The organism is Methylobacterium sp. Gmos1, assembly GCF_053764715.1.
The window spans coordinates 1-52,928 of record NZ_JBSNCC010000029.1; the positions used below are offsets into that span (position 1 = coordinate 1).

Consider the following 52,928-nt stretch of genomic DNA (forward strand, 5'->3'; position numbering starts at 1 on the left):
CAGAGCGGGGTGTCTCAAACCCGATCCCATCTCGAACTCGGCCGTTAACCGCCCCAGCGCCTATGGTACTGTGTCTCAAGACACGGGAGAGTCGGTCACCGCCAGACCTGCCAAGCACGTCACGTTCCCTCATCGCGACAACACCCTGGCGCGGGGTGGAGCAGCCCGGTAGCTCGTCAGGCTCATAACCTGAAGGTCACAGGTTCAAATCCTGTCCCCGCAACCAACCATCAAAAACCCCGCGAGGCTCACGCCTCACGGGGTTTTTGCCGTCCTGATGCTCGTGCCGGTCAGTAGTTGCGGCGCGTCACCACCCAGATGGCGTGGATCAGGCCAGGGATGTAGCCGAACAGCGTCAGCACCACGTTCAGGATGAACTGCAGGCCGAACCCGGCGGTGAACAGCACGCCGAGCGGCGGGATCACGACGAGCAGGATGATGCGGATGATGTCGCCCACGGTGTCTCCGTCCTGACGCTTGGGAATCGAAAGCTGTGCTGTGAACGGCGTGGCCCGCGAACTGTTCCCGCCCGGACGGCGAAACCCCTCCCGCACCGCGTGCGGGAGGGGAGGGGATCAGGGCCGCAGCAGCACCTTCCCCATCGCCTCGCGGCGCGCCAGGATGCCGAGGGCGGACGCTGCCTCTTCCAGCGGGTAGACGCCGTGCACCTTCGCGGAGAGCCGCCCCTCGCTCACCAGCGCCAGCAGGCGGGCCTGGTTGGCGGCGTGGCCCGCGGGCTCGCGCTTGAGGAAGGCGCCCCAGAATACGCCCTGGATGTCGATGCCCTTCAGGAGCGCCAGGTTCAGCGGGATCTTCGGGATCTCGCCGGCCGCGAAGCCGACGACCAGGAAGCGGCCCTTCCAGTTGAGCGAGCGGAGCGCCGGCTCGGAATAGGCGCCGCCGACCGGATCGTAGACGACGTCGATCCCCGCGTCCCCGCCAAGCCGCTTGAGCCCATCGCGAAGCGGTTCCTGGCTGTAGTCGAGGGTGAGGTCGGCGCCGTGCGCCTTGGCGAGGTCGAGTTTTTCCGCCGAGGAGGCGCAGGCGATCACCCGAGCGCCCATCGCGTGGCCGAGCTCCACTGCCGCGAGCCCGACGCCGCCGGTCGCGCCGAGCACCGCCAGGGTCTCGCCGGCTTTCAGCCCGGCCCGGTCCTGGAGGGCGTGCAGCGAGGTGCCGTAGGTGACCGAGAGACCCGCCGCCTGCTCGTCGCTGACGCCCGCCGGGACCCGGGTCAGGCCGGAGACCGGGGCGACGACCCGCTCGCGGCAGGCGCCGTAGCCGAGATGCACGATGACGCGCTCGCCGACCCGGAACGCCTCGGCGCCGGGCCCCAGCGCCTCGATCACCCCGCAGGCCTCGGCGCCGGGCGAGAATGGCAGCTCCGGCTTCACCTGGTAGCGGCCGGCGATGATCAGCGTGTCGAAGAAGTTGAGCGCCGCGACCGTCACCCGTACCAGGGCCTCGCCCGGGCCGGGCACCGGATCCGGCACCTCCTCGATCACCAGGTCCTCCGGGCCGCCGAGCGCCTTGCACAGGAGCGCCTTCATGCCATCGATCCTCCCCGCCGCACGCCGGCGGCCTGGCAGCGAGTGGTGAGCCAGGCCGGGGCCGCTGGCAAGCCGGGACCTTCGCGAGACCCGGCCGTCAGCGCCGCTCGTAGGTGCCGACGAGCAAGCCCTTGGCCAGGACGTGGCCGTGCATGGCCTCCAGCAGGGCGCCGCGGCCGGGAACGCCGTCGAGCCCGAGATGCCGGTTGAGGGCGTAGACCTGGAACAGGTAGCGGTGCGGGCCGTGGCCGGTCGGTGGATCGGGCGGCAGGTAGCCGGCCTTGAGGAAGGTGTTCTTGCCGACCTCCCCGACCGTGCCGTCGGAGCCGGGGCTCGCCAGCGCGCCCTCGGGCAGGCCGCCGCTCGCCGGGTCGAGGTCCCAGGCGATGGCGTGGACGATCGGCCTCGGCGTCGGGCTGTCGGCGTCCTCCACCAGGAGCACCAGGGCGGCCGTGCCGGCGGGAAACCCGCTCCAGGCGAGCGGCGGCGAGAGCTTTTCCCCGTCTTGCGTGAAGCGGGCCGGCATCGGGGCGCCGTCGGCAAAGGCCGGGCTCGTCACCCGGAGGGCGGCGGGCGCGGTCTCAAACTCGGCGTGGTACGCGGTTTTGTCAGGGCCGGCCCGCAGGCCCGACATCGCCTCGCCGACCGCGTGGGGAATCTTTTCCAGCATGGACCCGTCTCCTCGTCTCGTCTCGCGGACAAACCGGGGAGGCGGGTCGGGGTTGCTTCGTCAGGGCCGCGGTTTCTCGGCCGCGATCATGTAGTTCACCGCCGTGTCGCGGGCGGTGCCCCAGCGGTTGGTGAGCGGGTTGAAGACGACGCCCGTCGTGTCGGTGAGCACCAGGCCGCCGGCCTCGACGGCGTCGCGCAGCTCGTCCGGGGTGACGAACTTGTCCCAGTCGTGGGTCCCCTTCGGCAGCCAGTTCAGGACGTATTCCGCCCCCACGATGGCCAGAGCGAAGGAGCGCATCGTCCGGTTGATCGTCGCGGCGAAGAACAGGCCGCCGGGCTTCACAGCATGGCAGGCGGTGCGCACGAAGGCCGGCATGTCGGTGACGTGCTCGACCACCTCCATCGCGCAGACCACGTCGAAGCGCTCGCCCGCCGCCACCACGTCCTCGATCGTCTCGGCCCGGTAGCGCACCGGCACGCCGGCCTCGTCGGCATGGGCTTGGGCGATCTTCACGTTCGTCACCGCCGGGTCGAGGCCGGTGACCTCGGCGCCGAGGCGCGCCAGGGGCTCCGACAGGACGCCGCCGCCGCAGCCGACATCGACGAGGCTCAAGGACGACAGCGGGGACGGCGCCCGTGGGTCACGGCCGAAATGCCGGCAGACCGTGTCGCGGATGTAGGTCAGGCGCACCGGGTTGAAGCGGTGCAGCACCCGCATCGGCCCGGCCTCGTCCCACCAGGTCGCGGCCAGGCGATCGAAGCGGGCGACCTCGTCGCGGTCGATCGAGGGTGCGGTTGGGTCGCTCATGCGCGGGAGGCTCCAGGCTGTCGACCGACGCAGGTAGCGCATCGGGCGGCCGGCACCAACCGAGCGGGCGCTCACTTCGCCGCCGCACCCCGCAGGAAGTCGGCCCGCGCCGCAGCCGCGGTGTGGGCGAAGTCGCTGAACACGCCGTCGACCCCGAGCCGGAAGAACGCGAGATACTCCGCCACCGGGTCGCCGTCGTAATCCGCCGCCAGGTAGCGCGGCTCGTTGCGGAAGGTGTAGACGTGGACGAACAATCCCGCCCGGTGCGCGTCGGCGACGAGGCGGGTCGCCGGCCCGGTCCGCGCCTTCGCGGTCGTCCCCTTGAACGGCGTGCCGTCGGGGTTGCGCCCGGGCCACGGATCGGTGCGCAGCGGCAGGACCTGGGGCTTCCAGGGACCGATCCCGTCGGCGTAGGTCCTGATCTCGGCCAGCCCCTCCGGCGTCAGCATGGCGTCGAACCGGCGCGGGTCGCCGGCCAGGACCCAGTCGAACGGGCGGCCCTCGGTGACGCCCTCGTACAGCATCGCGCCGGTGCGATAGTCGATGCCCGAGGCGCCGACGAGCTGCACCCGCCGCGTCTTCAGCCCGTGCGCCGCGAGGTAGCGCAAGCTGCCTGGCTCGAAGCTCTGGACGAGGATCGGCGCGTCGGCGGCGTTGAGGCCGTTGGCCTCGATCACCCGCAGCACGGCGTCCTCGAACGGGCGCTCGCCCGGGCAGCCGTTGGCCCGCGCCTGCGCGTTGTTCCAGGTCGGGTTCTTCGTCTCCGGATAGACGGCGATCGGCCGGCCGGCACGGGCGCCCTTGCGCCTGGCGAGGTCGACGATCTCCTGGAAGCTCAGGATCGCGAACTTGCCGTTGAGGAGCCTCGGGCGCTCGTCCGCGGCGTCGTAGGTCGTGCCCGCGAGCCAGTCCTTCAGCTCCGCCAGGGTAAAGTCGCTGATCGCCCAGTCGCCGGTGTGGTCCTCGCCGTCGACCACCAGGGAGCGCAAGACCGAGGACGGGTCGGCGGGATCGGTGAGGTCGGTCAGGTAGGACGGCCCCGGGCCCGCGACCACGCGGCCCGGTACCGTGCGGCGGCGGCGCGCCACCTCGGGATTCGTCCGTGCGACCTGCGCGACAGTGGTGTTGTCGCTGAGCCAGGGATTGTGTCGGGCGACCGGCACGCAATCCTTCGTCAGGTGCAGGTCCATCTCCAGCATGTCAGCGCCGAGATCGGCGGCGAGTTCGTAGGCCGGCTCGGTCTCCTCCGGGGCGAGGCCGGAGAGACCGCGATGGGCGATCACCGCCGGCGGCTTGCCGTCGAGGGTCGGGAGGTCCGCCGCCAGTGACGGGGCGACCGGCGGGAGGGCGGCGAGAAGCAGGGCGACACCGGAGAGCCGGAGCGCCCGGGGGATGAAACGAACTGTCATGGCGTCTCCCATGGTGGCTCCGGCCGCGGCGCGGCCAGCATGCGGACGCGAGATGACGGAGCCGTGACCGGCACCCGGCGCGCCGCTCGCAATTGACACCGCCCCGGCCCGCTTGTACCCGCCGGACGCCCGCGGCATTGCGCTGCGGCACAAGACAGGTTTGTTCGATCGGATCCCCATGCCCCGCCTGGTGATGAAATTCGGCGGCACCTCCGTCGCCACGGTCGACCGCATCCGCAACGTCGCCCGCCACGTCGCCCGCGAGGTGCGGGCCGGCTACGAGGTCGCGGTCGTCGTCTCGGCGATGTCCGGCAAGACCAACGAGCTGGTGGCCTGGTGCAAGGACGCCTCGGCCCTCTACGCCCAGTCCGAGTACGACGCGGTCGTCGCCTCGGGTGAGCAGGTCACGTCGGGGCTGCTCGCCATCGTGCTCAACGAGATGGGCCTCAAGGCCCGCTCGTGGCAGGGCTGGCAGATCCCGATCGAGACCTCCGACCAGCACGGCTCGGCCCGCATCCAGAACATCGACGGCGCCCGCCTCGATGCCGCCTTCCGGCGCGGCGAGGTCGCGGTGATCGCCGGCTTCCAGGGCATCCACGCCGAGACCGGTCGCCTGACCACCCTCGGGCGCGGCGGCTCGGATACCAGCGCGGTCGCGGTCGCGGCGGCGATCGGCGCCGAGCGCTGCGACATCTACACCGACGTCGACGGCGTCTACACCACCGACCCGCGGGTGGTGCCGAAGGCCCAGCGCCTCGAGAAGGTGGCCTTCGAGGAGATGCTCGAGATGGCCTCCCTCGGGGCCAAGGTGCTCCAGGTGCGCTCGGTCGAGCTCGCCATGGTGCACCGGGTGCCGACCACCGTGCGCTCCTCCTTCGACGACCCCGACGACGCCCGCCCCGGCACCCTCATCTGCGACGAGGACGATATCGTGGAACAGCAGATCATCACGGGCATCGCCTTCTCCAAGGACGAGGCCCAGATCACGCTTCGCCGGGTGAAGGACAAGCCCGGCATCGCCGCCGCCATCTTCGGCCCGCTGGCCGACGCCAACATCAACGTCGACATGATCATCCAGGTCGTGTCGGGCGATGGCGCGGCCACCGACATGACCTTCACGGTGCCGGCGGCAGATTACGAGCGCGCCCGCACGATCCTCGACGCGCAGCGCCACGCGGTCGAGTTCGAGCGCATCGAGGGCGCCACCGACGTGGTCAAGGTCTCGGCGATCGGCGTCGGGATGCGCAGCCATGCCGGCGTCGCCGCCAAGGCGTTCCGGGCGCTGGCCGAGAAGGGCATCAACATCCGGGCGATCACCACCTCGGAGATCAAGTTCTCGGTGCTGATCGACGCCGCCTATACCGAGCTGGCGGTGCGCACGCTCCACTCGCTCTACGGCCTCGACAAGGCCTGACCTTCGGCCCGGCGCCCTTCGCGCCGGAACGGCCCGGCCGAGAGACACCCCGCCCGCGACGCTCCGCGGGCGGGGTTTTCCTTTGCGGAGGGTCACGTTGGCGCCGCTTCCCCGGAAAGGTCGCTTGCCCGCCGGGCGCCGGACTCGCTATACGGCGATGACGGGGCCGATGCGTCAGGCCCGCGCGGTCGGGCCCGAGGGTTGCATCGCGTCGGGTCCGGCTCGCTAGAGGGTGGAACACGAGACGATGCCCGCAGCGCCTGGAGGCCCGCGCCTGCTACTGCGCCGCCTTCGCGAGGCCATGGCGGAGCCCGTCGGCCCGCAGGCGCGCCTCGACCGCATCGTCGTGCTGATCGCGTCCAACATGGTCGCGGAGGTCTGCTCGGTCTACGTCCTGCGCGACGACGGCAACCTCGAGCTCTTCGCCACCGAAGGCCTCAACCGCGAGGCGGTGCACCTCACCACGATGCGGGCGGACGAGGGCCTGGTCGGCCTGATCGCCGCCACCGCCGAGCCGCTGTCGCTCTCCGACGCCCAGTCGCACCCGGCCTTCTCGTACCGGCCGGAGACCGGCGAGGAGGTCTACCACGCCTTCCTCGGCGTGCCGCTCCTGCGCGCCGGCAACACGCTCGGCGTCCTGGTGGTGCAGAACCGCACCTACCGGGTCTATTCCGAGGAGGAGATCGAGGCGCTCCAGACCACCGCCATGGTGCTCGCCGAGATGATCGCCTCGGGCGAGCTCCAGGCGCTGTCGCCCGGCACCGTCAGCGCCTCGCGCCGGGCGCTGAGCCAGTGCGGCGTGGCGCTCGCCGACGGCGTGGGCCTCGGCCACGTCGTGCTGCACGAGCCGCGCATCGTGGTGCGCAACCTGATCGCCGAGAACGTCGAGCGCGAGGCCACGCGCCTCGACACCGCCATCGCCGAGGTGCGCGCGGCCATCGACGACCTCGTCGAGCGCGGCGACGTCGCGGGCGCCGGCGAGCACCGCGAGGTGCTCGAGACGGTGCGGATGTTCGCCCACGACCAGGGCTGGCTCCGGCGGATGCGCGAGGCGGTGCTGTCGGGCCTCACCGCGGAGGCCGCGGTGGAGCGGGTGCAGTCGGACAACCGCGCCCGGATGCTGCGCCAGAGCGACCCCTACCTGCGCGAGCGCCTGCACGACCTCGACGACCTCGCCAACCGGCTCCTGCGCCAGCTCGTCGGCCACCCGATGGTCGGCCAGGACGCGATGCCGGAGAACGCCATCCTGGTGGCCCGCTCGATGGGCCCGGCGGCGCTCCTCGACTACGACCGCGCCCGCCTGCGCGGCGTGGTGCTGGAGGAGGGCGGGCCGACGAGCCACATCGCCATCGTGGCTCGCGCCCTGGGCATTCCCGCGGTGGGCGAGGTGGCAAACGCCACGGCTTTGGTCGAGACCGGCGACGCCATCATCGTCGACGGCGGCACCGGCGAGATCCAGATCCGGCCCGGGCCCGAGATCGAGGCGGCCTATGCCGAGAAGGCGCGCCTGCGCGCCCGACGCCAGGAGCAGTACCGCTCCCTGCGCGACGTGCCGGCGGTCACCCGCGACGGCGTCGCGGTCGGGCTCCAGCTCAATGCGGGTCTCATCGTCGACCTGTCGCACCTGCACGAGACCGGCGCGGAGGGTGTCGGGCTGTTTCGCACCGAGTTGCAGTTCATGGTCGCCGAGCGGATGCCGACGGCGGCCGAGCAGCAGGTTCTCTACGAGGCGGTGTTCGACGCCGTCGGCGATTTGCCGGTGACGATCCGCACCCTCGATATCGGCGGCGACAAGGTGCTGCCCTACATGAAGGCGCTGGAGGAGGAGAACCCGGCCCTGGGCTGGCGGGCGATCCGCATCGGCCTCGATCGGCCCGGCCTCCTGCGGATGCAGCTGCGCGCGCTCCTCAAGGCCGCCCGCGGGCGACCGCTCAAGATCATGTTCCCGATGGTCGCCACCGTCGACGAGTTCGTCCAGGCGCGTGCCATCGTCGAGCGCGAGAAGGCGCATCTGACCCGCCACGGCCACCCGCTGCCGGCCGATTGCCGCCTCGGCGTGATGGTCGAGGTGCCCTCGCTGCTGTTCCAGATGGACGAGATCGCGGCGGAAGCCGACTTCCTCTCCGTCGGCTCGAACGACCTGATGCAGTTCCTGTTCGCGGTCGACCGCGAGAACCGCCAGGTCGCCAACCGCTTCGATCCCTTGAGCGCCGCGGCGCTCCGCGCCTTCCGGCTGATCGCCGAGCGCGCCAACGCCGCCGGCACCCCGGCGACGGTCTGCGGCGAGATCGGCGGGCGGCCGCTCGAGGCGATGGCGCTGATCGGGCTGGGTTTCCGCGCCCTCTCGATGTCCCCGGCCTCGATCGGGCCGGTCAAGGCGATGGTGCTAGGGATCGAGGCCGGGGCCGTCGCGGCCTTCCTGGAGCAGGAGCTGGCGCGGACCAAGGACGGGGCGTCTTTGCGCCCGGCGCTGGCGGCCTTCGCGGAAGAGCACGGCGTGCCGATCTGACGGGCACGCCCCGATCTCCGGGGATTTGCGGAAATCGGTAACCGCGCCGTGCGATCACCATGACGTTGGGAAAGACCCTCTCCGGTTGCGAAGGCCCTGTGGCATGCGGGGCTTGCGGCGGAGTCCGCCGGCCGCCGCCTTTCGAGCTGGCGCAAGACCGGAGAGGGGGTGAGAGATGTGAACGGCTGGCCGTTCGTGACGATCACCGTCATGAAGCGCCCGACCGGATGGGTATTCACCATCACGATCGGGCTTGTGTAATGACTTCCACCTGACAAGAGGGGTCGCGGGCTGCCACCCGCGGCTCCTCACCTTGGAAGATAAGACGGGCGACCCGATCCGCAAAGGGCCTCGCGCGTCCGCGAGCCTGCCATCGGGCCCTTGTCCACGCCTGCGCCGACTCCCCAACCACCACAGACCTGCTATACGCGACCCCATCTCCGGCACCGGGCGCGGGCCGCCCCGGATGGACCGGCTCGTCGTCAATGGCCATATCCCGTTCATGATCGCGATCCCGTCCGACCGTCTCGACGCCATCCTGGCCCGCCACGACATCGTCACCGCCACCCTCAGCGCCGGCGAGAACGACGCGGAGAGCTTCGTGCAGCTCTCGCGAGAGCTCTCCGACCTCGACTCCGTGGTCGAGGCGATCCACGCCTTCCGGGCCGCCGAGACGGCGCTCCGCGGCGTCGAGGAGATGATTGAGGAGGGCGACCCCGAGATGCGGGCGCTCGCGGCGGAAGAGAAGCCGGAGGCCGAGGCCGCCCGCGACGCCGCGGCGCGCGCGCTCCAGCTCCTGCTCCTGCCCAAGGACGCCGCCGACGAGAAGAGCGCGATCCTCGAGGTGCGCGCCGGCACCGGCGGTGACGAGGCGGCGCTCTTCGCCGGCGACCTCTTCCGGATGTACTCGCGCTACGCCGACCTGAAGGGCTGGCGGGTCGAGGTCATCTCCGAGAGCCCCGGGACGATGGGCGGCTATCGCGAGGTCGTGGCCGAGGTGAAGGGGCGGGGCGTCTTCGCCCGACTGAAGTTCGAGAGCGGCGCCCACCGGGTGCAGCGCGTGCCCGACACCGAGACGCAGGGGCGCATCCACACCTCCGCCGCCACCGTGGCGGTGCTGCCGGAGGCCGAGGAGGTCGACATCCAGGTCAACGAATCCGACCTGAAGATCGATACGATGCGGGCGCAGGGAGCGGGCGGCCAGCACGTCAACAAGACCGAATCGGCGATCCGCATCACCCACGTGCCGAGCGGCATCGTGATCTTCGTCCAGGAAGAGCGCTCGCAGCACAAGAACCGGGCCCGCGCGATGGCGCTCCTTCGCGCCAAGCTCTACGACCAGGAGCGCAGCCAGAAGGACGCCGCCCGCGCCGCCGACCGCAAGTCGCAGGTCGGCAGCGGCGACCGCTCGGAGCGGATCCGCACCTACAACTTCCCGCAAGGCCGGGTGACCGACCACCGCATCAACCTGACCCTCTACAAGCTGGAGGAGGTGATCGCCGGCACCGCCCTCGACGAGGTGGTGGACGCGCTGATCACCGAGCACCAGGCGGCCCTGCTCGCCGCCGAGGGGATGGCGTGACCGGGATCACCCCGGAGACGACCCGGATCGCCGCCCGGGCCCGGGCCGCGGACGCGCTTGCCGCCCGCGGGATCGAGACTGCCGCCCTCGATTCCCGCATCCTGGTCGAGGAGGCGTTGGGCGTCACCGCAACCGACCTCGCCCTGCGCGGCGACGTGCCTGTGGGGGAGGAGGGCGCCGGACGCCTCGACGCCTTTCTCGCCCGCCGCGCGGCCGGCGAGCCGGTGGCGCGGATCATCGGCGCCTGGGAGTTCTGGGGATTACCGTTCGGGCTCTCGCCCGAGACCCTGGTGCCGCGCCCCGACACCGAGACCCTGGTCGAGGCGGCGCTTGCTCTGAAGCCCGAGGGCCCGCACCGCATCGCCGATCTCGGCACCGGCTCGGGCTGCATCCTGGTCGCCCTGCTCACCGAGTGGCCGCGCGCCTTCGGCCTCGGCCTCGACCGGTCGACCGGGGCGCTGCGCACCGCCCGGGCCAACGCCGCCCGCAACGGCGTGGCGGAGCGTGCCGCCTTCGCGGCCGGGGACTGGGCCGCCCCGCTCGCCGGCCCGTTCGACCTCGTGGTGGCGAACCCGCCCTACATCGCGAGCGCGGTCATCGCCGGCTTGTCGGGCGAGGTGCGCGACCACGATCCCCGCCTCGCCCTCGACGGCGGCCCCGACGGGCTCGATGCCTACCGCGCCATCCTCGCAGAGGTACCGCGGATCCTCGCGCCTGGCGGGCATCTCCTGGTCGAGATCGGCTACGACCAGGAGGAGAGCCTGCGCCGCCTCGCCGCCGCCCACGACCTCGCCGCAGAGGTGCGGCGCGACCTCGCCGGGCACCCGCGGGTGGTCGCCATGACGGCGGCCACCGGGTCCTGACGGGGATTCGCGAGGGTGATTCTTGAGGTTCCTGTGGCCTTTGTGCAGAAAATCGGCGCGAGGTGACTTGGCGCCGCCGGTCGAACCCGCTAACGTCGCGGGGCAGATCGTGAACGGTCCGGACACCACAGCCAGGCTCAGTTCTCAGGCGCGACATCGAGCGCGGACCTTTGGACGATCTTCCACCACCGGGCAGACCAATGAGCGCGTAGGCGGTCCGGTGCCCCGCATCTGTGGATCGACGGTGGCCGGACCGTGAGACGGACCGCGGTCGCACAGGGCAAGGCGGACATCGCTGGGGAGACGGAACGCGGCCCGGCAGAGGCCGCCCGGCTCCGCGGACGACGACCCGCCGCGCGCGAAAGTCCCGCCCTTCAAGTCGTCGAAGAGGGTCAGTCGAGGCCGATGAGACCGAACCAGAACAGGCGTATGCGTGGCCGCAACCGCAGCAACAACAAGGGGCCGAACCCGCTGACCCGGGCCTACGAGTCGAACGGCCCCGACGTGAAGATCCGCGGCACCGCCCAGCACATCGCCGAGAAGTACGCCCAGCTCGCCCGCGACGCCCAGGCGAGCGGCGATCCCGTGATGGCCGAGAACTACTTCCAGCACGGCGAGCACTATTTCCGCATCATCGCCGCCGCGAACGAGCAGTACCGCCAGCAATACGGCGGCACCTACGGCCGCCAGGGCTACGACGACGAGGATGACGGCGACGACGAGGGCGCGCCGACCAACGGCTACCAGGGCCAGGACCGCGGCCACAACGAGCGCGGCGCCAACGGCTACGCCCAGTCCGGCTACGGCGCCGCCGACGATTACGGCGATCCCGGCCAGCAGCCGCAGCCCTACGACAATCGCGGCGACGATCGCCCGTCCCGCTTCGACCGGCAGGATCACCAGCGTCAGGATCAGCCGCGCCAGGATCAGCAGCGGCAGGACCGGCCCGACCGGCAGGAGCGCCGCGAGCGCTTCCAGAACCGCCAGGAGCGCCAGCAGCGCGAGCGCCAGGAACGCACCGAGCAGCGTACCGAGCAGCGCGCCGAGCGCCAGGATCGTCCCGAGCGGCAGGATCCCTCCCGAGCCGAGCAGCCGCGTCAAGAGGCGCGCCAGGAGCCGGTTCGTCAGGAGCCTGTGCGCCAGGACGGCTACCGCGAGGGCGGCCGCTCGGAGTTCCGCCGCGAGCGCCGCCGCGAGGAGCCCCGCTCCGAGCCGGTCCTCGCCGCCGACGAGCCGACCGGCCTGCCGGCCTTCTTGACCACCCCGGTGCGTCCCGTGGCCTCGACGCCGGCCCCGGTCGAGGAGGCGCCCCCGGCGCCCCCCGCCACGCCGGTCGAGGCGGAGGGCGATGCCCCGGCGCCGCGTCCGCGCCGCCGCCGCCGCACCCGGTTCGAGGGGACCGAGGGCGGGGGCGAGCCCTCCGGCGAGCTTTTCCCGAAGCCTGCCGACTCGTCGGGCGAGTAAGCCTCCCGAGCGACACTTCGCCCGGCCTCCGCTCGCCGGAGGCCGGGCGTGACCGTCCGGCGTCATGGCCGTCATGCCATCGGACCATGCCGTCGAACGATTTTTGCGCCGCCGCACGTGGCGTTTCCCGCGCGGCCACCTACCTGCCGCCCTGACACGAATTTCTCGTCAGGCGGAGCGCACCATGACCCACCACCCCGCACTCGCGAAGGGCCGCGTCGCCGTCGTCACCGGCGCGGCGAGCGGCATCGGCCTCGCGGCGGCCACCGCCTTCGCCCGGGCGGGGATGCGAGTGGTGCTGGCCGACCTTCCCGGCGAGGCTCTCGAGCAGGCAGGTCGCACCGTGGCGGCTGCCGCGCCGGGGGGCGCCGGGGATGTCCGCGCGGTGCCGACCGACGTGACGAAGCCGGAGGCGCTGGACGCCTTGCGCCGCGAGGCCGAAGCCCTCGGCCCGGTCGCGCTGCTGATGGCGAATGCCGGCATCGAGGCCGGCGGGCGCTTCTCCTCCGACGCCGCGACCTGGCACCGCATCATCGACACCAACCTCTGGGGCGTCATCAACGCGCTCCAGGCCTTCGTGCCGGGGATGATCGAGGCCGGGGCGCCCGCGGCGGTGATCGTCACCGGCTCGAAGCAGGGCATCACCACGCCGCCCGGCAACACGCCCTACAACGTCAGCAAGGCGGGCGTGAAGGTGACGACCGAGGCCCTGAGCCACGAGCTGCGCGAGACGGGATCGCCCGTCACCGCCCACCTGCTGATCCCGGGCTTCGTCTATACCGGCCTCACCCGCGCCCGCGGCGCGACCGAGAAGCCGCCCGGCGCCTGGACGCCGGAACAGACCGTGGACCTGATGCTGGAGCGGATGGCGGCGGGCGACTTCTACATCCTGTGCCCGGACAACGAGACCACCCGGGAGATGGACGAGAAGCGGATGCGGTGGGCCGCCGACGACGTGATCCGCAACCGCCCGGCCCTGTCGCGCTGGCACCCCGACCACAAGGCGGCCTTCGCGGCGCATATGGAGGCGCCGCTCGCCGGGGGCAGCACCGGAGCCGACGAGGGCGTGAAGGAAGCCGCGGCGACGCCGGCTTCGTTCTGAATTCCGCGCTTTGGCTCGGCCGATCACGGCCCGGCCGATGTGATACGCTTCCGATCGGTCCGGGGCCGCATGTCGGCCCCGGGGGATAGCGAGGATGGGAGGACCGCCCGCGAGAGGCGCGCGCTCCGCGCGATCGACGCGAGACCAGGCCGGGCGCACGCCACGTCCGCCAGACACAGCGGCCGGCCTCAAGCCCTCGCGAGACTCCCCTCGCGGGCCTCGGCCGGCACCAGCGGGAGACCCGTCACCCGATGCACAAGATCATCCCCGTCGCCCCCTTCGATGCCGTCGTGTTCGGCGCCACCGGCGACCTGACGATGCGCAAGCTGCTGCCGGCGCTGTACTATCGCTTCCGCGACCGGCAGATCCCGGAGCAGAGCCGCATCATCGCGGCGGCACGCAGCCGCCTCGGAACCGCCGAGTACCGCGACATCGCCGCCGCGGCGCTGGAGCGCCATGTGCCGGCGGCCGACCGCGACGCCGATACGGTGACCCGCTTCCTCGACCACCTGGCTTACGTAGCCGTGGACGGGGCCGGGGAGGCCGGCTGGGAGGACCTGGCGAACCTGCTCGCCGAGCATCCGGACCACGTGCGGCCCTACTACCTCGCCACCTCGCCGAGCCTGTACGGCGCGATCTGCCGCAACCTCAGCGCCCACGGTCTGATCGGCGAGCGCTCCCGCGTCGTGCTGGAGAAGCCGATCGGCCACGATCTCGCCTCGGCCCGCGCCATCAATGACCAGGTCGGCAAGGTCTTCCCCGAGAGCCAGATCTTCCGAATCGACCACTATCTCGGCAAGGAGACGGTGCAGAACCTGCTGGCGCTCCGCTTCGCCAACACGATCTTCGAGCGGCTGTGGAACGCCGACGTGATCGACCACGTGCAGATCACCGTGGCGGAGACGGTCGGGGTCGAGGGCCGCGGCGGCTACTACGACACGTCGGGCGCGCTGCGCGACATGCTCCAGAACCACATGCTCCAGCTTCTCTGCCTCCTCGGCATGGAGAGCCCGCTCTCGCTGGACGCCGACGCGGTGCGTGACGAGAAGCTGAAGGTGCTGCGGGCGTTGAAGCCGATTCCCGCCCACGAGGTGCCGCTGCGCACGGTGCGCGGCCAGTACGTCGCCGGCGCGGTCAACGGCCAGCCGGTGCCGGGCTACGCCTCCGATCTCGCCGAGGACCGCCAGAGCCTGACCGAGACCTTCGTGGCCCTGAAGCTGGAGCTGATGACGCCACGCTGGGCCGGGGTGCCGTTCTACCTGCGCACCGGCAAGCGGCTGCCCCAGAAGGTCTCCGAGATCGTGGTGCAGTTCCGTTCCTCGCCGTTCAGCATCTTCTCGGACGAGTTCGCCCGCGAGCCGAACCGCCTGGTGATCCGGCTCCAGCCGCAGGAGGGCATCAAGCTCGAGGTGATGACGAAGGAGCCGGGGCCTGGGGGCATGCGCCTGCGGGCGACGGGCCTCGACATCTCGTTCGAGGAGACCTTCAACCAGCGCTACCCGGACGCCTACGAGCGCCTGGTGATGGACGTGGTGCGCGGCAACGCGACCCTGTTCATGCGCCGCGACGAGGTCGAGGCGGCCTGGGCCTGGGCCGACACCCTGCTCAACGCCTGGGCCGACCGCCCGGAGCCGCCGCGCCCCTATCCGGCCGGCACCTGGGGCCCCACCGCGGCGATCGCCTTGATCGAGCGCGACGGCCGCACGTGGCACGAAGACATCGGCTGACGCCGATCCGGCACGAAGGCATCGGCTGACGCCGATCTGGCACGAAGATGTCGGCTGACATCGATGTCGCACGAGGATATCGGCCGCCGCCACGGCGGCCGATTGGAATAAATCCAATATATCTCAAGAGGATGACGGGAGCTTTGCGTCCGCAGCCGCTTTCCTTCCGGCGCTCCTGGCTCTAGAGGAGCCGCGAGACAAGAGCCTGCTTCGCGCCTCGAGGCGCGGACGGGCACCGAGGAATTGTGTCATGTCGTCCTGCCGTCCCGCCCTCGCCAGCCTGCTGGTTCTCAGCCTGTGCCTCGCCGGGCCTGTCCTCGCCCAGGAGGAGCCGGCGGGCGAGGCCCCCGCGGCCGAGGCCCCGGCCCACAAGCCCGCGCCGAAGCCGGCGCCCCGCCGTACCCCGCCGAAGCCCGCGCCGAAGGCCGAGGCGGCCCCCGCGCCGGCGGCAGCCCCGACGGGGGCCTGGCCCAACGGCGCGAGCGCGGTGAGCGAGGTCTATGGCGACTGGACCGTCAGCTGCACCCGCGAGAACGAGAAGCGCCAGTGCCAGCTCTCGCAGGCGCAAGGGGTGGCCCAGACCGGGCAGCGCCGCTTCAGCATCGAGCTCAACGCGCCCCAGGACGGGCGCAGCAACGGCCTCATGCTGATGCCGCTCGGCCTGTCGATCGATCCCGGCGTGACCTTCAAGCTCGACGATGCCACCCTCGGCAAGGGCGCGCCCTACACGTCCTGCGTCCAGGCCGGCTGCATCGTGCCGATCAGCTTCCCGACGATCGCCACCGACGCGATGAAGACCGCCGTGAACCTGCGCGTCACCGGCACCAAGCCCAACGGCGAGGCCGAGACCATCACGGTGCCGCTCGCCGGCTTCGCCGCGGCGCTCGCCCGGATGTCGCAGCTTTTGACCTGAGATCTTCACCGCCTGATGAGGGATCGGGCGCAAGCTTGCCGCATGAGCCTCGACACCGCCTCCCTCTCCGCCGGCGCCCTCACCCAGCAGGGCGCCGCCTTCGCCCAGCAGGTCGCGACCCTCGCGATGCGCCGCCAGATCGACGCCGAGCGCTCCGTCGCCGGCCTCGTGGCCGAGACGGCGAACACCGTCGCCAGCGTCCCCGCCCCTCCGGGGCAGGGGCAGGTGCTCGATGTGACGGTATGATACGAGGCCCGATCGATCGCTGCCGGGCCTCGGGTCGCACGCCCGCGCGGTGAAGCGCACCATTTCGCACGCCCGAGCCGGATCGATTCTCGCACCGCGACAGGGATCCCGCGGGAATTGCCGCGACCGAGCGGCGTGCCGGCTGCCGCACACGTCCGACACGAGAAGGCCCGGCAGGGGCGCCGCGGATGCCGCACCCCTCCCGGGCCTCATGTCATCTCGATGGTCCCGAGGAACCTACTCGGCCGCCTCGATCCGCGGGTGCTCGTGCTGCCGGCGCTCGCGCTTGACGAGATCGGCGGTCAGGAACGCCACCTCGAGCGCCTGCTCGGCGTTGAGGCGCGGGTCGCAATAGGTGTGATAGCGGTCGCGCAGGTCTTCCGCCGTCAGCGCCCGGGCGCCGCCGGTGCACTCGGTGACGTTCTTGCCCGTCATCTCGAGGTGGATGCCGCCGGCATGCGTCCCTTCGGCCTGGTGGATGTCGAAGAAGCCCTGGATCTCCTTCATCACCCGCTCGAACGGCCGGGTCTTGTAGCCGCTCGCCGTCACGGTGTTGCCGTGCATCGGGTCGCAGGACCACACCACCGTGCGGCCCTCGCGCTCCACCGCCCGGATCAGGCCCGGGAGGTGGTCGCCGACCTTGTCGGCGCCGAAGCGGCAGATCAGGGTCAGGCGGCCGGCCTCGTTGGTCGGGTTGAGCAGGTCGACGAGCCGGATCAGGTCGTCGGCCTTCAAGGACGGACCGCATTTGAGCCCGATCGGGTTCCTGATGCCGCGGGCGAACTCGATATGGGCGTGGTCGGCTTGGCGGGTGCGGTCGCCGATCCACAGCATGTGGCCGGACGTGGCGTACCAGTCGCCACTGGTCGAATCGACGCGGGTCAGGGCCTGCTCGTAGCCGAGCAGCAGGGCCTCGTGGCTGGTGTAGAAGTCGGTCTGGCGCACCTCCTGGTGCGTCTCCGGGTTGATGCCGATCGCCCGCATGAAGTCGAGGGTCTCGGTCATGCGCTGCGCCAGGTCGGCATAGGCCGAGGACTGGGGCGAGTCCTTGACGAAGCCGAGCATCCAGCGATGCGCGTTCTCGAGGTTGGCGTAGCCGCCGGTGGCGAAGGCGCGCAGCAGGTTAAGCGTCGCGGCCGACTGGCGGTAGGCCTCGGTCTGGCGATTCGGGTTCGGGACCCGCTCGGCCTCCGAGAAGCCGATGCCGTTGACGATGTCGCCGCGGTAGCTCGGCAGCGAGACGCCGTCGACGGTCTCGACCGGCGAGGAGCGGGGCTTGGCGAACTGCCCGGCGATGCGCCCGACCTTCACCACCGGCGAGCCGCCGGCGAAGGTGAGCACCAGCGCCATCTGGAGGAAGACGCGGAAGAAGTCGCGGATGTTGTCGGCGGAATGCTCGTCGAAGCTCTCGGCGCAGTCGCCGCCCTGGAGCAGGAAGGCCTCGCCCGCCGCGACCTTGGCCAGCCCCTGCTTCAGCTTGCGCGCCTCGCCGGCAAACACCAGCGGAGGAAAGCTCGCGAGCTGCCGCTCCACCGCCTCGAGGGAAGCGGAATCCGGATAATCCGGAACCTGCTGAATCGGCAGCCGCCGCCAGCTCGTGGGGGTCCAACGCTCGCTCATCGTCCTCTCCTCGCGCACCTCTTCGATAACCGGTCGGGTCGGTCGCGGAAGCCGGGCTTATAGGGGGATTTGGTCCGCGGCGCGAGGGTCTTGGCGCGTGTATCGTCGTCGCCCTCGGCCGGGTGCGACCTCGCGGTGCCGCATCGTCACCGCCCCCGGCGCACCGCCTCGCAGCCGCAACCGGCACAGGCAATCGGCACTGGACCTCACTATCAGTGCATGACAGTATTCGTGCCGGATCGGTGCTGCCATGATTGATATTCGTCAAAGCAGAGGCTCCGCCGCATTGGTGCGGATTGTTCGCACTTCGATCGTGCGGGGCGCGCCGCCATGAGGCGGAGCACGCGACCGGCCGAGCCGGTGGACGCCCCGCCCCCTCCCGTATTCCGGGATCGGGATGCCCTGACGCAAGACGTCCCGACGATCGAGCGCCACCTCGCGGCGATCCTGGTCGCCGACGTGGTCGGCTACACCCGGCTCAGCGAGATGGCCGAGGAGGCGACCCACCGCCGCCTGAAGGCCCTGCGCGCTGGGATCATCGACCCGCTGATCGCCGCAGGCGGCGGCCGGATCGTCAAGAACACCGGAGACGGCTTCATCGCGGTCTTCCCGGAGGCGGGCCCGGCCGCGGATTGCGCGCTTTGCCTTCAGCGCCGCATCGCGCAGGCGACGGAGGACGACCCCGCCGACGCGCGCCTGACCTTCCGGATGGGCGTCAACCTGGCGGAGATCATCGTCGAGGACGGCGACGTGTTCGGCGACGGCGTCAACGTCGCGGCCCGGCTTCAGGCCTATGCCGAGGCCGGCGACGTGATCGTCTCGGAGGCGGTGTTCGCCCGGGCGAGCGCGGCGGCGCGCGCGCTCGCGACCGATCTCGGGCCGCTGCCCTTGCGCAACCACGCCCGGCCGGTCCGGGTCTACGCCCTGCGCTCCGGGGCGGGCTCAGGCGCGCGCGCCGGCGAGTGCGCGCCGGGCGCCGAGGCGCGTGCCTCGATCGCGGTGCTGCCGTTCCGGGCCTGCGCGACCGACCGCCTGACGCTGGCCGACGGCTTCACCGACTGGATCGTGCGGGCGCTGTCGTCCCTGCGCGACCTGTTCGTGATCTCCCGCGGCTCGACCCTGGCCTATCGCCGCGGGCGCCCCGACCCGGCGGCGTTCGGCCGCCGCCTCGGCGTGCGCTACGTCATGGACGGGACGATCCAGCACCACGGCGACACCCTGCGGGTCTGCACCGCACTGATCGAGTGCGGCACCGGGGCGGTGGTCAGCGCCGACCATTACGAAGGCCTCGTCGGTCAGGTCTTCGCCCTCCAGGACGCCATCGCCCTCAAGCTGGTTCGGACCATCGCGCCGCACGTGCGCGAGCGCGAGTTGCAGCGCGCCCTGCGCAAGCACCCCGCGAGCCTGACGAGCTACGACCTGCTGCTCCAGGCGCTGGACCTGCTGCACCGGATGGATGCCGAGAGCTTCGCCCGGGCCGGCGGCCTCCTGCAGCAGGCGATCGCCCTCGACCCGTCCTACGCGCCGCCCTTCGCCTACGCGGCCTGGTGGCACGTCTTCCGGGTCGGCGAGATGGGCTCGCCCGATCCCGACGGCGACGGGCGGGCGGCGGCGGACCGGGCCCGCGCGGCGATCGAGCGGGACGGCAACGACCCCCTGGCGCTCGCGATCCACGGCCACGTCCAGGCCTATCTCCTGCGCGACGCGCGCACGGCGCGGCTCTTCCTCGACCGGGCGATCGAGGCGGGCCCGAGCCTCGCCATCGCCTGGACGATGAGCAGCGCCGCCCACGGCTTTGCCGGCGACGGCAGGCGGGCGGTCGCGCACGGCGAGACCGGCCAGCGCCTCGCGCCGAGCGACCCCTACACCTTCTGGCACGAGGGCCTGCTCGCCCAGGCCCATTACGTGGCTGGCGACTACGACGCCGCGGTCGCCTGGAGCCTGAGCGCGGTGGCGCGCAACCGTGCCATCCGCTTCACCCTGCGCACCCTGGCGGCGAGCCTGGCGGCGGCCGGCCGCCTCACCGAGGCGGCGGAGGCGGCCGGGGAGCTGATGCGCCTCCAGCCGGGCTTCCGGCTCGGGTCCTACGCGCCGCGCTGCCCCTTCGCCGACCCGGTCCGGGGGCGCTGGATCGGCCATCTGCACGCGGCGGGGCTGCCGGAGTGACGGGAGCGGCGCGTCCTCGCGGCGCCGGCCCGCGCCGGGAAGAACACGCACCGGGATGAAACGGGGGATGCGGATCGGGGAGGGGAGCGATGACCGGCAACACGGGCAACACGGGCAATACCGGGAACACCGGCAATACGGGTAACACCGGCAATGCCGGCATCAGCGGCGATGCCGGCGGCTGGTTCGTGCCGGACCGGCCGGACTTCCCGTTCTCCCTCGAGGTGACGCGGGAGGGGGCCGAGATCGGGACCTTCCGCCGCCCGGTCTTCATCCGCGACGAGACGCCGGCCGGCGCCTCGCGCCGGCGGATCGCCTTCCGCAGCCTGGACGACCCGGCAGGCCGCTCGCTCGCCTTCGAGGACCGCGCCTGGACCGGGCGCTGGTACGCCTACCGGGTGCTGCGGGACTTCGCCGCGACGGCGTGGGACACCGACGCCCTCCACGAGGCGATGGCGCAGATCCTCCTCGATCTGCGCGACGCTGAGAACGGCCAGGGTATCGAGATCGACACGCTGCTCGTGCTGGCGCGCGACGAGCGCTCCTCGGCGCTCGCCGAGATCCTGGCCCAGGACGTCGAGTTCATCACCGCTTTCATGGAGGCCCTGTCGATCACGCCGGCCTCGCATCCGCACACCTACCGGGTGCTGCACATCGCGAGCCTCGTCGGCTCCTTCGCGGCCCTGCGCTTCAAGGAGGAGTTCGCGCGGCCGCGCCCCTCCTTCCTCTGCCCGGCCCTGCTGCCGCCGGTGCCGGTGCCGGGGCACTCGTCCTTCCCGAGCGGCCACGCCACCCAGGCGCGCCTGATGGCGGCTTGCGTCGCCGGGACCCTGCGCCTCGCCGGCCTGCCTCACGCCGAGCGCCGCCCGGTCGACGAGACCCTGAAGGCCCTCGCCCGGCGCGTCGCCCGCAACCGCGAGATCGCCGGACTGCACTATCCGAGCGATTCGACCGCCGGTCGCCGCCTCGCCGACGCGGTCTTCGCGGTTCTGTCGGCCCATGACGGCGACGGCCTCAGCCGCGGGGAATACGCCCTGCCGCGCTTCGGGGAGGCGGTGATCGCCGCCGCCCGGGAACTCAACCCGGATCTCGTCCTGCCCTCGATCGGGCGCTGAGCGGAGGGCGGCGAGCGATGCCCCAGGATTCCGGCGACCGTGCAGGCGACCTGATTTCGTCCCTCGCCCTCCGGCCGCTCCCCCTGCCGCTCCCCCTGCCGCCGGCCGATCTCGACCTGGCCGAGGCCGGCCCGGATCTCCTCGATCTCCACGGCCTGCCGGCCCCGCGGCCCGAGGACGGCCCGGTGGCGCACGCCTTCCGCCGCGCCTTCCTGACATCGCCGCCGGGCCGGCGCCTGCGCTTCGTGGAGGCGCCGCGGCCGGCCGCGGCCCCGCGCGCCGCGGCGCCGGAATTCCTGATCGCGCGCAGCCACGCTTCCGTGCCGGCGCGCCGCAGCGTGAACTGGTCGGGGGCCTCGCTCACCGCGCTCCACGGGCGCAGCCTCGTCGGCGTGATGGCGCGCTGGCGGGTGCCGTCAGTGACCGGGGAGCCGGGCCGCCCGGCCCGCGCCTCGGCGTGGATCGGCCTCGACGGGCAGGGCGCCTACCGCAACGCCAGCCTGCCGCAGGTCGGCACGTTGCAGGCCTGGGACGGGGCCGACGCCCGTTACGAGACCTGGGTGCAATGGTGGGCGAAGGCCGAGGACAACGCGCCCCAACCGCTCGGGCTCGCGGTGGAGCCGGGCGACGTGGTGAGCGCGATCCTGACGGTCCGCGATCCCGCGACGGTGCGCGTCAACCTGAAGAACGAGAGCGCCGGCACGATGCTCCAGGCCTTCGACCTCGCGGCGCCGGGCGGGCGGCACGTCTCCGGCGCCAGCGCCGCGTGGATCCTGGAGCGGCCGAGCCCGCTCGGCTCGGACGGCTGGCACCCGTACCCCCTCGCCGCCTGCGGGTCACTCTCCTTCACGGACGGCCTGGCGCAGTCCCTAGGGCCGGGCGAGACGATGCTCGCCGAGCACGACCTCGCCCGCGCGAGCCTGATCCGCATGATCGCCCTCGACCGCGTCCCGGGTCATGCCCGCACGATCTCCTACCCGGTGCGGGTGCCGGGGGATCCGCGGGCGCTGACGGTGAGGGACGGGACGCCGTTCTGATGGGCGGACTCACCCCACCGCCACCGGCTGCTTGACCACCGAGGGCGTGCGCATCGTTACCAGCTCCTCGCCGGCGGTGGGGTGGACCGCGATGGTGCGGTCGAAATCGGCCTTCTTCGCCCCCATCGTCACCGCGATGCCGACCGCCTGGATGATCTCGCCGGCGTCGTGCCCGAGCACGTGGACGCCGACCACCCGGTCGCTTTCCCGCTCGACGATGATCTTCATCAGGATCCGCTCGTCGCGGCCCGACAGCGTCGCCTTCATCGGCCGGAAGCGGGCCTCGTAGACGTCGATCTCGCCGCACAGGCGACGGGCCACCTCCTCGCCGTGGCCGACGACGCCGATCTCCGGCGTCGAGAACACCGCGGTCGGGATCAGGTCGTGGTCGACCGCCCAGGGCTTGGTGCCGAACACCGTGTCGGCGAACGCGTGGCCCTCGCGGATCGCGATCGGGGTCAGCGCCGCGCGGTTGGTGACGTCGCCGACGGCGTAGATCGAGGGCGCGACGGTCTGCGAGAAGCGGTCGACGGGAATCGCGCCGGCCGCGTCGAGGGTGATGCCGGCCTTCTCCAGCCCGAGGCCGGCGACGTTCGGGCGCCGGCCGGTCGCGACCAGCACCTGATCGACCAGGAGTTCGCTGCCGTCGCTCAAGGTGGCGCAGATCGCGCCGTCGCGTCGGTCGAGGCGGTGGACGGTGGTGTTCAGGCGCAGGTCCATCCGCTTGGCGTAGGCCTCCCCGAGCGCCTGGCGGATCTCGCCGTCGAAGCCGCGCAGCAGCCGGTCGCCGCGGTGGAGCAGGGTGGTGCGGGTGCCGAGGGACGCGAACACCCCCGCGAACTCGACGGCGATGTAGCCGCCGCCGACCACCAGGATGCGCTCCGGCTGCGTCTCCAGCTCGAACACCTCGTTCGACGTGATCGCGAGTTCGGCGCCGGGGATCAGCGGCTCCTTGACCGGGTGGGCGCCGACCGCGACCAGGATGTGGCGGGCGCGCACCAGGGTGCCGGCCCGCACGAGGCGCACCGTGTGCGGGTCCTCGATCACCGCCCGGTCGGCCACCACCTCGACGCCGGCCCGCATCAGGTTGGTGGCGTAGATACCCTCGAGCCGCGTCACCTCGGCGTCGCGCCGTGCCTTCAGGGCCGCCCAGTCGAAGCGTGGGGTGCCGACCTCCCAGCCGAAGCCGGCGGCATCCTCGAACTCGTCGGCGAAGCGCCCGGCATAGACCATCAGCTTCTTCGGCACGCAGCCGCGGATCACGCAGGTGCCGCCGACCCGGTACTCCTCGGCGAGCTGCACCCTGGCGCCGTAGCCGGCGGCGATGCGCGCCGCCCGCACCCCGCCGGAGCCGCCGCCGATCACGAACAGGTCGACGTCGAAAGCCTGGTCTCGGGTCTCGGTCATGGCGGTCACCGCTCGGTTGTTCGATCTTGCATGGCATAGGGCAGGGCGCGCAGCCAGGCGATGGCCGCGCCGACGCCGGCGGCCCACCAGGCCTGCCAGGCGCCGTGCTCGACGAAGGCGACGATGCCGGCCGAAGCCAGCAGCGCCAGCGCGGTGCCGCGGGCGAGGCCCGTCCATGCCGACAAAGCCCGCAGGGTGAGGAGAAGCACGAGGCCGGCCAGCGTCGCACCGACGATCCCGAGCTCGGCCCAGACCTGGAGGAAGCTGTTGTGGGGGTGCCCGACCGCCAGCATGAAGCGCATTTCGGGCTCGATCCGCTCGGCCACCGGCGCGTCCTGGAAGCGCCCGGAGATGCCGTAGCCGGCCCCGCGCCACGGATCGGCGGCGACCGCCGCGCCGAAGCTGCGGGCGATGGCGACCCGGGCCCGGGTGCTGCTGCCGGCAAGGCGCTGGTGCAGGGCGTCGGGCATGGTGCGGGCGAGGAGATCGCCCTCGACCGGCGCGAGGACCAGCGCCCCGAGGAGGGCGGCGCCGGTGAGGCCGATCCCGGCCCGGGCCGGCAGCCAGCGCAGGGCGCAGAAGGTGACGGCGCCGGCGGCGAGCCCCAGGACCGTCGCGCCGCTGACCGAGCGCCAGGCCGCCAGCGCGAAGACCGCGACCGTGAGCGCCGCCAGCCCACGCCGGCCGCGCGCCGCGAGGAATGCGGCGAGGGGGAAGACCAGCAGCATCCCGGTGAGGAGCGGGCGGTTGAACGCGAAGGCGGCGACGCGCTGCCCCAGCGCCTCGCGGATCACCAGGCCGGAGGCGAGGTCCGCCATCACGTAGAGGCATGTCGCGATCAGGATCCAGGCCGCCGGCCCGGCGACGGAGGCGAGGTGCGGCGGCGCGAGGCGTGCCACCAGGTAGGCGCCGAGGAGCGCCGGTAGGAACTCCGACAGGGTGCGCAGCGACAGGCCCGGCAGCGGGCTCCAGGCGAGGCTCAGGCCGCACCAGGCCAGGAAGGCGAGGGCGGCGACGCCGAGAGGCGTCGCCAGCGGCGCGAGCAGGAGCGGCCGCAGCGGGCGCCCGCCCGCCAGGCTGCCGGCGAGCAGCAGCAGCCCGGCGAGGCCGACCACCACCGGGCTCGAGCGGTTCGCCACGGCCATGCAGGCCGGCAGGGCGGCGACGACGATCGCGCCGAGACGATCGAGCGCGGCTGCCCGCTCTCCGGCCGTGCGGGCGGTCACTGAAGCTGGTGGCCGCGCTTGCCCATCTCGGCCCGCACCCGGACCATCATGTATTCCGAGACTTCCTGGGTCCAGGTCTGCATCGCCTGGACCATGTCGTCGAGCACCTGGGGCTGGGTCTCGACGTAGCGCTTGCCCGACGGCGAGCGGAAGAAGGTGGCGATGTCGCGAAGTTCCGACTCGGTGAGCTTGCTGGCGTAGATGCGCGAGGCGGTGTCGATGATCCGCTGCTTCTGCAGCTCAAGCTCGGGCTGCATCTTCTCGATGACCTCGGCGAGGTCCTTGGTCAGCTCGGGCCGGGTGACCGCCGCCTGCTTGATCTGCTCGCCGAAGGCCGGGAGGATCGAATCGAAGGAGCGGGCGATGCCGGAGGAGAGCATCACCTCCTTGGCGAGCGCGAGGTGGCTCGGGGTGATGGCGGCCGCCTGCGGCGCGGCGGGCGCCGCGGGCTTCGTCTGGGCGAGGGCGGGGCCGGCGAGGATCGGGCCGGAGAGGGTCGCGGCGAGGAGGCCCGCCAGGAGGAATCGGGAACGGCGCGGGGACATCGGTTTGCTCCGGCAAGTCGGCGCCCGTGCGGGGCGGCCGTGACTGAGGATGTGAGGCGGGCGGCGCGTCAGGCCGTCCCGAGGGTGACGATGCGGGGCTCGTCCTCGGCCGCCTCCGCGACGATCGCGCCGGTGGCGAGCCCGATGAACAGGCCGTGCTCGACGACGCCCGGCACCGCCACCAGGGCACGGGCCAGCGCCTCCGGGTCGGGGATGCGGGCAAGACCCGCATCGAGGATCAGGTGGCCGCCATCGGTGAGGAAGGGGGTCCCGTCGGCGCCCTTGCGGACGGCGAGGGGGCCGTCGCAGCCCGTCGCACGGATCGCCGCCGCGACCGCTCGCGTCGTGGCGCCGAGGCCGAAGGGCACCACCTCGATCGGCAGGGGGAAGCGGCCGAGCGTCGCGACGCGCTTGGCGCCGTCGACGATCACCACCATGCGCCGGCTCGCCGCCGCCACGATCTTCTCGCGAAGCAGCGCGCCGCCGCCGCCCTTGATGAGGCGCAACTGCGGGTCGATCTCGTCGGCGCCGTCGATCGTGAGGTCGAGCTCGGGCGTCTCGTCGAGGGTGGTGAGCGGGATGCCGGCGGCCTCGGCCGCCGCGCGGGTCGCCTCGGAGGTCGGCACGCCGACGACCGAGAGCCCGGCCCGCACCCGCTCGCCGAGCAGCTCCACGAACACGGCCGCCGTCGAGCCGGTGCCGAGGCCGAGGCGCATGCCGTCCTCGACCAGCGCGGCCGCCCGGGCGGCGGCGGCACGCTTGAGCTCGGCGGGGCTCAACCCCGGCCTCCGCGGGCTGGACGGATCTGGGACATCGGCATGGCGTCTCGGCTCGTCTCTCTCGTCCGCCGTGCCATCACCGTTGCGGCGACAGCAAGGCGGGCGGGGCGTCCTGACGGCCGGCCCCGCTGATCGAGAGGCCCCCTAGCATGCGGCCGGGAGAGGCGGAAGCGGCCATCCGGCCTCGCCCGGGCGGCGCCGCACCTCGGTCCCGTCGAGCCGGAAGCCTGCGACGTCGCTGGCGACTGGTCTCAGGGCTTGCCCGCAGCGGTCGGCGCCGCGCTGCCGGCATTGCCCTGCGGCGTGCAGACCACGGCGTCGTCGAGGACGTAGCAGATGCTCATCGCGCCGGTGCGCTGGTTGACCCGGAAGACGCCGGCCTCGCGCAGGTGGCGCGAGGCGACCAGGCTGTACTCGGACGGGGCCTGCGGGCCGGCGCCCTCGCCGGGGCCGAAGCACAGGGTGGTGCCGATGGTGTTCTCCTGGAGGCCGTACTGGCAGGAGATGACCTCGCCGGTCGCCTTGTCGACCCGGTAGACCCGGTTGAGGTCGGCCTGGGGTGCGGGCACGAACTCGTAGGACGCGGCCTGCGCCGCGCCAGAAGCCAAGAGCCCCGCGGCCAAGAACCCCGCGGCCAGCCCCGCGACCCCGATCGGATAACCCGCTCTCCCGCGCATGGCGCGCCGCTCCTCGAACCCGTTGCGACGACGGCCCGCGCCCGCGCGGCGGCCGACCCGTCTCACTCTCGCTGTTATATCCCGCACCCGCTTGTCCAGGGCTTGTCTCGATTCGCGGGCGCGTCCCGGCGCGGGTTCCGCCCCGGGGCGCTCACCTGTATGGGAGGCCGTCCTTGCCGTGCAATCCGTGAGACTCCATGCCGACCATCAGCCCCGACGCCCTGCCGCCGATCGTCGTGTTCGACCTCGACGGCACCCTCGCGGAGACCGCGGGCGACCTCATCGGCACGCTCAACGTGATCCTGGAGCGGGAGGGGGTGCCGCCGGTGGCGGTCTCGCAGGCCCGGGAGCTGATCGGCGCGGGCGCGCGGGCGCTGATCCAGCGCGGCTTCTCGGCCGGCGGGCGCGAGCTGACGCCGGATCGTCTCGACGAGCTCTTCCGGGTCTTCCTCGCCCATTACGGCCAGCACCTGTGCGACGTGTCGCACCTCTTTCCCGGCGTCGTCGCCGCCCTCGATCGGCTGGAGGCGGCCGGCTACCGCCTCGCCGTCTGCACCAACAAGCCCGAGGACCACTCCGTGCGGCTCCTGGAGCTTCTCGGGGTGAAGGACCGCTTCGCGGCGATCTGCGGCCGGGACACCTTCCCGTACTTCAAGCCCGATCCGCGCCACCTCACCGAAACGATCGCGCGCGCCGGCGGCGATCCGGTCCGGGCCGTGATGGTGGGCGATTCCCGCACCGACGTCGCCACGGCCAAGGCCGCCGGCATCCCGGTGGTGGCGGTGCCGTTCGGCTACACCGACGTGCCGGTGGAGGAGCTGGAGCCGGACGTGGTGATCCAGCACTTCGACGGGCTCTACGAGGCGGTGCGCAGGCTCGACCGCGGGGCGGCCTGATCGACCTCCGGGGCCCCGGGCGGACCCGAACACGCTCCTGGTCCTCCCGGGCTCCGCTTGCGCGGCCCCGGGACGACGCGGAGGATGGCAGACCCATTAGGGGAGCCGGTCCGGTTCTCACCCAGTCTGTGCTTGAGAAGGAGTGGTGGGCGCGACAGGGATTGAACCTGTGACCCTTCGCGTGTGAAGCGAATGCTCTCCCGCTGAGCTACGCGCCCGACGATCGGTCCCGTGCGGGGATGACGCGGTGCTCGGAAAGAGCAGCCGCATCGCGGACCGAACCTCTGTGACGGCAGGACCGTGCGGCACGGGACGCCACCGGTCGAACCATCCAAGTCTTAAAAGGGTGGTGGGCGCGACAGGGATTGAACCTGTGACCCTTCGCGTGTGAAGCGAATGCTCTCCCGCTGAGCTACGCGCCCTGTGAGCCGGCTTCTAGGCGGGGCGGCGCAGCGCGTCAAGGCCGCTTCGTCGCCCCGCCGGGGCTCCATGGCCGCTTCGTCGCCGCGCCGGGGTTCCATGCCGCTTCGTCGCCCCGCAGCGGGCTACTGCGCCGGCACCGCCGCGTCGAGGTCGGTCGGCACGAAGCGGCCGTCCTCGCGCGGGGTCATGTCGATCCGGCGGTCGTGGAAGGCGGTGAGCGTCGAGCGGTGGCCGATCGAGACGACCGTCGTGCCCGGCAGTTCCTGGCGCAGCATGCGGTAGAGCGCGGCCTCGGTCGGCTCGTCGAGGGCGGCGGTGGCCTCGTCGAGAAACAGCCAGTCGGGCTTGGCGAGGAGCGCCCGGGCGATGGCGAGGCGCTGCTGCTCGCCGAGCGACAGGGCCTGCGCCCAGGGCGCCTCCTCGTCGAGGCGAGCGGCGAGATGCGGCAGGCGCGCCGCCTCGAGCGCCGCGCGGATCGCCGCGTCGTCGTGCTGGCCTGCGGGCTCGGGGTAGGTGGCGGCGGCGCGCAACGTCCCCATCGGCAGGTAGGGGCGCTGCGGCAGGAGCATCAGGCGCGCGCCCTCGGGCGTCGTCACCGAGCCCTCGCCGAAGGGCCAGATCCCCGCGATGGCGCGAAACAGCGTCGACTTGCCCGAGCCCGAGGGGCCGGTGAGCAGCGTCGTCTCGCCGGGGCGGAACGAGAGGGCGGGGGCCTCGGCGATGCGCCGCCCGTCCGGCAGGGCGAGGGCGAGGCCCTTGAGGTGGAGGCCGCCGCCGCCCGCCGGCAGGACCGACAGCGCGCTGCCTGCCGCCATCGCGTCGGCCCGGGCCATCGCGGCGTCGAAGGTGGTGAGCCGGTCGACCTGCGCCTTGTAGTCGGCCAGCGTCACGTAGAACGTGATGAAGAACGACATCGTGCCCTCGACCCGCGAGAACGCGCCGGCGGTCTGGGTCATCACCCCGAGCGGGATCTGGCCGGCGAAGTAGTACGGCGCGACCAGGATGTAGGGGATCACCACGTTGACCTGCTGGTAGCTGACCGTGAAGGCGGCAAGCTTCTTGCGGCGGTCGACGATGGCGTAGAAGTTCTGGATCAGCGCGCCGAAGCGCTCACCGAGCGAGGCCCGCTCGGCCCGGGCGCCGCCGAGGAGCGCCACCTGCTCGCCGTATTCGCGCAGGCGGGCGAGCGAGAAGCGGAAATCCGCCTCGCGGCGCTGCTGCTCGAAATTGAGCCCGACCAAGGCCCGGCCGATGCGGTGGGTGAGCCAGGTGACGAGGGCGGAGTAGATCAGCGCGCCCCAGACCAGGAAGCCCGGCACGTGCCAGTCGGTCCCCGGCACGGTGAAGGCCGACGAGATGTTCCACAGGATCACCGAGAACGAGATCAGGTTCGAGACCGCCGAGATGAAGCTGATGGTCAGCGACTGGGTGGTCTGGGTGAACTGGTCGATGTCGTCGGCGATGCGCTGGTCGGGGTTGTCGGCCTGGGCGCCCGAGAAGCCCATTCGGTAATGGGTGTCGTTGCCGAGCCAGCGGTCGACGTAGTGCCGGGTCATCCAGGCGCGCCAGCGGATCCGCAGGAACGACTGGATCACGTACTGGATGATCGCGCTCGCGACGTAGACGGCGGCCCAGAGGCAGAACACCGAGAACAAGAGCGACCAGAACGCCGTGGCGTCCTTGCCCTGGATGGCGTTGAACCAGTCGCGGTTGAAGTACGACAGGCGCACGTTGATCGCGACCTGGGCGAACTCGATGCCGATGACCAGGGCCGCCATGGTGAGGGCGACCCAGCGCTCCTGCATCTTCACCGCCGGCAGCGGCCACAGCCGCACCGTCGTGACCTCGCGGGTGGTGTAGTAGGGATAGGCCAGGCGCCAGATCTGCAGGAGGGCCTGCTTCAAGCCGTGCATCGCGGTCTCCGGGCCGCCCGGCGGGCGGGCCTCAAGCGGGCCCGCCGCGGGGGCGGGCCGGTGATTCGGTGGCGGTCGAGCGACTTGGGGAAGCGCCCCGCGGCCTTGCGACCCGCCATGGGTCAGCCCCGTGGCAGGACCATGGCGCCGTTGCCGTTGCAAGTTAAACCCCGTCCACCTGCGGCAGGGCCGCGCCCCCGCGCGCTCGCCGAGACGTGACCATGCGCCCCACTCGGCTGCACGCGGTCGCCGACCAAAGGCCGCGGTGCCCCGCCGCCGCCGCAATCGGCCCCGATGGTCCCGTCGCTTTCGGCAGGCCGCGGGATTGCGGCCGCCTGACCTGACGAGTGCGATCAACCCATGTCGTCCCTCTCGATCCTCGACGTCGACGCCGTGCGCGCCGCCCCCGTCGCGCACGACCCCTACCATTACTTCCTCGGCCGGCAGGTGCTGCGGCCCGAGGCGATCGCCGAGCTGAAGCGCGACTTCCCGGTCATCGCGAAGCCCGGCTACCTCACGGTCGACGAGGTGCAGCTCACCGGCCGCTTCAAGGACCTGATCGACGAGCTCGAGAGCGACGACTTCTCGCGGGTGCTCGGCGAGAAGTTCGGCATCGACCTCGTCTCCTGCCCGCGCCTCACCACGGTCATGCGCCGCTCGCAGCCGAAATACGGCGCGATCCACACCGACGGTCCCTCGAAGGTGATGACGCTGCTCGTCTACATGAACGACGAGTGGGACGCGCCGGAGGCCGGGCGTCTGCGGGTGCTCTACGACGGCGAGCGGTTCGAGCCCTACGCGGTCGAGGTGCCGCCGACGATGGGGACGATGTTCGCCTTCCTGCGCGCCGACAATTCCTGGCACGGCCACCGGCCGTTCGAGGGCGAGCGCCGGGTGGTGCAGGTCGCCTGGGTGAAGGACGCGGCCGAGCTGGAGCGCAAGCGCAAGCGCAACCGCACGGCGCAGTTCCTGAAGGGGATCTTCGGCCGCTAGAGCATTGTCCGACGAAGTGGATACCGGTTCGTCGAAGAAAATGCGGTGGAATAAAAACCTAGAGCGACATTCGATTGCACCGCGTTCGGATGTCACTCTAGGACAGTGTCCGGCGGGAGACACCGAGGATTTCGCTGCGTGCCCGGCCCCGGGACCCATGTCCACGGGGTTCGCGCACGCTCTAAGACTTGACCACCGGCATCCGCCGGGGGACGCTTGGGGGCATCATGAGGGCGTTTCACCGCGCGGGCCTCGTCGTGGCCGGCCTCGCCGTGCTGGCCGGGACGGCCTGCATGTTCGGGCCGGGCCGCGCCGTCGCGCAGTCGGACCTCGAAATGCCCGCCGACCCGCCGGTGCTGTCGAAGCCCTACCGTTCCACGATCCCGATCTACCGCCGCCGTCCGCCGCCCGACGCCGTGCCGCCGGCGGGGGGCCAGGCAGCCGGCACCTGGCGCGAGCCGCCGGGCCGGATCGGCGCGGGCGACGGCGCACAGGAGGGGGCCGCGGCCCTGCGGGACGCGCCGCAGGATTCCGGCTTCGGCCCGGTGAAGGCCGCGCCGGCGCGCGACCTCGCGCCCGAGGACGACCCGGAGGAGCGCGCAGCGGTCCGGGCCGCGACAGCGCCGACGAAGCGGGAGATGCGCGACGAGGCGCGCCAGGCGGGCGCGCCCGAGACCCGCGCCGCCGCGCGCCCGGCCCCCGCGCGAGAGACCCCCCGACAAGTCGAAACCCGCCAAGTTGAATCCCGACAAGTCGAAACCAGGCAAGTCGAGGCCGCCGCCGAGGACGAGGAGGAGGAGGCGCCGCCGGCCTATGCGGGCGTGTGGGGCCCGAGCGCTGCGGCCTGCGCCCGCAACCGCTCCGCCCGCCGCGGCTTCCTGCCGGCGGTGATACGGCCGGGGAGCGCGCGCGCCGGCAAGACCCTGTGCCAGTTCCGCGACCGGCGCCGCGACGGCCGCACCTGGACGGTGACCGCCGCCTGCCACAGCGCCGGCCGCCACTGGACCTCGCGGGTGCGCCTGACCGTGGCGGGCAGCCGGCTGACCTGGGCGAGCGAGCGTGGCTCGGCGAGCTACGTCCGCTGCTCCGGCGGATGAGGCCGCACGCCGCCGTAGCAGCGAACAGTCGATAGGAAACAAAACGCAACCGAGCTTGACTTGACGCAAGCGCCGGTGGTGGAAAGGGGGCCCGCCGTGAAGAGAGCCCCGATGGCCCCGTCAAGCCCGCCCGCCGCCGCGCCGCGGCGGTCCCGCGTTCCCGCCCCGCGGCCGGGGCTGCCGGCATGACCGGCAAGCCCGCTCCCGGAAAGCTCGTGGCGGTCGCCAACATGAAGGGCGGCGTCGGCAAGACCACCAGCGTGGTGATGCTGGCCGACGCGCTCGCCGCCGGCGGCGCCTCGGTGCTGGTGATCGACCTCGATCCGCAGGCCAGCGCCTCGGTGTGCTTTGCCGGCGACGGCATCCTGGCGGAGATGATCACCGGGGGCCGCACCCTCGACTACTATCTCGGCCTGCGCATCGTCGACCGCGACAAGGCCGCCCTGCCGGACTTCATCCGCGACTACGTCTCGAGCACCACCCATCTCGGCGAGCCGCTGCCGATCTCGCTCCTCGCCTCCGGCCCGTCGCTGCGCATCGTCGAGCGCGAGATCATCTACGCGCTCACCAAGCGCAAGTACTCGATGCACGCCATCGAGGGCCACCTGTGGAAGCTGTTCCAGGAGGACTTCGCGCCGCTGCGCGAGCAGTACGACTACGTGCTGTTCGACTGCGCGCCGGGCATCTCGCCGATGACCGAGGTGGCAATCCGGGCCTGCGACCTCGTGGTGGTCGCCTGCATCTCGGATTTCCTCTCCACCTACGGCCTCAAGGCGTTCTACGAGACGATCTGGGGCGTCGGCAGCGCCTCCGAGAGCATGCTGGCGCCTCAGCGCCCGCCGCACGTGCTGATCACGCGCTGGCAGAACACCAAGCAGCAGGCGACCACCTACGCCACCCTCCAGGAGAGTGCCGCTGCGGAAGGGGCGCGGTTTCGCCTGTTCAAGACCCGCGTGCCGCAATCGGCGGCCCTGGCGAACGCGCTGACGCTGGAGTATCAAACCTTCGCCAACAAGTATCGTGATGCGAGCCGCGACCTGATCGGCGAGGTGATCACGCCGGTGGTGACCGAACTGAAGGAGGTCCTTGATGGCGCTTGAGATCGACGGTCTCGCGGTCCTGTGCGCGATCGCGGAGGCGCCGGAGGCGTTCCCGGCGATCCGCAGCGACGTGACCAAGGCCGCCCACGCCCTGGTGACGAAGCAGCTGAAGGCCAAGACCCTCGACCTCGCGGGCCTGCGCGCGGTGCGCGAGGCCCTCGGGCCCCAGCCCCTGGCGCTGATCGTCGACGGGCTGAAGGACGCCGAGGTCAAGGCCCTGGTCACCCGCCTCGACAAGCATCACCCGGACCTCAAGGACGGCCCGGCCGTCGCGCATCGCCGCCACCTGATGGCGATCGCCGCCAACCTCGACCCGGTCCCCGCGCCGGCGGCGAAGCCGAAGCCCGCGAAGGCGCCGGCCAAGGCGCCGGCGAAGCCCAAGCCCGCCGCCAGGGCGGCAAATACGGCGCCGGCCGGGTCGGCCCCGGAACCGGTGCCATCCCCGGCCCCCGCGAGGGCGCGGGCCCCGGCCCGCGGCAAGCCCGCCTCCGCCCCCGCCGATGCCCTCGCCTCGGCGGCGATGGCCGCCCGCCCGCCGCGGCGGCCGCGGCAGCAGGAGTGATAGGGTTTCATCCCGACCTGATCTGATGAGGACACAGGCGCGGGTCTCTCCTCTCCCCGCGGGCGGGGAGAGGCCTGAGCTCCGAAGGGGCTCAGGAAGCCCGAAGGGCGAGGGTGAGGGGGTGATGCCGGAGGTGCCTCACCGTCGAGACCCCCTCACCCTCGCTCCGGCTTACGCCTCCGCTTGCCGCGTCTCCTGAACGTCGACACGGCCCTCTCCCCGCCCGCGGAGAGAGGAGAGACCCGCGCTCTACCTTGTGAACCAACCTGACTAGCCCCCCGCCTCACCCCCGCATCAGCTTGGGCGTCCCGAGCCGCGGGGTCACGCCCTCGCGCATCACCAGGCGGCGCAAGGGGGCGATGGTCGAGAGGGCGAGCAGCCCCGCGCCCCGGGCGAGGTCGCTCGGCAGGAAGGCGGTGAGCAGGCTGCGGTTGAGGGTGTCGACCGCGCCGGTGCGCAGGCGGGCGTCCAGCGCCCGGCCGCGGGCGAAGCCCGACAGCACCGACTCGGCCCCGGCCTCGTGGGCGCCGGCCACCGCGTCGCGCAGGGCCGCGGCGTCGCGAAGCCCGAGGTTCAGTCCCTGCGCGCCGATCGGCGGGAAGACGTGGGCGGCCTCGCCGACCAGCGCCAGGCGCGGCCCGACCGGGCGCGGCACTGACAGGCCGCGCATCGGCACGAGGCCCCGCGGCCCGTCGATCCGCATCTGCCCTAGCATCGACTGCGCCTGGCGCTCGATCGCCGCCGAGAGCGCGTCGTCGTCGAGGGAGAACAGGCGCTCGGCCCGGGCTTCCGCCGAGACCCAGACCAGGCTGGAGCGGCGCCCGCCCGGCAGCGGCACCAGGGTGAAGGGCCCCTCGCGGGTGTGGAACTCGGTCGAGACCTCGCGGTGGTCGCGGGTATGGGCGAGGATCGTGGTCAGGGCCTTCTGCGGGTAGGTCCAGCGTCGCGCCGTCAGCCCGGCCTCCTCGCGCAAGGGCGAGCCGCCGCCGTCGGCCGCGACGACGAGGCGGGCCGCGACGCGGCCGCCGCCTTCCAGCGCCAGCACCGCCCGGTCCTCGATGACGGTGCGGCCGGCGGCGTCGTGCTCGACGAGGGTCAGGCCGGGAATCGCCCGGGCGCGGGCGCGCAGGGCCTCGACGAGGCGCGCGCTCTCGATATTCCAGCCGAAGGCGTCGAGGCCGATCTCGCGGGCGACGAAGCGGGCCGGCGGCGGGCGAAACAGGCTGCCGGTGTCGTCGATCAGGTGCATCTCGGCGAGCGGGGCGGCCTGCGCCTCCAACTCCTCCCAGGCGCCGAGCGCGCGCAGCAGCCGCACCGATCCGTCGAGGAGCGCTACGGTGCGCCCATCTGCCACGGGAGCGTGACGTCCGACGAGCGCCGTCCGCAGGCCGTCGCGGGCGAGCGCCAGGGCCGCCGCGAGCCCGACCGCGCCGGCGCCGACCACGGCGACGTCGTAGAGGGGGCCTTCAGGGTTCGGGTCGGCGGTCTGGCTCACGGGACGGGTCCTCGGACGATCTCTGCTCAGATCTGGGTCGCACGGGGCCGATCCGCCATCCCGGCCATTGCCGAACGCGGGGCCGCACCTAAGATCCCGGCCGAGAAACCAAGACCAAGATGGGAGCGGGCGATGCCGAAGGCGATCCGGGTTCACGAGTATGGCGGCCCCGAGGTGATGCGCTACGAGGACGTGACGGTGGCTGAGCCCGGCCCCGGCCAGATCCGGGTGCGCCAGAGCGCGGTCGGCGTCAACTTCATCGACATCTACTTCCGCTCCGGCCACTACAAGGTGCCCCAGCTCCCCTTCACCCCCGGCAACGAGGGCGCCGGCACGGTGGTGTCGGTCGGCGAGGGCGTGTCCGGCTTCACACCGGGCGACCGGGTCGCCTATGGCTCGGCCTCGGGCACCTACGCCGAGGAGGTGGTGGTCGACGCCAAGCAGGTCGTGCGCCTGCCCGACGGCATCGACGACGACACCGCCGCCGCGATGATGCTGAAGGGCCTCACCACCCAGTACCTGTTGCGGCGCACCTACAAGGTTCAGCCCGGCGACACGATCCTGTTCCACGCCGCCGCCGGCGGCGTCGGGCTGATCGCGACGCAATGGGCCAAGCATCTCGGCGCCACGGTGATCGGCACCGTCGGCTCGCAGGACAAGGCCGAACTCGCCCGCCGGCACGGCTGCGACTACGTCATTCTCTACCGCGACGAGGATTTCGCCGCGAAGGTCAAGGAGATCACCGGGGGCAAGGGCTGCCAGGTCGTCTACGACGGCGTCGGCCAGGCGACCTTCCCGGCCTCGCTCGATTGCCTGCGGCCGTTCGGCTACTACGTGAACTTCGGCAGCGCCTCGGGCGCGGTGACGCAGTTCGACATCAGCCTGCTCGCCCAGAAGGGCTCGCTCTACGCCACGCGGCCGACCCTGTTCACCCACACCGCCGACCGTGCGACGCTGGACGAGATGGCCGCCGACCTGTTCGAGGTGGTGCAGAGCGGCGCGGTGAAGATCCCGGTCCATACCCGTGCAAGTCTCGCCGACGCGCCGAAAGTCCACGCCGACCTCGCCGGGCGGCAGACGACCGGTGCGACGGTCATGCATCCCTGATAGGCTGACGCCGCGGCATCCGAGGCGATGCGCCCCGGATGGGCGGAGACGAGAACGCGATGGATTCCTACGCCCTGACGGCGAGCGACACCGACTGCCTCCTCGTCATCGACGTCCAGGCCGACTTCCTGCCCGGCGGCGCGCTCGCGGTGCCGGACGGGGACGCGGTGATCGCGCCGATCAACGCGCTCGGAAGAACGTTCAGGCACGTCGTCCTGACCCAGGACTGGCATCCGGCGGGCCACGCCTCGTTCGCCACGAGCCATCCGGGCAAGGAGCCCTTAGGTACCGTGGATCTGGCCTACGGCACCCAGGTCCTGTGGCCGGAGCACTGCATCCAGGGCACGGCCGGGGCGGAGCTGTCGCCGAGGCTGGAGCTGCCCCACGCCGAATTGATCATCCGCAAGGGCTACCGGCCGGGCATCGACAGCTACTCGGCCTTCCGCGAGGCCGATCGCACCACCTCGACCGGGCTCGCCGGCTACCTGCGCGAGCGCGGCTTCACCCGGGTCTTCCTGTGCGGGCTCGCCACCGATTACTGCGTCGGCTGGAGCGCGGTCGACGCGCGGGCGGCGGGGTTCCAGGCGGTGGTGGTCGAGGATGCCTGCCGGGCGATCGACCTCGACGGCTCGCTGGAGCGGGCCTGGGGCGACATGGCGGCAGCGGGGGTGGAGCGGGAGCAGAGCGGGGCGATCGGGGGGTAGGGCCCGGACCGGTGCGATCGACGAAGGAGAATCTGGCACCGACCGGTCCGATCGGACATGCTCCGAAGGCTCAGCCCCAATCCTCGGGCCGGCCCCACTTGCGGTCGAACGCGCGGGCGATGTGGTGGGCATAGAGCAGCCCGCCGACCGCGAGCGCCAGGAAGAGCGCGACCGCGGACCAGCTCGGCCCACCGATCTCGACACCCGGTCGCGATGCGATGAGCCAGAGCGGCATCTCTACACCGCCACCCCGTGCAGGTCGTAGGCGTCCGCCGACTCGATCTTCACCGTCACGATATCCCCCACCCGGACCGGGCGACGGAAGGCGACGTGGACGTTGCCGTCGATCTCGGGCGCGTCGTACTTCGAGCGGCCCTTGGCGACCGTCGGGCCGGCGGCGTCGATGATCACCGGCAGGCGCTTGCCGACCTTGGCCTTCTGGAGCTTGAGCGAGACCGCCTGCTGCGTCTCCATGAACCGGCGCTGTCGCTCGGCCTTGACCGCGTCCGGCACCGCTGCCGCCACTTCGTTGGCGGGCGCGCCGCGCACCGGCTCGTACTGGAAGCAGCCGACGCGCTCGAGCTTGGCTTCCTTGAGCCAGGTCAGCAGCTCCTCGAACTCCTCGTCGGTCTCGCCGGGGAAGCCGACGATGAAGGTCGAGCGGATGGCCAGATCCGGGCAGGTGGTGCGCCAGGAGCGGATGCGCTCCAGCATCTTCTCCTGGTTGCCCGGGCGGCGCATGCGCTTCAATACCGTCGGGCTCGCGTGCTGGAGCGGCATGTCGAGGTAGGGCAGCACCTTGCCCTCGGCCATCAGCGGGATGACCTCGTCGACGTGCGGGTAGGGATAGACGTAGTGCAGGCGCACCCAGGCGCCGAGCTCGCCGAGCGCCGCGGCGAGGTCGTAGAAGCGGGCCCGTACCTCGCGGTCGCGCCACTGGCTCGTGGCGTAGCGGGTGTCGATGCCGTAGGCGCTGGTGTCCTGCGAGACGACGAGCAGCTCCTTGACGCCGGCCTTCACCAGCTTCTCGGCCTCGCGCAGGACATCCGCCGCCGGGCGGCTGACGAGGTCGCCGCGCAGCTGCGGGATGATGCAGAAGGTGCAGCGGTTGTTGCAGCCCTCGGAGATCTTTAGGTAGGCGTAGTGCCGCGGCGTCAGCTTGACGCCCTGCGGCGGCACCAGGTCGAGGAACGGGTCGTGCGCCGGGGGCACCGCCTCGTGGACCGCCGCGACCACCGATTCGTAGGCCTGCGGCCCGGTGACCGCGAGCAGGTTCGGATATTTTTCGCGTATTTCCTCGGGCTGGGCGCCCATGCAGCCGGTGACGATCACCCGGCCGTTCTCCGCCATGGCGTCGCCGATCGCCTGGAGCGACTCGGCCTTGGCCGAATCGAGGAAGCCGCAGGTGTTGACGATCACCACGTCGGCGCCGTCGTGCTTGCGCGCCAGCTCGTAGCCCTCGGCCCGCAGATGGGTGAGGATGCGCTCGGAATCGACCAGGGCCTTGGGACAGCCGAGCGACACGAAGGAGATCTTGGGGGCGGGTGCGTTCATGGCGGGCAGGTATCGGCAGGATGCGGCGCCGGCCCACGGCCGAGGTGGCAGCGAGCGGGATCAAGCATTTAGGGAAGGGTGCTGGGGCAGCGCTCTAGCACAGGGCAGGGCGGGCGTCACGGGGCTGGAACGGACGGCATCCTGCATCGTCCCGGGCGAGCGCTCGCTTGCGGCGGCGGATCTGGCGGGCGCGGAGGCGGTGCTCGTGACGAATTCCCTGCCGCTCGTCGCGCCGGTTCGCAACCATGCCACCGCCGGGCATCCGGTGGTGCGGCGTTGCAGGCGGCCCTGTCGGCGGAGATCGCGCGGGCCTGCGGGATGACGCCGGTTGCCACGCTGCAAGCGCGAAGCACTCATGCGCGATACGGGAGAGGGAACGACGCTTCCGGAAAGGTCGCGAGCGTGTCGACGGGCGCCATCTGGATCGGTGTCCCGCTGCGCCTGCCCCGCAGGCCACCCTCCCCCGCAGAGGGGGGAGGGGTTCGGCGGTGCATCGGACCGAGCCGCGCGCTCAGCCTTCCGCCGGCTTCGCCTCGGCCTTCGGGCCGCCCTTGGCCACGCCCACCAGGGCCGGGCGCAGGACGCGCTCGCCGATGACGTAGCCCGACTGCACCACCTGCACGACCGTGCCGGCGGTGACGTCGGGGTTGGGCACCTCGAACATCGCCTGGTGCAGGTTGGGGTCGAAGCGCTGGCCCTGCGGGTCGACCCGCTTCACGCCGTGGCGCTCCAGGGTCTTCAGCAGGTCGCGCTCGGTCAGCTCGATCCCGTCGACCAGCGCCTTGAGCGCGCCCTCGGCGCTGGCGCGGGCATCGGCCGGCACGCTCTCGAGGGCACGGCGGACGTTGTCGGCGGCGTTGAGCATGTCGCGGGCGAAGTTCGTCACCGCGTAGGTGCGGGCATCCGCCACCTCGCGCTCGGTGCGCCGGCGCAGGTTCTCCATGTCGGCCAGCGTGCGCAGCAGCTTGTCCTTGAGGTCGAGCTTCTCGGCCTCGAGCGCGGCGAGCGCGTCGGCCTGCGCGGCCTCCGGCGCGGAGGCGGGAGCGCCCTCGGCAGCCTCGGGCTCGTAAGCCCGCGCGGCGTTCTCCGTGTCGTTCGGCGTCATCGTCATTCCAAGAAGGGGTCCGGGAGTGACCCCGATATCAGGTGGACGGCCGGCGAAATCAAGCTTTGCCGGCGGCCGGGACCGGCCGGCCCGGTTCGTCCTTGGGCGAGCCCTTGGCTCCGCCGCGGCGACCGCGCTCGCCCCAGGGCAGGTCGGCCTCGAACACCGCCATCACGGCCCGTCGGATCGTCGCCTGCCGGTCGGGCTGCGTCACCTTGGTGCCGGTGAGGTCGGTGACGTAGAACACGTCGACCGCCCGCTCGCCGAAGGTCGCGACGTGGGCCGAGGTGATGTTGAGGTTGAGCCGCCCGAGCGCCGAGGTGAGGTCGAACAGGAGGCCCGGCCGGTCGAGGCCGGAGATCTCCAGCACCGTCTCGCGGGCCGACAGCGCGTTGTCGATCGACAGGTCCGGGGCGACCTGGAAGGTGCGCGGCCGGTCCTTCACCGGGTGCTTGTCGGCGACGAGGTCGGCGATGCGGATCTCGCCCTTCAGCGCCCGCTCGATCGCCGTGGCGATGCGGCCGGTCCGGCGCAGCTCGTCCTCGTCGCGCTCGAAGGCCCGCGACAGGGTGATGGTGTCGAGGACGAAGCCGTCGGCGGTGGTGAAGATCTGCGCATCCACGATGTTGCCGCCGGACGCCGCGCAGGCCCCGGTGAGGATCGCGAGCAGGCGCGGGTGGTCGGGGGAGTAGACGCAAAGCTCGGTGACCCCGCGCGAGGGGTCGGTCTCGAAGGCCGTGGCGACGGTGTTGCCGGCCGCAGCGGCCTCCCGGATGAAGGTGGCGTTCTTGAGCTGGCGCCCGGCATCGACCTTGAGCCAGTAATGCGGATAGTGCCGGGCGGCGTAGGCGTCGAACTCCTCGGCCGACCAGTCGGTCAGCTGCTCGCGCAGGCGCATCTGGATCAGCCGGACGCGGTCGGTGCGCGGGATCTCCGAGCGCCCGCCCGACAGGACCATCTCGGTCTCGTAGTAGAGGGTGCGCAGCAGCGTCGCCTTCCAGGCGGTCCAGGTGCCGGGCCCCACCGCCTTGATGTCGGCGATGGTGAGGATCAGGAGCAGCTTCAGCCGCTCCAGGCTCTGCACCACGCCCGCGAAGGTCTCGATGGTCTTCGGGTCCGACAGGTCGCGGCTCTGGGCCGTCATCGACATCAGCAGGTGGTGCTCGATGAGCCAGGCGACGGTGCTGGTCTCGGCGGCGTCGAGCCCGAAGCGCGGCCCGAGCTTGCGCGCCACCGCCGCGCCGGCGATCGAGTGGTCGTCCTTCCGGCCCTTGGCGATGTCGTGCAGGAACATCGCCACGTAGAGGGCGCGGCGGTTCTGGATCGTGCCGACGATGCGGTGGGCGACCGGGTGCTCGTCCTCGAGTTCCCCCGCCTCGATCTTGCCGAGCACCCCGAGCGAGCGGATCAGGTGCTCGTCCACCGTGAAGTGGTGGTACATGTTGAACTGCATCATCGCGACGATGCGGCCGAAATCCGGCACGAAGCGCCCGAGCACTCCGGTCTCGTTCATGTGCCGCAGCACGGTCTCCGGTGCGTTCTGCGAGGTCAGCAGCTCCAGGAACAGCCGGTTGGCCTCCGGATCGACCCGTACCATCGGGCCGATCAGGCTTAAGGACCGCGTCGCGAGCCGGCTGGCGTCGGGATGGATCGCGAGGTCGTGCCGGTCGGAGAGCCAGAACAGCCGGATCAGGTTGACCGGATCGCGCTCGAAGGCGCCGTCGTCGCGCAGGTCGAGCCGGCCGGTATGGATGCGGAAATCGTCGGCCTCCAGGTCAGGCGCGCGGAAATGCTGCTTGAAGCGGCGCAGCCAGCGGTCGAGCACCGGCGGGCGCTTGGCGTGGCGCGCCTCCATCTCGGCGCAGACGATGGCGGTGAGGTCGCCGACGTCCTTGGCGATCAGGAAGTACGACTTCATGAACCGCTCGACCGCCGCGAGGCCGCCGCGGGCGCCGTAATCCAGCCGCTCGGCGATGCGCGGCTGCAGCCCGAAGGACAGCCGCTCCTCCGCCCGCCCGGTGACGAAGTGCATGTGGCAGCGCACGCGCCACAGGAACTCGTCGCAGCGCTGGAACAGCCGGAACTCGTCCGGCGTGAACAGGCCGGCCTCGACCAGGTCCTCGGCCTCCTTCACCCTGAAGGTGTACTTGGCGATCCAGAACAGGGTGTTGAGGTCGCGCAAGCCCCCCTTGCCGTCCTTGACGTTGGGCTCGACGAGGTAGCGCGAGGCGCCGCTCTTCTGCACCCGTGCGTCGCGCTCCTTGAGCTTGGCCTCGACGAACTCGGCCGCCGTGCCTTGCACCACCTCGCGGTCGAAGCGGGTCTCCAGTTCGTCGAACAGCGCCCGGTCGCCGAACAGGAAGCGCGATTCGAGGAGGGCGGTGCGGATCGTCATGTCGCCGCGGCCCTCGCGCAGGCAGTCGGCGACCGAGCGGGTGGCGTGGCCGACCTTCAGCTTGAGGTCCCACAGGACGTAGAGCATCGCCTCGACGACGCTCTCGCTCCAGGCGGTCTGCTTGTAGGGCAGGAGGAACAGGAGATCGATGTCGGAGCCCGGGGCCAGCAGGCCGCGGCCGTAGCCGCCAGTCGCCACCACGGCGATCTGCTCGGCCGCGGTCGGGTTGTCGGAGCGGTAGAGGCGCTTCACCACCGCGTCGTAGATCGCCCGGATCACCGCATCCATCTGGGCGCAGATCAGCCCGGCGCAGGCATGGCCGTCGCGCTCGGCGAGCAGCCGCCGCTCGGCTTCCGCCCGGCCCGCCTCGATGATGCGGCGCAGCTCCGGCACCAGCCGCTCGCGCAGGCGCGTCGGGTCGCTCAGGGACTGGTCGATGCCGGCGAGCAGCGCCTTGAGGGCGGCGTCGGTGTCGGACGGGTCGATGGCGTCGATGTCGGGCATGGCAGCCGGGTTCGTGAAGGGGGCGCGGCCGGGTCCCGTCGCGGTCTCACGTCTGTTTCGCATCACGGCCGGCGGAAAGCCAACGCTTCCGCGCATCCCACAGGCGCCCACAGGCCGCACCGTTCGATACAAAGGCTAATCCGCTTCATCGACCGCATTGTTTGACACTCCGAACGGCGCGCCCTAGCTTCGCGATCGGCCGACCACGATCGATTGTCCGGCCAGCCAGGGAGAAACGATGCGCATCCACCGCCGCGCGCTGATCGCAGCGACCCTCGGGGCCGCCGGCCTCGCCGCCATTCCGCCGGCGCTGGCGCAATCGGCCAAGGAGGTGCGCCTTGACTGGGCGACCTACAACCCGGTCAGCCTCGTCCTGAAGGACAAGGGCCTGCTGGAGAAGGCGCTGGCGCCGCAGGGGATCACGGTGCGCTGGGTCCAGTCGCTCGGCTCGAACAAGGCGCTCGAATTCCTCAATGCCGGCTCGATCGACATCGGCTCGACCGCCGGCGCCGCGGCGCTGCTGGCGCGGATCAACGGCAACCCGATCAAGGCGGTCTACGCCTTCTCGCGCCCGGAATGGACCGCGCTGGTGACCCGGCCGAATACCGGGATCAGCGCGGTGGGTGACCTGAAGGGCCGCCGCGTCGCCGTCACCCGCGGCACCGACCCGCACATCTTCCTGATCCGGTCGTTGCGCGCCGCCGGCCTGACCGAGCGCGACGTGAAGCTCGTGCTGCTCCAGCACCCGGACGGGCGCACGGCGCTCGATCGCGGCGACGTCGATGCCTGGGCCGGCCTCGACCCGATCATGGCGGCGGCCGAGATCGAGAACGGCGACGTGCTCTTCCACCGCGACGCGGCGGCCAACACCTGGGGCGTGCTCAACGTCCGCGAGGATTTCGCCAAGCAGAACCCGGACCTCACCCGCGCGGTGCTGGCGGCCTACGAGGAGGCGCGACAGCTCGCCCTCGACAACCCGCAGGAGCTGAGGCGCGTCCTGGTGGCGGCGACGAAGCTGCCCGAGCCCGTGGTGGCGCGCCAGCTCGAGCGCACCGACCTGACGCAGCCGGTCATCGGCAAGCGCCAGGCCGAGACGATCCTGGATGCCGGCAACGCGCTCCTCGATGCCGGGGTGATCCCGGCCGGCACCGATGTCGGCGCCGCGGTCGAGGCCCTGATCGATCCGCGCTTCGGGCCGGCGGCCCGTTGAGGGCGGTGGAGGCCGGTCCGCTGCCCGCCGCGCCGGCGCGGGCGTTCCGGCTGCCCGGCGGGCGGTGGCTCACCGGGCTCGCCCTGCCGCTCGTGCTCGCCCTCGGCTGGGAGGCCGCGGTGCGGGCCGGGCTGGCGCAGGGGCGGCTGGTGCCCCCGCCGAGTCGGGTGCTCGCCACCCTGTGGGGGTTGGCGGCGAGCGGCGAATTGTCGATCCACGTGCTCGCGAGCCTCACCCGGGTCGCGGCCGGGTTCGGCTTCGGGGCGCTCGCCGGGATCGTGGTCGGGGCGCTCACCGGCACCCTGCCGCTCGTGCGGCGCCTCGTCGATCCGAGCCTCCAGGCCCTGCGGGCGATCCCCTCGATCGCCTGGGTGCCCTTGTTCATCCTGTGGTTCGGCATCTTCGAGGCCTCGAAGATCACCTTGATCGCGGTCGGGGTGTTCTTCCCGGTCTATCTCGGGGTGGCGGGCGCCATCGCGGGGGTCGACCGCAAGCTGGTCGAGGTCGGCCGGGTCTTTCGACTCTCGCGCCTGGATCTCGCCCGGCGCATCCTGCTGCCGGCGGTGCTGCCCGCGACGCTGGTGGCCCTGCGCACGGGCCTCGGCCTCGGCTTCATGTTCGTGGCGGCAGCGGAACTGCTCGGTGCCTCGGAGGGCCTCGGCTACCTCCTCCTCGACGGCCAGCAACTCGGCAAGCCGGACCAGATCGTCGCGGCGATCCTGGCCTTCGCAGGCCTGGGCAAGCTCTGCGACGCGGTGCTCGTCGGGCTGACCTCGCCCCTGGCGCGCTGGCAGGATACGGCGCGGGACACGCTCTGAGGTCTGAGCATGAAAGTCCGTTCGACGTGATAGACCCGTTGACTCCTACCCTCGACCTCATCCTGAGGTGTCAGTCGATCGCAGATCGACTGACCTCGAAGGAGGGCTCCAGAAGTCTCGGTGATCCCTGGAGCCCTCCTTCGAGGCTCGTTTCACTCGCACCTCAGGATAAGGTCGCGAGCAGAAGAGACGACATCCTCGCGATGCTACCGCTGCGGGATGGGCAGGCGCCATGCTAATCCTCGATCGCCTGTCGAAGACCTATGCCGACGGCACGCGGGCGCTCGCCGACGTCTCGCTGAGCGTCCGGGCCGGCGAGATCGTGGCGCTGATCGGCGGCTCGGGCTGCGGCAAGACCACCTTGCTCCGCCTGATCGCCGGGCTAGACCGGGCGACCTCCGGCGGTATCAGCCTCGACGGCGAGGGAATCGCGGCGCCGCATCCGGGCGTCGGCATCGTCTTCCAGGAGCCGCGGCTCCTGCCCTGGCTCAGCGTCGCCGACAATGTCGCCTTCGGCCTCGCCGACCTGCCGCGATCCGAGCGCCGGGCCCGGGTCGCGCACGCGCTCGATCGCGTCGGCCTCGCCGAGCATGCCGGGCGCTGGCCCCGCGACCTGTCGGGCGGCCAGCAGCAAAGGGTGGCGATCGCCCGCGCCTTCGTCGCGGCCCCGAAGGTGCTCCTCCTCGACGAGCCGTTCTCGGCCCTCGACGCGCTGACCCGGGCCGGGCTGCACCGCCACCTGCTGAGCCTCTGGGAGGAGAGCCGGCCGACCGTGCTCCTCGTCACCCACGACGTCGCGGAAGCCGTGGCGCTCGCCGACCGGGCCGTGGTGCTGCGGCCGAAGCCCGGCCGGATCGACGACACGATCCCGCTGCCCCTGAGCCGCCCGCGCCAGCCGTCGGCCCCGGGCAGCGAGGCCGCCGCCCGCACCATCCTGGCGAGCCTCGACCGCTCGCTGCGCCCGGAGGGCGAGGCCGATCGCCAAAAGCCCGACGCGTCCGCCCTGTGGTGGTGAACCCCTGGCGAGGGGCGGGGATCGGATGCTAAGCCGTTCGCCCATAAACAGGGAGGATACCCGATGGACGCCACCGAACTGCGCTCGCTCCAGGCCCCGATCAAGGACCGCTACCGGGGTGATCCGGACGCGGCGGTCGTCACCCTGAAGGCGCAGGGCTCGCTCGACGACGGCGGCATCGCCTGCAAGGTCGAGACCGGCCGGGCGCTGGCGGTGGCGGGCCTGCACCCGGCGAGCGGCGGCTCGGGCGCCGAGCTCTGCTCCGGCGACATGCTGCTCGAAGCCCTCGTCGCCTGCGCCGGCGTGACGCTGAAGGCGGTGGCGACCGCGCTCGAGATTCCCCTGCGCAAGGGCGTGGTCAAGGCCGAGGGCGATCTCGACTTCCGCGGCACCCTCGGCGTCGACAAGGGCGCGCCGGTGGGCTTCCGGTCGATCCGGCTGCGCTTCGAGGTCGACACCGACGCGCCGCAGGAGAAGCTGGACCAGCTGCTGAAGCTGACTGAGCGCTACTGCGTGGTGTTCCAGACCATCAACCAGAAGCCGCAGCTGGACGTGGTAATGGCGCGGGGGTGAAAGGGCATAATCCTTCGCTCGACATCCCTATCGCGAGCTTCGGACGGGCATCCATGTCGGATGGCCGTCTACCTACGTCAATGGCATCGCCATCGCGACCTTCGCCGTCGGCTGCCTTGCTCCGTTGATCGCCGCGGGCGGCACCATCCGCGACTTCGATCCAGGATTGGCGACCGGGGTCATGCATTTCCGGATCAACGCCTCCGGCGCCTCGCTCGTGATCTCGTTGGTTTGCTTCTTCACCAGCGGGTTCCTACATTGGATAGCCAGACGCATGCTCCGGAGCCTCCTATGACGAGCTACCTGCCCCTGCTCGCGCTTCTCGTGGTTCCCGTCGGCGCCTTGACCCTCGCCAGCTGGGCCTTCTGGCTCACGAATCGGGCTGACTGACCCGGCCTCACTCCCCCCGCGCCAAAAACTGCCGGAACCGCTCCGACCGCGGCGCGGAGAACACCTGCTCGGAGGGCCCATCCTCCAGGATCCGGCCCTCGTGCAGAAAGACGACCCGGTGGGCGACGTCGCGGGCGAAGGCCATCTCGTGGGTGACGACCAGCATGGTGCGGCCTTCCTCGGCCAGCGCCCGCATCACCCGTAAGACCTCGGCAACCCGCTCGGGGTCGAGGGCCGAGGTCGGCTCGTCGAAGAGCAGCACCCGCGGGTGCATGGCGAGGGCGCGGGCGATGGCGGCGCGCTGCTGCTGGCCGCCGGAGAGATGGGCCGGGTAGTGGTCGCGCTTGTCGGCGATGCCGACCTTGGCGAGCAGTTCCTCGGCCTCGGCGACGCATTCGGGCTTCTTGCGTCCCAGCACGTGGACCGGCGCCTCGATCACGTTCTCCAGGACCGTGCGGTGGGACCAGAGGTTGAAGCTCTGGAACACCATGCCGACCCGGGCGCGGATGCGGTCGACTTGGCCGCGATCCGCCGGGACCCGGCCGCCGCGGCGCGCGCGCCAGGCCACCGCCTCGTCGCCGACCACCACCTCGCCGGCCTCCGGCACCTCCAGGAGGTTGATGCAGCGCAAGAGCGTCGACTTGCCGGAGCCGGAGGAGCCGAGGATCGCCACCACCTCGCCCTCGCGGGCCGAGAGCGAGACGCCGCGCAGGACCTCGAGGCGGCCGAAATGCTTGTGCAGGTCGCGGACCGCGACGGCCTCGGGACGGGTGGGCGAGGGGGCCAGCATGGCGGGTTCCGAAGTCAGGCGGGATGGGCTACCGGGCGCGGGCGCAGGTCCGGCGACAGCCGGGCCTCGGCGAGCCGCAAGGCGCCGATGATCACGAAGGTGAGGGCGAGGTAGAATCCGCCGGCGCAGACGAAGACCTCCAGCGCCCGGAAGCTCTGGGCGATCAGCTTCTGGGCGATGCCGGTGATCTCCATGAGCGTGATGGTGGAGGCGAGCGAGGTCGCCTTGACCACCGAGATCACCTCGTTGCCGTAGGCCGGCAGGGCCTGGCGGGTGGCGAGCGGCAGGGTCACGCGGCGAAACAGCAGGAGCCGCGGCATGCCGCAGGCGCGGCCCGCCACGAGCGCCCCGTGCGGCACCGAGAGGACCGCGCCGCGGAAGATCTCCGCCGTGTAGGCGCCGGTGTTCAGCGCCAGCGCGAGCAGCGCGCACCAGTACGGTTCGCGGAAGAAGGTCCACAGGCCCCAGGCCTGGAGCGTCGGACGGAACTGGCCGAGGCCGTAATAGATCAGGAAGATCTGCACGAGCAGCGGCGTGCCTCGAAACACGAAGATGTAGAGGCGGGCGAGCCAGTCGGCGGGCGCGACGCTCGACAGCCGGCCCCAGGCCGCGAGCGCCGCCAGCACGCCGCCGAGCGCTACCGAGCCTGCGGTGAGGCTCAAGGTCAGCGGCAGGCCGCCGAGCAGGGACCGGATAGTGGAGCCGAGAAAGTCAAGGTCGATCATCGCGCGCCCCGGCGGGCATGGGCCTCGGCCCTGGCGAAGCCCCAGGTCGAGAGCGAGGTGATGGCGAGGTAGAGGGCGGCGGCCGCGAGGTAGAAGGTGAAGGGCTGGCGGGTCGAGCCGGCGCCGACCTGGGCCTGGCGCAGCAACTCGACGAGGCCCGTCACCGAGACCAGCGCCGAATCCTTGAGCAGGATCTGCCAGACGTTGCCGAGACCGGGCAGGGCGTCGCGGGCGACGAGGGGCGCCACGACCCGGCGCAGGATCAGCCCGCGATGCATGCCGACGGCGCGGGCCGCCTCGACCTGCCCGCGGTCGAGGGCGAGGTAGGCGCCGCGAAAGACCTCGGCCTGGTAGGCGCCCGAGATGATCCCGAGCGCCGCGACGCCGACCCCGAAGGCCGGCACCCCGACGAAGCCGGTGGCGCCGAACAGCCCGGCGACGGAGCCGAGCGCCGCGCTGCCGCCGAAATACAGGAGGTAGATCACGAGCAGGTCCGGCACGCCGCGCAGGAGCGTCGTGTAGCCGTCGGCCAGCGCTCGCAAGGGGAGGAGGCCGGAGAGCTTGGCGCCCGCCGCCAGCCCGCCGAGCACGGCCCCGAGCAGGAAGCCGCACAGGGCGAGGGCGAGGGTCGTACCGGCGGCGAGGAGCAGCGCGCCGCCCCAGCCGCCGGGTCCGAAACCGAGAAGGGTGAAGGCGCTCACGCGGATCTCTTCGTCCTGTTCGTCAGCCCTGCGGGGTCAGGTCGGCCTTGAACCACTTGAGCGAGAGCTTCTTCAGGGTGCCGTCGGCGACCACCGCGTCGATGCCCTCGTCGAGCCGCGCCTTCAGCTTCGCCTCGCCCTTGCGCAGGCCCATCGCCACGCCGCGGCCGAGGATGCCGCCGCGGAAACGCGGTCCTGCCAGCATCACCGTGTCGGCGAATTCCGGCTTCTCGGCGGTCGCCCGCAGGGGGGCGTCGTTGGCGAAGATCGCGTCGATGCGGCCGGCGGCGAGGTCGAGGTCGTGCTGCTCGGTGGTCTTGTACTCGCGCACCTCGATCGTGCCCTTGAGGTACTTGTCCATGAAGGCGGCGTGGATGGTCGAGACCTGGACGCCGACGGTCTTGCCCTTGAGGAGCGGCTTAATCGTGTCGAGCGCCTTCTGCGCCTCGGCCTCGTCCGCCAGGCTGAACTTTTGGCCGCCGAGCGGGAGCTTGGCCAGCGGCCCGTTGCGGTCGACCGCGAAGCCCGAGGAATCGCCGCTGTAGGGCTTGGTGAAGTCCACCACCTTCAGGCGCGCGTCGGTGATGGTCATGCCCGACATGATCGCGTCGAACTTCTTGGCGTTCAGCCCCGGCACCACGCCGTCCCAGTCCTGGGCGACGAACTCGCACTTGAGCTTGGCGCGGGCGCAGATCTCGCGGCCGAGCTCGATCTCGTAGCCGTCGAGGGTGCCGTCGGGCTTGGTGAAGTTGTAGGGCGCGTAGGCGCCCTCGGTGGCGATCCGGACCGTTGCCGGCACCGTGTCCTCGGCCCGGGCCGCCCCGGCGGATCCGAGCGCGAGGGAGAGGACGAGGGCGAGAGCAGACCTGATTCTCATTGTGGCGTCGTTCCCGGACCTTTGAGGCGTTCCATGCCCAGCTAACCCGCAAGGCATACCCGAAGGCAAGCGCCGGGTGCCGACGATGATGCGAGCGGCGTGCCAAGAGCGGCTGGCACCGCCAGAGCGGTTTGCACTCACAGCCCCGCGCTGCTATGGCGCCCCCGCGGGCGAGGCGCCCGCCTGGAGACGAGCGATGGCCCCGAGGGCAGAGGCGCGACGACGGATCGGCTGACCGATCCGCCCATCCTACGACGCCTGCCTCAGAGTGTGCCCGTGACCACGCTTCCCCTCGTCATCCGGCCCGAGACCCCGCGCGACAACGACGCCATCGAGCGCCTGCACGAGCGCGCCTTCGGCCCTGGCCGCTACGCCCGCACCGCCTTCCGGCTGCGGGAGGGGGTGCCGCACCTCTCCGATCTTTCGTTCACGGCGCTCGTCGGCACGCTGCTCGTCGGCTCGGTGCGGGTCTCGCCGGCCCGGGCGGGATCGAGCCCGCTCCTGGTGCTCGGCCCCCTGACGGTCGATCCGGCCTTCGGCAGCCGCGGCATCGGCGGCGCCCTGATGCGCGCCTCCCTCGACGCTGCTCGCGCCAGCGGACACGGCTTGGTCATCCTGGTCGGGGACGCACCGTACTATGCCCGCTTCGGCTTCCGCGTGGTGCCGCCGCGCAAGCTCACCCTGCCGGGGCCGGTCGATCCGGGCCGGTTCCTCGTCCTGGAGCTGCGCGAGGGAGCCCTGGCGCAGGCGGGGGGGAGCGTCGTCGGGAGCGCTTGAGGCGGCGCCGGAACTCGCCGCGCCGACGCGCAGTCGCGGGCGAGGGTTGCGAGAACGCCCTCGTCCCAACTCGCTCTCTGCATCCGCGCCTCGGCGTGAACGGGAATCCTTCGCCGGATTCCGGCGCCGCGAGCCGGGAGTTCTGCGTCGTCGCATGGCGATAGTGCGCAATGCAGCCTCGGTGTGGATGACGGCGCCGTGCTCGCAAGAAGCGGAAGCGGGGGCTGTCCTACGGTTTCCGCCATCGGTGGCGTGACAGCATTGCCCGGCGGGACCGCGGCGCGGTGCCGGAGCGCCGGCGCCGGATTTCGCCGCCGGCCCCGTCGATCTCCACCCCGTTGCCTGTTACCGTTCCGGGAAACAGACGCGCCAGGGAGGTCCAGATGGCCGAGAGCGAGCTTTTCGAGAAGGGACTCGCGGTCCGCCGGGAGGTGCTCGGAGCGGACTACGTCGACGGCAGCCTCGCCAAAGCCGACGACTTCCTGATGGCGTTCCAGCGCATCACGACGGAGTGGTGCTGGGGCTATGCCTGGACGCGCGAGGGGCTCGACCGCAGGACGCGCTCGATGCTCAATCTGGCGATGCTGACCGCCCTGGCGAAGCCCGCGGAGCTCAAGCTGCACGTCAAGGGCGCGCTCGCCAATGGCGTCAGCGTCGAGGAGATCAAGGAGATCCTGCTCCACGCCACCGTCTATTGCGGCATCCCGTCCGGGCTCGAGGCGTTCAAGGCCGCACACGAAGTCCTGAAGGCCGAGGGCGCCCTCTCCGACAAGGCGTGACGGTGGAGGACAACATCATGAACCTCGACCCGTCATCCGCCCGCGTCGCCTTCCTGGGCCTCGGCAAGATGGGGCTGCCGATGGCGTGCCGCCTCGTCGCGGCGGGCTGGACCGTGGTCGGGTTCGATCCGTCTTCGGCCGCCGCCGCGGCCTTCGCGGCGGCGGGAGGCCGGGCCGCGTCCTCGGCGCAGGCGGCGGCGGAGGGGGCCGGCGTCGTCGTGACGATGCTGCCGGATGGCGGGGCGGTGCGTGCCGTCCTCTCCGGCCCGGAGGGCATCGCGACGCACCTCGCCCCGGGGACGATCGTGATCGACATGAGCTCGTCGGCCCCGGTCGGCACCCGCGATCTTGCCCGCGAGCTGGCCGGCCGGGGCCTCGTCCTCGTCGACGCGCCGGTCTCGGGCGGGGTGAAGCGCGCCATCGACGGGACACTGGCCATCATGGTCGGCGGCGGCCACGCCGACAGGGTGCGGCCGCTCCTCGAAGCCCTGGGCACCTCGCTCTTCGAGACCGGCCCTGTCGGCTCCGGGCACGCCATGAAGGCGCTCAACAACTACGTCTCCGCGGCGGGCCTCGTCGCCGCCTGCGAGGCGTTGCACATCGGCGCCAGCTTCGGCCTCGACCCCGCGCTGATGACGGACATCCTCAACGTCTCGACGGGCCGCAACAATTCCACTGACGTCAAGCTGAAGCCCTACGTGATCCCGAAATCCTACACCTCGGGCTTCTCGATGGCGCTGATGGCCAAGGACCTGCGCACCGCGGACGACCTCGCGCGCCACGAGGGCGTCCCGGCGCCCCTGTCGCGGACGATCGCGGCCCTGTGGCAGGACGCCCTCGAGGATCTCGGGGCGGACGCCGACCACACCGCGATCGACGCGTTCCTGGCGGCGCTGCCGGCCCGGGCGACGGAATGACGGAGAGCACGGCCCACCGCATCCTGGACGACAGCAGCCTCGGTCCTTTCCTGGCGGCCTTCTACGCGTGTGTGCGCCGCGACCCGCTCCTCGGCCCGGTCTTCGCCGCCGCGATTCCCGATGCGGAGTGGCCGGGGCACATGGAGAGGATCGAGGCGTTCTGGTCGTCGGTGCTGTTCCGGACCGGTCGCTACAAGGGCAATCCGTTCGGTCGGCACCAGGCCCTCGGCGTCCTCCGGCCGGAGCATTTCGCCCGCTGGCTCGACCTGTTCCGGGAGACGGCGATGGCGCACTTCGCTCCCGAGGATGCGGCCCTCCTGCGGGAACGGGCCGAGCGGGTCGGCGACAGCCTCAAGGCCGGGTTGTTCTTTCGCCCGGAGGGTGTGGAGGTATTCCGGCCGGATAAGTCGGACGGGTGAAGCCTGTGTCTTGGCAGTGGAGCGGGGGATCCCCCCTGCCGTCCAAGCCAAAGCAGCTTGAGAGGGCAGGCGGCCAAGCTACGACGCAACGAAGCCCGCCAGGATGTCCTGGCGGGCTTCGTCGTGAGGGCGTGACGAGGGAATGTGACGTGCTTGGCAGGTCTGGCGGTGACCGACTCTCCCGTGTCTTGAGACACAGTACCATAGGCGCTGGGGCGGTTAACGGCCGAGTTCGAGATGGGATCGGGTTCTGATCAC

49 protein-coding genes, 3 tRNA genes and 2 rRNA genes are annotated in these 52,928 nt (G+C 71.8%); 29 read left to right on the forward strand and 25 right to left on the reverse strand.

Going from position 1 to position 52,928, the window contains the following annotated elements:
• A 5S ribosomal RNA gene (gene rrf / locus ACS5PV_RS30070) occupies positions 1-107 on the forward strand; the annotation flags it as partial.
• A gap of 42 nt (positions 108-149) precedes the next feature.
• A tRNA-Met gene (locus ACS5PV_RS30075) sits at positions 150-226 on the forward strand.
• A 64-nt stretch (positions 227-290) separates the two neighbouring features.
• On the opposite strand, the gene ACS5PV_RS30080 is transcribed toward ACS5PV_RS30075, so the two are convergent.
• The 5 genes from ACS5PV_RS30080 to ACS5PV_RS30100 all read right to left on the reverse strand — a co-directional run bounded on the left by ACS5PV_RS30080 (position 291) and on the right by ACS5PV_RS30100 (position 4,439).
• The gene (locus ACS5PV_RS30080) at positions 291-458 is read right to left on the reverse strand and encodes a YqaE/Pmp3 family membrane protein (protein ID WP_455399004.1); all 168 of its coding nucleotides are present in this window, start codon (positions 456-458) and stop codon (positions 291-293) included.
• 117 nt (positions 459-575) lie between these two features.
• On the reverse strand, positions 576-1,550 hold the full coding sequence (locus tag ACS5PV_RS30085) for an NADPH:quinone oxidoreductase family protein (protein ID WP_455399005.1): 975 nt from the start codon (positions 1,548-1,550) through the stop codon (positions 576-578).
• Between the two features lie 97 nt (positions 1,551-1,647).
• A complete protein-coding gene (locus ACS5PV_RS30090; RefSeq protein ID WP_455399006.1) occupies positions 1,648-2,220 on the reverse strand; it encodes a YbhB/YbcL family Raf kinase inhibitor-like protein in 573 nt (190 codons plus the stop codon).
• A gap of 60 nt (positions 2,221-2,280) precedes the next feature.
• Positions 2,281-3,030 (reverse strand): bifunctional 2-polyprenyl-6-hydroxyphenol methylase/3-demethylubiquinol 3-O-methyltransferase UbiG, encoded by a 750-nt coding sequence (gene ubiG / locus ACS5PV_RS30095; RefSeq protein ID WP_455399007.1) that lies wholly within the window; start codon positions 3,028-3,030, stop codon positions 2,281-2,283.
• Positions 3,031-3,101: 71 nt separating this feature from the next.
• Positions 3,102-4,439, reverse strand: coding sequence for a glycerophosphodiester phosphodiesterase family protein (locus ACS5PV_RS30100; protein ID WP_455399008.1), 1,338 nt, complete (start codon positions 4,437-4,439; stop codon positions 3,102-3,104).
• A gap of 178 nt (positions 4,440-4,617) precedes the next feature.
• Between ACS5PV_RS30100 and ACS5PV_RS30105 the strand changes: the two genes are divergently transcribed.
• The 9 genes from ACS5PV_RS30105 (at position 4,618) to ACS5PV_RS30145 (ending at position 16,259) form a co-directional block, all read left to right on the forward strand.
• The gene (locus ACS5PV_RS30105; RefSeq protein ID WP_455399009.1) at positions 4,618-5,853 is read left to right on the forward strand and encodes an aspartate kinase; all 1,236 of its coding nucleotides are present in this window, start codon (positions 4,618-4,620) and stop codon (positions 5,851-5,853) included.
• A gap of 247 nt (positions 5,854-6,100) precedes the next feature.
• A complete protein-coding gene (gene ptsP / locus ACS5PV_RS30110; protein ID WP_455399010.1) occupies positions 6,101-8,362 on the forward strand; it encodes a phosphoenolpyruvate--protein phosphotransferase in 2,262 nt (753 codons plus the stop codon).
• A 502-nt stretch (positions 8,363-8,864) separates the two neighbouring features.
• Entirely contained in the window at positions 8,865-9,944 is a 1,080-nt protein-coding gene (prfA, locus tag ACS5PV_RS30115; RefSeq protein ID WP_455399050.1) for a peptide chain release factor 1, read from the forward strand.
• A 5-nt stretch (positions 9,945-9,949) separates the two neighbouring features.
• The gene (gene prmC / locus ACS5PV_RS30120) at positions 9,950-10,807 is read left to right on the forward strand and encodes a peptide chain release factor N(5)-glutamine methyltransferase (protein WP_455399051.1); all 858 of its coding nucleotides are present in this window, start codon (positions 9,950-9,952) and stop codon (positions 10,805-10,807) included.
• Positions 10,808-11,236: 429 nt separating this feature from the next.
• Positions 11,237-12,271, forward strand: coding sequence for a DUF4167 domain-containing protein (locus ACS5PV_RS30125; RefSeq protein WP_455399011.1), 1,035 nt, complete (start codon positions 11,237-11,239; stop codon positions 12,269-12,271).
• A 184-nt stretch (positions 12,272-12,455) separates the two neighbouring features.
• Complete coding sequence (locus ACS5PV_RS30130) at positions 12,456-13,373, forward strand: SDR family NAD(P)-dependent oxidoreductase (protein WP_455399012.1); 918 nt, start codon at positions 12,456-12,458, stop codon at positions 13,371-13,373.
• Positions 13,374-13,624: 251 nt separating this feature from the next.
• A complete protein-coding gene (gene zwf, locus ACS5PV_RS30135; protein ID WP_455399013.1) occupies positions 13,625-15,100 on the forward strand; it encodes a glucose-6-phosphate dehydrogenase in 1,476 nt (491 codons plus the stop codon).
• A gap of 250 nt (positions 15,101-15,350) precedes the next feature.
• Entirely contained in the window at positions 15,351-16,013 is a 663-nt protein-coding gene (locus tag ACS5PV_RS30140) for an invasion associated locus B family protein (protein ID WP_455399014.1), read from the forward strand.
• 42 nt (positions 16,014-16,055) lie between these two features.
• A complete protein-coding gene (locus ACS5PV_RS30145; protein WP_455399015.1) occupies positions 16,056-16,259 on the forward strand; it encodes a hypothetical protein in 204 nt (67 codons plus the stop codon).
• Between the two features lie 237 nt (positions 16,260-16,496).
• On the opposite strand, the gene ACS5PV_RS30150 is transcribed toward ACS5PV_RS30145, so the two are convergent.
• Positions 16,497-17,879 carry a class II 3-deoxy-7-phosphoheptulonate synthase gene (locus ACS5PV_RS30150; RefSeq protein ID WP_455399016.1) on the reverse strand — a complete coding sequence of 461 codons (1,383 nt, stop codon included), beginning with the start codon at positions 17,877-17,879 and terminating at the stop codon, positions 16,497-16,499.
• A gap of 330 nt (positions 17,880-18,209) precedes the next feature.
• Here ACS5PV_RS30150 and ACS5PV_RS30155 point away from each other — a divergent pair, with 330 nt between their 5' ends.
• The 3 genes from ACS5PV_RS30155 (at position 18,210) to ACS5PV_RS30165 (ending at position 22,197) form a co-directional block, all read left to right on the forward strand.
• On the forward strand, positions 18,210-20,045 hold the full coding sequence (locus tag ACS5PV_RS30155; protein ID WP_455399017.1) for an adenylate/guanylate cyclase domain-containing protein: 1,836 nt from the start codon (positions 18,210-18,212) through the stop codon (positions 20,043-20,045).
• A gap of 89 nt (positions 20,046-20,134) precedes the next feature.
• On the forward strand, positions 20,135-21,160 hold the full coding sequence (locus ACS5PV_RS30160; protein ID WP_455399018.1) for a phosphatase PAP2 family protein: 1,026 nt from the start codon (positions 20,135-20,137) through the stop codon (positions 21,158-21,160).
• A gap of 17 nt (positions 21,161-21,177) precedes the next feature.
• The gene (locus ACS5PV_RS30165; protein WP_455399019.1) at positions 21,178-22,197 is read left to right on the forward strand and encodes a G1 family glutamic endopeptidase; all 1,020 of its coding nucleotides are present in this window, start codon (positions 21,178-21,180) and stop codon (positions 22,195-22,197) included.
• A gap of 9 nt (positions 22,198-22,206) precedes the next feature.
• On the opposite strand, the gene gor is transcribed toward ACS5PV_RS30165, so the two are convergent.
• The 5 genes from gor to ACS5PV_RS30190 form a co-directional block, all read right to left on the reverse strand.
• The gene (gene gor / locus ACS5PV_RS30170; RefSeq protein ID WP_455399020.1) at positions 22,207-23,604 is read right to left on the reverse strand and encodes a glutathione-disulfide reductase; all 1,398 of its coding nucleotides are present in this window, start codon (positions 23,602-23,604) and stop codon (positions 22,207-22,209) included.
• A 5-nt stretch (positions 23,605-23,609) separates the two neighbouring features.
• Positions 23,610-24,830, reverse strand: coding sequence for an O-antigen ligase family protein (locus ACS5PV_RS30175; protein ID WP_455399021.1), 1,221 nt, complete (start codon positions 24,828-24,830; stop codon positions 23,610-23,612).
• Positions 24,827-25,375 (reverse strand): DUF2059 domain-containing protein, encoded by a 549-nt coding sequence (locus ACS5PV_RS30180; RefSeq protein WP_455399022.1) that lies wholly within the window; start codon positions 25,373-25,375, stop codon positions 24,827-24,829. Before ACS5PV_RS30180 ends, ACS5PV_RS30175 begins: the two co-directional genes overlap by 4 nt.
• Before the next feature lie 68 nt (positions 25,376-25,443).
• Positions 25,444-26,154, reverse strand: a complete 711-nt coding sequence (rpiA, locus tag ACS5PV_RS30185; RefSeq protein WP_455399023.1) for a ribose-5-phosphate isomerase RpiA — start codon at positions 26,152-26,154, stop codon at positions 25,444-25,446.
• 251 nt (positions 26,155-26,405) lie between these two features.
• Positions 26,406-26,831, reverse strand: a complete 426-nt coding sequence (locus tag ACS5PV_RS30190) for a hypothetical protein (protein WP_455399024.1) — start codon at positions 26,829-26,831, stop codon at positions 26,406-26,408.
• Between the two features lie 197 nt (positions 26,832-27,028).
• On the opposite strand from ACS5PV_RS30190, the gene gph reads away from it, so the two are divergent.
• A complete protein-coding gene (gph, locus tag ACS5PV_RS30195; RefSeq protein ID WP_455399025.1) occupies positions 27,029-27,727 on the forward strand; it encodes a phosphoglycolate phosphatase in 699 nt (232 codons plus the stop codon).
• 143 nt (positions 27,728-27,870) lie between these two features.
• Here the strand turns inward: gph and ACS5PV_RS30200 are convergent.
• The 3 genes from ACS5PV_RS30200 to ACS5PV_RS30210 form a co-directional block, all read right to left on the reverse strand.
• Positions 27,871-27,945: transfer RNA gene (locus ACS5PV_RS30200), tRNA-Val, on the reverse strand.
• Positions 27,946-28,074: 129 nt separating this feature from the next.
• Positions 28,075-28,149, reverse strand: a tRNA-Val gene (locus ACS5PV_RS30205).
• 123 nt (positions 28,150-28,272) lie between these two features.
• On the reverse strand, positions 28,273-30,063 hold the full coding sequence (locus ACS5PV_RS30210) for an ABC transporter ATP-binding protein/permease (protein WP_455399026.1): 1,791 nt from the start codon (positions 30,061-30,063) through the stop codon (positions 28,273-28,275).
• A gap of 360 nt (positions 30,064-30,423) precedes the next feature.
• Between ACS5PV_RS30210 and ACS5PV_RS30215 the strand changes: the two genes are divergently transcribed.
• The 4 genes from ACS5PV_RS30215 (at position 30,424) to ACS5PV_RS30230 (ending at position 33,815) form a co-directional block, all read left to right on the forward strand.
• Complete coding sequence (locus tag ACS5PV_RS30215; RefSeq protein WP_455399027.1) at positions 30,424-31,056, forward strand: 2OG-Fe(II) oxygenase; 633 nt, start codon at positions 30,424-30,426, stop codon at positions 31,054-31,056.
• Positions 31,057-31,283: 227 nt separating this feature from the next.
• Positions 31,284-32,153 (forward strand): hypothetical protein, encoded by an 870-nt coding sequence (locus tag ACS5PV_RS30220; RefSeq protein WP_455399028.1) that lies wholly within the window; start codon positions 31,284-31,286, stop codon positions 32,151-32,153.
• A 185-nt stretch (positions 32,154-32,338) separates the two neighbouring features.
• Entirely contained in the window at positions 32,339-33,253 is a 915-nt protein-coding gene (locus ACS5PV_RS30225; protein WP_455399029.1) for a ParA family protein, read from the forward strand.
• Positions 33,243-33,815, forward strand: a complete 573-nt coding sequence (locus tag ACS5PV_RS30230) for a hypothetical protein (protein WP_455399030.1) — start codon at positions 33,243-33,245, stop codon at positions 33,813-33,815. The genes ACS5PV_RS30225 and ACS5PV_RS30230 overlap by 11 nt, the downstream gene beginning before the upstream one ends.
• Before the next feature lie 283 nt (positions 33,816-34,098).
• Here ACS5PV_RS30230 and ACS5PV_RS30235 read toward each other — a convergent pair whose 3' ends face one another.
• Positions 34,099-35,310: an FAD-dependent oxidoreductase gene (locus ACS5PV_RS30235; protein WP_455399031.1), complete on the reverse strand. Its 1,212-nt coding sequence runs from the start codon at positions 35,308-35,310 to the stop codon at positions 34,099-34,101.
• A gap of 132 nt (positions 35,311-35,442) precedes the next feature.
• Here ACS5PV_RS30235 and ACS5PV_RS30240 point away from each other — a divergent pair, with 132 nt between their 5' ends.
• Together ACS5PV_RS30240 and pncA are read left to right on the forward strand one after the other, a co-directional pair.
• Positions 35,443-36,417: a quinone oxidoreductase family protein gene (locus ACS5PV_RS30240; RefSeq protein WP_455399032.1), complete on the forward strand. Its 975-nt coding sequence runs from the start codon at positions 35,443-35,445 to the stop codon at positions 36,415-36,417.
• A gap of 59 nt (positions 36,418-36,476) precedes the next feature.
• Positions 36,477-37,121, forward strand: a complete 645-nt coding sequence (pncA, locus tag ACS5PV_RS30245) for a bifunctional nicotinamidase/pyrazinamidase (protein WP_455399033.1) — start codon at positions 36,477-36,479, stop codon at positions 37,119-37,121.
• A gap of 70 nt (positions 37,122-37,191) precedes the next feature.
• On the opposite strand, the gene ACS5PV_RS30250 is transcribed toward pncA, so the two are convergent.
• The 4 genes from ACS5PV_RS30250 to ACS5PV_RS30265 all read right to left on the reverse strand — a co-directional run bounded on the left by ACS5PV_RS30250 (position 37,192) and on the right by ACS5PV_RS30265 (position 42,679).
• Complete coding sequence (locus ACS5PV_RS30250) at positions 37,192-37,356, reverse strand: hypothetical protein (RefSeq protein WP_455399034.1); 165 nt, start codon at positions 37,354-37,356, stop codon at positions 37,192-37,194.
• Positions 37,357-37,358: 2 nt separating this feature from the next.
• Positions 37,359-38,675: a 30S ribosomal protein S12 methylthiotransferase RimO gene (gene rimO / locus ACS5PV_RS30255; RefSeq protein WP_455399035.1), complete on the reverse strand. Its 1,317-nt coding sequence runs from the start codon at positions 38,673-38,675 to the stop codon at positions 37,359-37,361.
• Between the two features lie 511 nt (positions 38,676-39,186).
• A complete protein-coding gene (gene grpE, locus ACS5PV_RS30260; RefSeq protein WP_455399052.1) occupies positions 39,187-39,780 on the reverse strand; it encodes a nucleotide exchange factor GrpE in 594 nt (197 codons plus the stop codon).
• 58 nt (positions 39,781-39,838) lie between these two features.
• The gene (locus tag ACS5PV_RS30265) at positions 39,839-42,679 is read right to left on the reverse strand and encodes a [protein-PII] uridylyltransferase (protein ID WP_455399036.1); all 2,841 of its coding nucleotides are present in this window, start codon (positions 42,677-42,679) and stop codon (positions 39,839-39,841) included.
• Between the two features lie 238 nt (positions 42,680-42,917).
• Between ACS5PV_RS30265 and ACS5PV_RS30270 the strand changes: the two genes are divergently transcribed.
• From ACS5PV_RS30270 to ACS5PV_RS30285, 4 genes are all read left to right on the forward strand, one after another.
• Positions 42,918-43,889 (forward strand): aliphatic sulfonate ABC transporter substrate-binding protein, encoded by a 972-nt coding sequence (locus ACS5PV_RS30270; RefSeq protein WP_455399037.1) that lies wholly within the window; start codon positions 42,918-42,920, stop codon positions 43,887-43,889.
• Positions 43,890-43,894: 5 nt separating this feature from the next.
• The gene (locus ACS5PV_RS30275) at positions 43,895-44,707 is read left to right on the forward strand and encodes an ABC transporter permease (protein ID WP_455399038.1); all 813 of its coding nucleotides are present in this window, start codon (positions 43,895-43,897) and stop codon (positions 44,705-44,707) included.
• Between the two features lie 232 nt (positions 44,708-44,939).
• Positions 44,940-45,722 (forward strand): ABC transporter ATP-binding protein, encoded by a 783-nt coding sequence (locus ACS5PV_RS30280; RefSeq protein WP_455399039.1) that lies wholly within the window; start codon positions 44,940-44,942, stop codon positions 45,720-45,722.
• Positions 45,723-45,785: 63 nt separating this feature from the next.
• Entirely contained in the window at positions 45,786-46,295 is a 510-nt protein-coding gene (locus ACS5PV_RS30285) for an OsmC family protein (protein WP_455399040.1), read from the forward strand.
• 72 nt (positions 46,296-46,367) lie between these two features.
• On the opposite strand, the gene ACS5PV_RS30290 is transcribed toward ACS5PV_RS30285, so the two are convergent.
• From ACS5PV_RS30290 to ACS5PV_RS30310, 5 genes are all read right to left on the reverse strand, one after another.
• Positions 46,368-46,571, reverse strand: a complete 204-nt coding sequence (locus tag ACS5PV_RS30290; RefSeq protein WP_455399041.1) for a hypothetical protein — start codon at positions 46,569-46,571, stop codon at positions 46,368-46,370.
• 121 nt (positions 46,572-46,692) lie between these two features.
• Positions 46,693-47,475, reverse strand: coding sequence for an ABC transporter ATP-binding protein (locus tag ACS5PV_RS30295; protein ID WP_455399042.1), 783 nt, complete (start codon positions 47,473-47,475; stop codon positions 46,693-46,695).
• A gap of 14 nt (positions 47,476-47,489) precedes the next feature.
• A complete protein-coding gene (locus ACS5PV_RS30300) occupies positions 47,490-48,200 on the reverse strand; it encodes an ABC transporter permease (RefSeq protein WP_455399043.1) in 711 nt (236 codons plus the stop codon).
• A complete protein-coding gene (locus ACS5PV_RS30305; protein ID WP_455399044.1) occupies positions 48,197-48,901 on the reverse strand; it encodes an ABC transporter permease in 705 nt (234 codons plus the stop codon). The genes ACS5PV_RS30300 and ACS5PV_RS30305 overlap by 4 nt, the downstream gene beginning before the upstream one ends.
• 22 nt (positions 48,902-48,923) lie before the next feature.
• Positions 48,924-49,778: a transporter substrate-binding domain-containing protein gene (locus ACS5PV_RS30310; protein ID WP_455399045.1), complete on the reverse strand. Its 855-nt coding sequence runs from the start codon at positions 49,776-49,778 to the stop codon at positions 48,924-48,926.
• Positions 49,779-50,054: 276 nt separating this feature from the next.
• Between ACS5PV_RS30310 and ACS5PV_RS30315 the strand changes: the two genes are divergently transcribed.
• The 4 genes from ACS5PV_RS30315 to ACS5PV_RS30330 all read left to right on the forward strand — a co-directional run bounded on the left by ACS5PV_RS30315 (position 50,055) and on the right by ACS5PV_RS30330 (position 52,670).
• A complete protein-coding gene (locus tag ACS5PV_RS30315; RefSeq protein ID WP_455399046.1) occupies positions 50,055-50,555 on the forward strand; it encodes a GNAT family N-acetyltransferase in 501 nt (166 codons plus the stop codon).
• A 383-nt stretch (positions 50,556-50,938) separates the two neighbouring features.
• Positions 50,939-51,334: a carboxymuconolactone decarboxylase family protein gene (locus ACS5PV_RS30320; protein WP_455399047.1), complete on the forward strand. Its 396-nt coding sequence runs from the start codon at positions 50,939-50,941 to the stop codon at positions 51,332-51,334.
• A 17-nt stretch (positions 51,335-51,351) separates the two neighbouring features.
• Positions 51,352-52,251 (forward strand): NAD(P)-dependent oxidoreductase, encoded by a 900-nt coding sequence (locus ACS5PV_RS30325; protein WP_455399048.1) that lies wholly within the window; start codon positions 51,352-51,354, stop codon positions 52,249-52,251.
• Positions 52,248-52,670 carry a group III truncated hemoglobin gene (locus ACS5PV_RS30330; protein ID WP_455399049.1) on the forward strand — a complete coding sequence of 141 codons (423 nt, stop codon included), beginning with the start codon at positions 52,248-52,250 and terminating at the stop codon, positions 52,668-52,670. The genes ACS5PV_RS30325 and ACS5PV_RS30330 overlap by 4 nt, the downstream gene beginning before the upstream one ends.
• A 160-nt stretch (positions 52,671-52,830) precedes the next feature.
• On the opposite strand, the gene rrf (ACS5PV_RS30335) is transcribed toward ACS5PV_RS30330, so the two are convergent.
• Positions 52,831-52,928: ribosomal RNA gene (rrf, locus tag ACS5PV_RS30335) — 5S ribosomal RNA — on the reverse strand; the annotation flags it as partial.

What these genes read in the sequence shown, in the direction of transcription:
- ACS5PV_RS30165 (WP_455399019.1), top strand. Translation starts at nt 21,178, where the DNA reads ATGCCCCAGGATTCCGGCGACCGTGCAGGCGACCTGATTTCGTCCCTC.
- ACS5PV_RS30270 (WP_455399037.1), top strand. Translation starts at nt 42,918, where the DNA reads ATGCGCATCCACCGCCGCGCGCTGATCGCAGCGACCCTCGGGGCCGCC.
- ACS5PV_RS30250 (WP_455399034.1), bottom strand. Translation starts at nt 37,356, where the DNA reads ATGCCGCTCTGGCTCATCGCATCGCGACCGGGTGTCGAGATCGGTGGG.
- ACS5PV_RS30265 (WP_455399036.1), bottom strand. Translation starts at nt 42,679, where the DNA reads ATGCCCGACATCGACGCCATCGACCCGTCCGACACCGACGCCGCCCTC.
- prfA (WP_455399050.1), top strand. Translation starts at nt 8,865, where the DNA reads ATGATCGCGATCCCGTCCGACCGTCTCGACGCCATCCTGGCCCGCCAC.
- ACS5PV_RS30230 (WP_455399030.1), top strand. Translation starts at nt 33,243, where the DNA reads ATGGCGCTTGAGATCGACGGTCTCGCGGTCCTGTGCGCGATCGCGGAG.
- ACS5PV_RS30325 (WP_455399048.1), top strand. Translation starts at nt 51,352, where the DNA reads ATGAACCTCGACCCGTCATCCGCCCGCGTCGCCTTCCTGGGCCTCGGC.
- ACS5PV_RS30280 (WP_455399039.1), top strand. Translation starts at nt 44,940, where the DNA reads ATGCTAATCCTCGATCGCCTGTCGAAGACCTATGCCGACGGCACGCGG.
- ACS5PV_RS30140 (WP_455399014.1), top strand. Translation starts at nt 15,351, where the DNA reads ATGTCGTCCTGCCGTCCCGCCCTCGCCAGCCTGCTGGTTCTCAGCCTG.
- ACS5PV_RS30240 (WP_455399032.1), top strand. Translation starts at nt 35,443, where the DNA reads ATGCCGAAGGCGATCCGGGTTCACGAGTATGGCGGCCCCGAGGTGATG.
- ACS5PV_RS30160 (WP_455399018.1), top strand. Translation starts at nt 20,135, where the DNA reads ATGACCGGCAACACGGGCAACACGGGCAATACCGGGAACACCGGCAAT.
- ACS5PV_RS30330 (WP_455399049.1), top strand. Translation starts at nt 52,248, where the DNA reads ATGACGGAGAGCACGGCCCACCGCATCCTGGACGACAGCAGCCTCGGT.
- ACS5PV_RS30145 (WP_455399015.1), top strand. Translation starts at nt 16,056, where the DNA reads ATGAGCCTCGACACCGCCTCCCTCTCCGCCGGCGCCCTCACCCAGCAG.
- ACS5PV_RS30215 (WP_455399027.1), top strand. Translation starts at nt 30,424, where the DNA reads ATGTCGTCCCTCTCGATCCTCGACGTCGACGCCGTGCGCGCCGCCCCC.
- ACS5PV_RS30180 (WP_455399022.1), bottom strand. Translation starts at nt 25,375, where the DNA reads ATGTCCCCGCGCCGTTCCCGATTCCTCCTGGCGGGCCTCCTCGCCGCG.
- ACS5PV_RS30190 (WP_455399024.1), bottom strand. Translation starts at nt 26,831, where the DNA reads ATGCGCGGGAGAGCGGGTTATCCGATCGGGGTCGCGGGGCTGGCCGCG.
- pncA (WP_455399033.1), top strand. Translation starts at nt 36,477, where the DNA reads ATGGATTCCTACGCCCTGACGGCGAGCGACACCGACTGCCTCCTCGTC.
- rimO (WP_455399035.1), bottom strand. Translation starts at nt 38,675, where the DNA reads ATGAACGCACCCGCCCCCAAGATCTCCTTCGTGTCGCTCGGCTGTCCC.
- ACS5PV_RS30085 (WP_455399005.1), bottom strand. Translation starts at nt 1,550, where the DNA reads ATGAAGGCGCTCCTGTGCAAGGCGCTCGGCGGCCCGGAGGACCTGGTG.
- gph (WP_455399025.1), top strand. Translation starts at nt 27,029, where the DNA reads ATGCCGACCATCAGCCCCGACGCCCTGCCGCCGATCGTCGTGTTCGAC.
- ACS5PV_RS30090 (WP_455399006.1), bottom strand. Translation starts at nt 2,220, where the DNA reads ATGCTGGAAAAGATTCCCCACGCGGTCGGCGAGGCGATGTCGGGCCTG.
- ubiG (WP_455399007.1), bottom strand. Translation starts at nt 3,030, where the DNA reads ATGAGCGACCCAACCGCACCCTCGATCGACCGCGACGAGGTCGCCCGC.
- ACS5PV_RS30300 (WP_455399043.1), bottom strand. Translation starts at nt 48,200, where the DNA reads ATGATCGACCTTGACTTTCTCGGCTCCACTATCCGGTCCCTGCTCGGC.
- zwf (WP_455399013.1), top strand. Translation starts at nt 13,625, where the DNA reads ATGCACAAGATCATCCCCGTCGCCCCCTTCGATGCCGTCGTGTTCGGC.
- ACS5PV_RS30105 (WP_455399009.1), top strand. Translation starts at nt 4,618, where the DNA reads ATGCCCCGCCTGGTGATGAAATTCGGCGGCACCTCCGTCGCCACGGTC.
- ACS5PV_RS30125 (WP_455399011.1), top strand. Translation starts at nt 11,237, where the DNA reads ATGCGTGGCCGCAACCGCAGCAACAACAAGGGGCCGAACCCGCTGACC.
- ptsP (WP_455399010.1), top strand. Translation starts at nt 6,101, where the DNA reads ATGCCCGCAGCGCCTGGAGGCCCGCGCCTGCTACTGCGCCGCCTTCGC.
- ACS5PV_RS30130 (WP_455399012.1), top strand. Translation starts at nt 12,456, where the DNA reads ATGACCCACCACCCCGCACTCGCGAAGGGCCGCGTCGCCGTCGTCACC.
- ACS5PV_RS30210 (WP_455399026.1), bottom strand. Translation starts at nt 30,063, where the DNA reads ATGCACGGCTTGAAGCAGGCCCTCCTGCAGATCTGGCGCCTGGCCTAT.
- ACS5PV_RS30220 (WP_455399028.1), top strand. Translation starts at nt 31,284, where the DNA reads ATGAGGGCGTTTCACCGCGCGGGCCTCGTCGTGGCCGGCCTCGCCGTG.
- ACS5PV_RS30285 (WP_455399040.1), top strand. Translation starts at nt 45,786, where the DNA reads ATGGACGCCACCGAACTGCGCTCGCTCCAGGCCCCGATCAAGGACCGC.
- ACS5PV_RS30290 (WP_455399041.1), bottom strand. Translation starts at nt 46,571, where the DNA reads ATGCGTCTGGCTATCCAATGTAGGAACCCGCTGGTGAAGAAGCAAACC.
- ACS5PV_RS30155 (WP_455399017.1), top strand. Translation starts at nt 18,210, where the DNA reads ATGAGGCGGAGCACGCGACCGGCCGAGCCGGTGGACGCCCCGCCCCCT.
- grpE (WP_455399052.1), bottom strand. Translation starts at nt 39,780, where the DNA reads ATGACGCCGAACGACACGGAGAACGCCGCGCGGGCTTACGAGCCCGAG.
- ACS5PV_RS30310 (WP_455399045.1), bottom strand. Translation starts at nt 49,778, where the DNA reads ATGAGAATCAGGTCTGCTCTCGCCCTCGTCCTCTCCCTCGCGCTCGGA.
- gor (WP_455399020.1), bottom strand. Translation starts at nt 23,604, where the DNA reads ATGACCGAGACCCGAGACCAGGCTTTCGACGTCGACCTGTTCGTGATC.
- ACS5PV_RS30100 (WP_455399008.1), bottom strand. Translation starts at nt 4,439, where the DNA reads ATGACAGTTCGTTTCATCCCCCGGGCGCTCCGGCTCTCCGGTGTCGCC.
- ACS5PV_RS30225 (WP_455399029.1), top strand. Translation starts at nt 32,339, where the DNA reads ATGACCGGCAAGCCCGCTCCCGGAAAGCTCGTGGCGGTCGCCAACATG.
- ACS5PV_RS30150 (WP_455399016.1), bottom strand. Translation starts at nt 17,879, where the DNA reads ATGAGCGAGCGTTGGACCCCCACGAGCTGGCGGCGGCTGCCGATTCAG.
- ACS5PV_RS30320 (WP_455399047.1), top strand. Translation starts at nt 50,939, where the DNA reads ATGGCCGAGAGCGAGCTTTTCGAGAAGGGACTCGCGGTCCGCCGGGAG.
- ACS5PV_RS30295 (WP_455399042.1), bottom strand. Translation starts at nt 47,475, where the DNA reads ATGCTGGCCCCCTCGCCCACCCGTCCCGAGGCCGTCGCGGTCCGCGAC.